The sequence below is a fragment of the Shewanella sp. Isolate13 genome (assembly GCF_022398325.1).
In the GTDB taxonomy this organism is placed as follows: domain Bacteria; phylum Pseudomonadota; class Gammaproteobacteria; order Enterobacterales; family Shewanellaceae; genus Shewanella.
In genome coordinates, this window is sequence record NZ_JAKEVD010000035.1 from 1 (window position 1) to 48,540 (window position 48,540).

Consider the following 48,540-nt stretch of genomic DNA (forward strand, 5'->3'; position numbering starts at 1 on the left):
GGGGTGATATTCAGGCTTGAGTCGTCAGTGCTGTCGCCATCAGACACGGTGTAGTCAACAGTCGGAACCGTTCCGTTCCAGTTGTCCGCCGAGTCAAAGCTATAGGTGCCATCTTGATTGATGATGAGGGTTCCGGCATCGAGAGTCACGGTGTGGCTGGTCACGCTGTCGCTGAAGCTGTAAGTTACACCATCAACAGTAAAGCTCGTGAGGGATACCTCGCCATCAACACTGCTGGTGCCCTCTAACAGRTCGCCGTTATGCAGCGGACTGTCTTCTGCGATCTCAACCAGCTCACTGGCATCAGTGAACGCATCGTTTGCCGGGTTGACTTCAATACTGAGCGTAGCACTTGAGCTAGTATTGGTAGTGTAGGTGATGACTGGTACGCTGCCGTTCCAGTTGTCATTAGGCGTGAAGGTGTAAGAGCCATCTTCATTGATGACTAATGAACCACCTTCGAGTTCGACCGTGGTGCCTGCAGTATAGGTCTCACCATTGACTTCAAAGCTGACAACTGAGAGATCGCTATCGATATCTGAGTCGTTATCTAATACGTTACCTGTCGCAACAGTGTCTTCATCAATAGTATTGCTGTCGTTAGCCAAGATGCTTGGAGCATCAACCGGAGTCACTTCAAGTGTCAGTGTTGCGCTCTCACCCGTATTGGTAGTGTAGGTGATGACTGGTACGCTGCCGTTCCAGTTGTCATTAGGCGTGAAGGTGTAAGAGCCATCTTCATTGATGACTAATGAACCACCTTCTAGCTCGACTGTGCTGCCCGCTGTATAGGTCTCACCATTGACTTCAAAGCTGACAACTGAGAGATCGCTATCGATATCTGAGTCGTTGTCTAAAACGTTACCAGTGGCGACAGTGTCTTCATCAATAGTATTGCTGTCGTTAGCCAAGATGCTTGGATCATCAACCGGAGTCACTTCAAGTGTCAGTGTTGCGCTCTCACCCGTATTGGTAGTGTAGGTGATGACTGGTACTGTGCCATTCCAGTTGTCATTAGGCGTGAAGGTGTAAGAGCCATCTTCATTTATAACCAGTTCGCCACCTTCTAGCTCGACTGTGCTGCCCGCGGTATAGGTCTCACCATTGACTTCAAAGCTGACAACTAAGAGACCGCTATCGATATCTGAGTCGTTATCTAATACGTTACCAGTGGCGACAGTGTCTTCATCAATAGTATTGCTGTCGTTAGCCAAGATGCTTGGATCATCAACCGGAGTCACTTCAAGTGTCAGTGTTGCGCTCTCACCCGTATTGGTAGTGTAGGTGATGACTGGTACTGTGCCGTTCCAGTTGTCATTAGGCGTGAAGGTGTAAGAGCCATCTTCATTTATAACCAGTTCGCCACCTTCTAGCTCGACTGTGATGCCCGCGGTATAGGTCTCACCATTGACTTCAAAACTAGTAACAGAGAGCTCGTTATCAGAGTCAAAGTCGTTGCCTAAAACGTTACCTGTCGCAACAGTGTCTTCATCAATAGTATTAGTGTCATCTATGGTATTTGTCGGGCTATCAAAAGTATTACTTTCTTCCGCATTTAGATTGTCACTTAAGTTTTCTGCTTGGGGGAGGGGTTGCCCTGAGGTCTCAAAACCTGCACTAGCAATAGTTTCAGTTCCACTACGGGCAATAGATACATGACTTGAGCCGCCTTCATTGCCCGCCTGGTTACCAGCAGCTGTATCTGGGCCTTCAGTTGGATCTTCACCAGCAGCAATTAATGCTTGGATCTGTTCAATTTCGCTTAATGCTTCCTCTTCAGGAGTAAGAGAAGCATTACTTATATTTAGGGGGGGACTTGTGGGCTCTGACGATAGAGAGCTACCATCATCCAATAAAATCTCAACATAACTGTCTTCTGCAACAGATATATTTGTTCCAGCAGGAATAGATTGACCTTGGCTAAGCTGTTTTACACTACCGTTAATATTAGCGGTAACGACACCATTTAGATTTTGGATATGCCCAGCCTGCGCTGTAATTATCGATTTCATTGCCCTGCTCCCTGCAAAAACAAAAGTGTTGCAAATGCGAAATTTAAGTAACCCATAATTGGTTTATGTTACACACTGTGTTGATTTTGGTCAATTTATTGACGCTTTGTTTTGGGATTGTTTGGCTGAGGCTGTGATGGTGGGAAGTGGGAGAGAGAATAAAATAAGGCAAAGACCACTATATATAGTGGTCTTTGCTTAAGTGCTTACTAATTAATAGAGTTGTTCGCACTTTTGACTGATATTAAGGTAGGTTTAAGCCGTCATCAATTTGATCATATGGCGGGATAAAGGGCGTCGTATTTGGGTCGACGAGCAAGCCTTTATCCGTAATTAACTCTGCGATGATAAGGCTCGCATCACTGGTTCCATAGATAGTTGATAAATCAACTCCATCGAGAACAATCATGACACTGCTTGTGCCTGAACCTAGCCCATCTGCATCGACAGTTATTGTGGTATTGCCGCCGCTGAAGCTAAACGATAGGAAATCTTCTAAGCTTCCGTTCTCTTCACCTATAAGTAACTCGGATAGGTCAAGAACATCGATGTCAGGATTAAAGTTAAATACAGTATCAGTGCTTCCATCGGCAGTGTCTGACTCCCAAACAAAGAAGTCTTGTTCACCATCATCGCTACCGTTTAGTGAACCACCATCCAAGCTATCATTGCCCTGTCCACCAGATAGGTAATCTCGACCAATTCCACCATCAAGAGTGTCGTCTCCGATCCCTCCGATTACGAAATCATTGCCGTCACCGCCTTCAATATCATCATTACCAGAACCGCCAACAAGCTCATCATTACCTGCTAAACCTCTTAATATATCGTTATCTTCGCGCCCGAAAATACGATCATCTAGATTTGCGCCAGTTAATAAGTCGTTATTGGTACTACCAAAGATTAGATTATTGATATTGTCGCTGCCAACGATAGTAATGGAGTCATCGGCTATTTGCTCATGGGTGAACACCGCTTCGACAAATCTTGCTTGGAAATTACCTCCATTGTTATCGAGATAGGTTATTCGCCACATATCATCTGCAGCGACAGGGTTTGCCATAATGTAATCGGCTAAAGAGGTCGTGGTTGGATCGCCGTTTGCGTCGAGAAGAAAGATTGCTGAATAGTCTATTTCAGCTTTCATTAGTCCAGAGTCAGCGTCATAAGACCAAGTGATGATACCGTCACCATCGTTTTCAGGAATAACTTCAAAGATGGCTGTGCCGATAGTTAGCCTTGCAGAGACCTCCATCTCTCGGGCTGCCCCTGCGTTGGTATTAGCACCTCGCTCGTTAATGGGGACGGGAATATTTACAGGAGTCTGTTGAAAGTCAGTAAATAATAGTAATGAACCGCTGGCTGGATCTGAGTTGAGGGCGTTGGCAAACAACTCTGTAATCACTAAATCAGCATCTTGATCATTACCTGAGTTTAGCGGGCTCGAACCATCACCGATTTGTACGGTTTGGCTAGCCAAACCATTCGCTGGCACAGAGTGAATAATAAACTCACCATCAATAGAGTCACTACCAGAGTTGATTTGGAATGTGAAGGCTAAGTCCATTTGATAATCGACCTCGCCGTTATCCCCTGGAACATATACTAAGGTTTCTATCTCAGTTGCACTGAGTATTGGTGGGGAATTAAAGTCGATTATGGTGAGAGTATTGTCACCATCTGCCATATAGTAAACACTTCCCAGTTCTACATCTGGATCTAACCCCTGCGTTAGTAGCGTCATGGCTAGGTTAGATACAGTTACGCTGTCATTTGCATCAATGTCCGTAGGCATCGCAATTAATAACGGATAACCGCTTAAATATGGATCTGTGATCTCGTTAAGGGACGCAGGAACCCATATTTCTTTGGCAAACTCACCTTCTATAGCATCGTTAACACCATTAATTGTAATCGTGACTTTCTCTGTATCATACGCACCATTCGCATCGGTGACGGTGACATCAAAGCTAAGACTAATAGACTCGGAGACTCCGAGGAATTGGATTAGGTCATTGGTGACACTGAAATCCCAACTATCTTGATCGGCTGAGAATCCGTTTACAATTTGATCTATTTGCGCTTGAGTTAGAATCAGGCTCAAGTCGCCACCACTCCAGCTAATATCTCCATTGTAATCAGAGCTTACCGAAGCCGTGTCGCCAGTATCAACATCGGTAAAGCTAAGGGCACCAGTATCGCTGATTAACTGATTAACTACATCTAGGTCTTCGGTTACTTCTCCTGATGTATCGACTGTAAGTACCGGAATATCATTAGTACCTGTGATGGTAATGGTCACAAGCTGAGTGCTGAAGGCGCCATGTTCATCGGTGACAGTCACCAAGAATTGCTCCTGCTTCACATCGCCAAGCGCCAGTTGATCCACCAACACGTTGTCATTGAGGGTGTAGGTCCAGGTACCCGTATTAGAGTCGATAACAAAGTTACCGTAAGTGCCTGCGGCGTTACCGCTCCAGCTTAAGATGGCACCATTATCGATATCATCGGCGGTTAAGGTATCCGAGGCCACTAAGGTGCCGGGCTCAGGTGTATTACCACCGGGCTGCACACCGGCTTCGACCACATCACCCATCGCCGCTTGGGCAGAGGAGCTGATCTCAGGCATGTCGTTGGTACCTGTGATGGTAATGGTCACAAGCTGAGTGCTGAAGGCGCCATGCTCATCGGTGACGGTCACCAAGAACTGCTCCTGCTTCACATCGCCAAGCGCCAGTTGATCCACTAGCAAATTGTTATTGAGGGTATAGGTCCAAGTCCCCGTGTTGGGGTCGATAACAAAGTTACCGTAAGTGCCTGCGGCGTTACCGCTCCAGCTTAAGATGGCACCGTTATCGATATCATCGGCGGTTAAAGTATCCGAGGCGACTAAGGTGCCGGGCTCAGGGGTATTGCCACCGGGCTGCACACCGGCTTCGACCACATCGCCCATCGCCGCTTGGGCAGAGGAGGTGATCTCAGGCATGTCGTTGGTACCTGTGATGGTAATGGTCACAAGCTGAGTGCTGAAGGCGCCATGTTCATCGGTGACGGTCACCAAGAATTGCTCCTGCTTCACATCGCCAAGCGCCAGTTGATCCACCAACACGTTGTCATTGAGGGTGTAGGTCCAAGTCCCCGTGTTGGGGTCGATAACAAAGTTACCGTAAGTGCCTGCGGCGTTACCGCTCCAGCTTAAGATGGCACCATTATCGATATCATCGGCGGTTAAGGTATCCGAGGCCACTAAGGTGCCGGGCTCAGGTGTATTGCCACCGGGCTGCACACCGGCTTCGACCACATCACCCATCGCCGCTTGGGCAGAGGAGGTGATCTCAGGCATGTCGTTGGTACCTGTGATGGTAATGGTCACAAGCTGAGTGCTGAAGGCACCATACTCATCGGTGACGGTCACCAAGAACTGCTCCTGCTTCACATCGCCAAGCGCCAGTTGATCCACTAGCACGTTGTCATTGAGGGTGTAGGTCCAAGTCCCCGTATTGGGGTCGATAACAAAGTTACCGTAAGTGCCTGCGGCGTTACCGCTCCAGCTTAAGATGGCACCGTTATCGATATCATCGGCGGTTAAGGTATCCGAGGCCACTAAGGTGCCGGGCTCTGGCGTATTACCACCAGGCTGCACACCGGCTTCGACCACATCGCCCATCGCCGCTTGGGCAGAGGAGCTGATCTCAGGCATGTCGTTGGTACCTGTGATAATAATGGTCACCCATTGAGTGCTGAAGGCGCCATGTTCATCGGTGACGGTGGCGAGGAACTGCTCCTGCTTCACATCGCCCAGCGCCAGTTGATCTACCAACACGTTGTCATTAAGGGTATAAGTCCAAGTCCCCGTGTTGGGGTCGATAACAAAGTTACCGTAAGTGCCTGCAGCGTTACCGCTCCAGCTTAAGATGGCACCATTATCGATATCATCGGCGGTTAAGGTATCCGAGGCCACTAAGGTACCGGGCTCAGGGGTATTGCCACCGGGCTGCACACCGGCTTCGACCACATCGCCCATCGCCGCTTGGGCAGAGGAGGTGATCTCAGGCATGTCGTTGGTACCTGTGATGGTAATGGTCACAAGCTGAGTGCTGAAGGCACCATACTCATCGGTGACGGTCACCAAGAACTGCTCCTGCTTCACATCGCCAAGCGCCAGTTGATCCACTAACACGCTGTCAATGAGAGTGTAGGTCCAAGTCCCCGTGTTGGGGTCGATAACAAAGTTACCGTAAGTGCCTGCGGTGTTACCGCTCCAGCTTAAGATGGCACCGTTATCGATATCATCGGCGGTTAAGGTATCCGAGGCCACTAAGGTGCCGGGCTCAGGTGTATTGCCACCGGGCTGCATACCGGCTTCGACCACATCACCCATCGCCGCTTGGGCAGAGGAGCTGATCTCAGGCATGTCGTTGGTACCTGTGATGGTAATGGTCACAAGCTGAGTGCTGAAGGCGCCATGTTCATCGGTGACGGTCACCAAGAACTGCTCCTGCTCGACATCGCCCAGCGCCAGTTGATCCACCCACACGTTATCATTGAGGGTATAGACCCAAGTCCCCGTATTGGGGTCGATAACAAAGTTACCGTAAGTGCCTGCAGCATTACCGCTCCAGCTTAAGATGGCACCATTATCGATATCATCGGCGGTTAAGGTATCCGAGGCCACTAAGGTACCGGGCTCAGGGGTATTGCCACCGGGCTGCACACCGGCTTCGACCACATCGCCCACCGCCGCTTGGGCAGAGGAGCTGATCTCAGGCATGTCGTTGGTACCTGTGATGGTAATGGTGACCACTTGGGTATCCGATAAACCATACTCATCGGTGACAGTGATGGTAAAGCTTTCGGTTAATTCATCGCCATAAGCCAAGCTATTAGCGAGTTCGTTATTTAAAGTGAATAGCCATTCACCCGTAGATTCATTAAGAGTGAAGATTCCATATGGCGTCACAGGATCATCATCAAGTTTCCATGTGAGTACGGCACCATTATCTACGTCATTGGCCGTTAGCATACCGCTAGCTTGCGCTATCCCTGCCGTTTCAATATTACCGCCAACGAGCACGCCAGCTTCAATCACGTTACCTTGGGCATCTTCGAGAGAGGAGGTGAGCTCCGGGGCATCATTTTCCCCGGTAATAGTGATATTAAGGGCTTGAGATACAAAGTCGCCATCACTATCGGTTAGCTGATAGTTAAAGGTTTCTAACAGTTGCTCACCCAAAGCAAGAGCTTGTATCTCTGGTAGCTGGTTGTTTAATTGGTAGCTATAGCTACCATCGGCGGAAATGATAAGTGAGCCATAAACTCCAGATATGATCGTATTATCGGCAATATCACTGCTGCTATTTTCGCTATTACTTATTTGGGTTACAGCGGCTAAATCGGCACCAAGAGTGTCGTTTACAAGCACATTACCTATTACACCATCTAAGTCATTCTGGCTGATTTGGTTACTATCATCTAATCCGCTAGGTGCGTCATCAACGACGTTGGCAGTGACTAAGCTTGTGGTTTGTACCCCTTGGTTGTCAGTGAGCTGCAGTAGGAAGAGTTCAGAGAGGGTATCTGAGTCTGAATGGTCGAGCGCAGCGACTAAGGTATAACTGTAGGTTAATACCGAATTGATAGAGTCATAACTACTAATAGTTAAGATACCATATTGGGTCGTGACAGACACTGGTCCTACAAAGTTACCATCACTAAAAACGGCTACGCCGTTAATACTAAGGGATTGGATACCCGCTTGAACATTCACCGATACGCTTTCTGCCTGAGATAACTGTGCGGCTTGAGGCTCTGATCCTTGTTCTAGATGCCTTTCGTATAGGGTGACGGCACGTGCAGAGAGTCGAGGAAGGGCAAACTCTGTTAAGAAAACTGGTAACTCATCTATCGGAGGGAGCTCTACTTGCACAAAGCCTGCTGTGTCATGTCCTGCGTTGGCAAGGGTTTCGTCACCCGTTCGGTTAACGGCAATATAGCCGCCGCCTTCATTTGCTGTTTGAGGCGTGTCACCTGCTGCTGTATCGGGTAGGCTCGCAGTTGGATCTTCGCCACTGAGGATCTGTTCCTGTAAGGCTGCGACTTCAGGATCGAGTTCCGTTTCTATCATTTCGCTTGGCTGAATGTCACTGTCAGTAGCAATTGGGCTGATAACCAAGTCATCTTGATTGGCTGTGGTGCCGTCGCTGTACTGTAATGTGAACGTGGTGCCTGCAGAAATCGTAAAGGTTATATTCTGTTTTAAGGTGTCTCCAAGGCGAAGTGTTACTTCTTCTCCCTGATTATTTTTTGTATTGATATTGCCGGACAGCTCAACAATCGTGGCGTCCTGCTTAAGCATATAGGTATCCATCATAAAGTGCTCTAACTCGCTCATCCATGAGTTAAATAAAGGATTAGCTGTACTTCGTTAGTCATTATTTTAGGTACATGCAGTATGAATTTTGAACTGCTTTGGGCTGTTGTCAAATTCTGGTAAGTCAAGTTCTAGGGAGTAATTAAGTTAATTCTGAGATTTGTTCTATGAACCGAAATGCAATCAATCAGTTAGGTGCAGATGAATGTTTGGCTGTTATAGCTAAATAAAAAAAGGTCGCCGAAATGGCGACCTTTAGTTAAAAAAGGTATAAGCGCTAAATAAGTTTAGCCGCATTACGTCTGGTTTGTAGTGCCCTGTTGAGTTCGCCTAAGTGCTCTTGGGCATCGGCTAGTGCATGCAAACTGGATACGTCATCTTTTAGGTAACAAGCCTTCTGCCACCAGATTTTAGCTTGGTGGTAATCATGGTTTTGTTGATAAAGCTTGGCTAAACAGACTTGGTAGTCGAGATTATTCTCATACAGGGATTCTAATGCTAATAGCTGCTTTTTAGCTTCCACATCTGTCGGCGTTAAGACTTCAGCTAAGGCTTCAAAAATAGATGCGCTTGGCGATATTTTTACCTGCTTGATAAGCATTTTTATCGCGTCATCTTTACGCTCGAAGCGGCTTAGGCCGATGGCATATTGTGCAATATACTCTGCTTGTTTTCTCTCGGCTCGGCTTAGCCAATGCCAGCATTTCTCTAGCTCTTGATCGTTAGCTTTGCTCGCTTCAGTTAACAGCGCCATATTGGTTTTAAGGGATAAGGCTTGAAACGCTTCATCGGTTAGAACATGCTTTTTATTCACGATAGGTAGCAGTAACTTAAGTGCCTGCCAATCCTGTTGAGCTTGGTACAGCTCAATGGCTAGCTTTAGTACCGGCAACTTACTCTTGCTGGTTGGGTTGAGCTTATTTAATTCTTCTCTCGCAGCAGCTAAGTCACCTTGCTGCAATAAGTAGCGTGTACGGCTGGTGCGCACCGCTTTCTCGGCTAACGGCTCGAGTTGTGCCTTGGCTAAGTATTCATCACGAGCTTGGGTGTTGTTCTGATGATGTGCGGCTCGAGCGGCAGCGAATAAATTCAGAGCTGGAATTTCACCTTTCTCTGCTCCTTTGGCCATGGCTTTCTCTGCTGCTGGCCAATCTTCTTCTGCTAACGCGAGCGCGCCAAGCAGGGTGTGTTTTCTCGCCGCTTTTTTACGCCACCTTTCTGGGAGGTAGCGGCTGCTGAGTATCATGTTTAAAAGCCAGACGACAACAAACTCAATTAGCTGCAATAAGCTATAAAAAATGATGAGTGCAATGACGGCAAATACGATGCTGGTTTCGACTTGGTAGTCGCCAATTGCGAGGTACAGATAACCTTTGCTGCCGACAAGAAATGGACTAATACATAGCCCGAGCAAGATGATAATCAGATAGACGAGAGCTCTAACCATTACTGCGTCTCCTCTGTCATCAAGTTGCCGTAGGTGACTAATTGATTCAGTAGGTTAGACGCTTCGAAGCGGTCAATGCTGGTCGTTTGAATTTTTAGTGTTTCTAACGCATCTAGCGTTGCAAGCGTATCTATGGTTAACTGATCTTTAAGATCGAAGTATTGATAGATCCACTTTCTCGCCAGCTTGATGGAGTTACGATAATTAACCTGATCTTGACGATAAAGCGCTAGTTGAGCCTGTAGTAGTTTATTACGGGTATTTTCGACTAAGTACCATTGTTGGTCGGGCTCAAGCAAAGGTGCAGCATCCGTGGTACGTTTTCTGACGATGACGAAGTCATCAATCAATGCCTGCCATGATTTCGCTAGATTAGACTGCCAGTCACCGAGTGAATCGCTCACTTCTGTATCGGCGAGTTCATCGGCCGAAAAGTGCGTTTCGGCTCGATTCAAAGGCAGTTTATCTAAACTATCTATGATGGTATCTAAGGTGAGCACGGTACCCGAAATATCTGTGTTCTTAACCGCCGATACGGCAGCAATATCTTTCGAAAGAGCCTTTCTTAAAGGCATTAAAGAGGGATCTCGCATCGATTTAATGCGCTCATCAGCCGCCTTTAACAGGCTAGTCGCAGTGCTTGGATCTTTCTCTAACCAGAGCTTCTGCCCTGCAAGCCTAACCAGATACTTTGCCTCTTCAGCACGCCAGTGGTTTGGATTACGCTGGGCAATAATCGATACGCGTTCTTCAAGCTGAGTCTGTTGTTCGAGTGTTCGCGCCATGGCTAAATCAACGCTCGATTTAAATTGGTTCTGTTGCTGCTCAAGAGAAGAGATGCGCTGATTCGGTTCAACCAATACCGTTTGTAGCGTACGATTTAGTTCTTGCTGCAGATCAACTGTTTCAGCTCGCTGAGTTTGCAGCTGTTGATAGAGGTAATAGCCGCCAGCTGTGGTAGCAAAAGTCAGTAACAGCAATAGGAATAGGGTAAAGATAAGTCCCCAAGGTGTGGGCGTATCTTGAGCTGACGGTGCTTGCTCGGCGCTTTTGTGAGAGTCTGGGCTTTCGTTAGAGGCGGTTGGTGACTCTGACTGAGTGTCGATAACTGGCTGCGCCGCCACAGTTTGCTCAGTTGTTGGCTCTGAAGCGCTGGCGTCAGTGTTCTTGGTTTCCATTAAACAGTCCTTGAAAGCTATGATGCTGCGGTGATAGCGAGTATGAACTTACGTCAGCGGCGAACTAGTTTAAAGATAACGCAGCTAACATGGCATTAGTGTTAGCGGCCGTCGCATTGCTGACATGCATAAGACCATAGGCCTTTGCCTTTTCAAATACTCGGGGGCTAGGGACTATAATATGACAAGTTTGCAGCCAAGCAAATAGCTCTTTTGGTACTGTTTTAACTAGGTTATCGAGTATTTCGCCGCTGGTAATGATAATAGTGTCAATACCAAAGCTTTGCCATTGTTGGCAAAGGTTTGCGCTATCAAGCGTTGGGCAGCCCCGTTTGTAGACTTCCCAATAGCTAAGCTGGGCCCCCCTATTGATGAGCTCTGAGGCTAAATCTTCCCGACCGCCTTGACCTCTGACAATAATGACTTGTTTGCCTGTCACATCGGCTAATGTGGGCAGAGTCAGTAACCCTTCAGTTTGTTGGCAATCTTCCGGTGCTTTTTGGGCATTTATGCCCAATTGTTTTAGTGCGGCATGCGTGGCATCGCCGACGGCAAAATATTGCGCCGAACTAGGCCATTGGTTATCGATTGCTTGAGTAGCAAAGGCAACGGCATTGGTGCTAATAAAAATGATAATGTCGGCTCGATTGAGCAGAGTATCTATTTGGTTAGCATTAAGATTAGAGGTGGGCTGAACGTTAAGTAGGGGCGTGATGAAGTAAGAGACGTTGCGTTGAGTCAACGCCTCTGCCATCAACTGATTGCGCCCTTCTGGGCGCGTCAGTAAGACTTTCATCTAGGTGTTACGCGTTCGCGTAAACAGCGTCAAGAATGGTTTTAGCACCCTTGCTTAGTAGCTCTTCTGCTAGTGCAACGCCTAACTTCTCGGCATCGGCAGTGCTACCAGAGGTTGTGCCAGTGATGATTTGGCTACCATCAGGGTTACCCACTAGACCGCGAAGGTTTAATGTGTCGCCGTCGATTTCAGCATAAGCACCGATAGGTACCTGACAACCGCCTTCAAGACGAGTGTTCATGGCACGTTCTGCAATTACACGCATACGAGTTTCAGCATGCTCAAGTGGCGCAAGCAGTGCTTTAACACGAGCATCATCTGTACGACACTCGATACCTACAGCGCCTTGGCCGTTTGCTGGTAGTGATTGTTCTGCAGAGATAAAGCTAGCGATTCTTTCTTCAAGTTTTAGGCGCTTAAGACCCGCTGCAGCAAGAATGATGGCATCATAGTTACCAGCATCAAGTTTTGCTAGACGGGTGCCAACGTTACCACGCAGATCTTTGATAACAAGATCTGGACGTGCAGCGCGAATTTGGCACTGACGACGTAGGCTAGAGGTACCGACAACTGCGCCTTGTGGCAACTCTTCGATTGTCTTATAGGTATTCGATACGAATGCATCACGTGGATCTTCACGCTCACAGATCACTTCAAGGCCTAGACCTTCAGGGAATTCAACTGGTACATCTTTCATCGAGTGAACTGCGATATCTGCTTGGCCTTCTAGCATTGCGACTTCAAGTTCTTTAACAAACAAACCTTTACCGCCTACTTTAGCTAGGGGCGTATCTAAGATGATGTCACCTTTAGTGCTCATTGGTAGCAATTCAACAGTGAGGCCTTCGTGGATTTTTTCCAGTTCAGCTTTCACAAATTCGGCTTGCCACATGGCAAGAGGGCTCTTACGTGTTGCGATACGGATCAGATTTTGAGACATGCACGATATTCCATCTTAGAACTTATTTGCGTCAATGCTAACACTGCCCGATTACAGATGTAACGCTCTGCTGCCGATTCTTTGAAGTCTACCCTATTCTAAATTGATAATAAGTGTGATCGTGATCACAATAGCTTGCTGCCGATCGGTTTGACGTATACATTAGGGGGGAGTGATTTATCTTTCTAAGGTGGAATAATTTGTCAGAAGAGCTTGATAAGCTTCAGCATGCCGCCGAGCGATTAGACATTATCAGGTACGCTAGAGCGATAGCATTGCTGTCGCCATTAAAGCGTCATCTTCTTCGGCTTATCCCTGTTCTCTTGCATTACCACGCCCCTAAGCTACCTGGCTATAATGGTCCTTTCACTCCAAGTGGGGTTGTGGATTATCATATCGAGGCCGATACAACCGATGCCTGTGAAACCCTTGAGATAGATCTATCGACTGCAGACACTGCCGATATTCCCTTAATTGAGGGGGTTTATAGCATGGGCAGTACCGCCAGCTTTGGACAAAATCCCCAGAGTGATGTCGATGTTTGGCTGGTTCACAGTGATTTGTTAAGCAAGAGTCAATGCGAATTGCTGGTAAGTAAGGCGGTCTTACTGAGCCAGTGGTTTGCCAAGTTTGATTTTGAAGTCAATATCTATCTTGTGCATCCGGATCAGTTTATTAAAGGGCAAACCGAGCAAGTCGATCCCTATAACTGCATGGGACACGAGCACAGTGGCAGTGCTCAGCACTGGTTATTACTGGAGGAGTTTTATCGTAGCCAGTTTCGCTTAGCGGGTAAGCCTATTGCGTGGTGGCCCAATGCAGATAAGTCTTCAAAGTTATTATCCTTAGGTGATGCAAGCGCATTGCCAGCCAGTGAGTATTTCGGTGCCTCACTTTGGCAGTTATATAAGGGCGTTGAAAAACCCCATAAGGCACTACTAAAAGTGCTCCTTCTTGAAGCTTACGCCAGTGAGTATCCCCATACCCGTTTGGTGAGTGAGCGAATTTGGCAACGCACCTTGCAAGGCGATTTCTCTTCCAACAATGATGCCTATTACCTGCTTTATGAATCGATAGAGTCCTATCTGTTAGGTCGCGGTGACAGGCGTAGGCTTGAAATTGCTCGCCGTTGTTTTTATCTAAAGTGTGGCGTAAAGCTAAGTCAGAGTGACAAAGCTGTCGATTGGCGTTACTACAAGATGAAAAAGCTGGTGAGTAACTGGAACTGGTCTGAAAGCTTACTCAAAACCTTAGATAACTGTGAAGATTGGCACTGTGGTCAATTGCAGTGGTTTAACGAGCAGCTCAATGAGTTGATGCTAGGCAGTTATCGTACCTTATTGCAATTTGCCTCGACCCATAGATTAAGCGAAAGCCTACGGATTTCTGAACTCGGGTTACTCACCCGTAAATTACACACTTATTTTAGTGAAGACGCTCACCAGATCATGCGGCTTAATTCCCTTTGGAGTCGTTCTATTTTAGAGCCGTATCTCTCGGTGATCTACAGCTCTCAGGATGGGTATTATTATCTGTATCGCTGCTCACCGGAGCCGAGAAACTTCCTTGAGCACAGCTCGGTATTTCACTCTAAGAGTAAGGCTAAACTCTTGGTTTGGGCCAGCCTTAATGGGGTGGCTGATGATAAAACCCGCTGGTTTGAAGTGCGTCAGAGTAAGCGCAAATCCATCTATTTGACCCACGCGGCAAATCGACTCGATGGACTGATTGTAAATGAATCGGTCAAGGTGTCTAAGATGGCGCTTTACCAGCCTTGGCATTTTCGCAAGTTAGTGTTTCTGCTTAACTTTAATAATGATCCGACAGAGAGCTGGGCAGGGCAAGATATCATGGTCGACTATATGAACAGTAATGTGTTCTCCATTGGGCGACGTCATCAGAATATGGTGGACTCTATCGATGTGATCAGTCTCAATAGCTGGGGGGAGTGGCATTGCCATCATTTTGAGGGAGAGAAGAGTATCTTGGATGCGCTGTCGTTTGTTACCCCTGGGATGAAGCGTGCGAGTGCTAGGGTCTCGGTCGAGGTGATTAGCTGCTCGAGTAAATTACGTTCGCAGACGGAGCGGACTGTGAAGGATTTATTATATCGGGCGGTACGTCTGAGTCGACAGGCTCAAAGCTCAACGACTTTAGGTTATGCATTGCAGGTCGGAAGGCTACGCTATGGGTTGTTTTTTAATAACCGTGGCATGCATTACGAAAATTTAAGTGACGCTAAGTCTTTTTATCAACAACTCTCTCAGCGCAAACTACTGGAACTGCCTAGGCCAACCTTAGGCGATGAGCCTTTTTCTAAGCTGCCGGCGGTGATTCAAGACTATGCGGCTAAGGGGGCGATTCAATATTTCTTGCGTCAAAGAAAACAAGGCCTGGATGTGTTTATCTTGGATGAGATGAATGAGCTGAACCACTATGTGCAAGAGGGCATAGATGTGAATGCATTAGTCAATCAACTGAGTCACTTTCATACATTTGAGGATCCACAGCTGACTCGGGAGAACTTTAATTTACCGCAGTTCTTTATGTTGGATCGCGTTAAGGGGGTGCTAACCGCAGTGCCTTTTGGCGTGAGTATCGAGGCCTACGAAGTCGATTTTTAAGCCGCAGCGCTGAGAATGTTAAAGGCGGTAGTATTGAGAATTGCTGAATGAGGAGTTTCCTCCTCATTTCATTGGCAGCACAAGATTAAAGATCTAATTTTAAGCCGCTTTGCTTGTAGATTGACTCGATGAGGAATGGCATAAACTCATTACCGTTACGCTCATCCATCCACTTACCATCAACATAGCCAAAATGGTATCCACCAAATTGTGTCGCCAACCAAATTTCATGTAGTGGCTCCTGCTTATTGATGACGATCTTAGAGGTACCGTCAAACTCCAACTGCAGCACATTGCCTGAGCCATCAACATCGACATCCGCATCTTGCTCTTCGATAAGCACTTCTATCGCGTTATCAATTGTTTGAAATATTTCATCAACCAATTGGTGAAATTCGAAATCTGTCATCGCCATGCTAATTATTCCTCAGATTTTTGTAATACCAGCATATTACCAATCGATAGCCTGATTACCAATCACATTAATTTTGTGGTTAATCACCTGCTAAATAAGTCAGCCTTATTTTATTCTATTAAAACTCTCTTTATTTCAATGTATTAGTTCTTGTGAAGGGGTGCTGGAGTTGTTGGGGCAACATTATGATTAGTTGAATTATTTTGCCTTAGCGTAGCGATACACCGTTAAGTTGTGATTTATAGCAGTTAACTGGGACTATATAGCGGCTAGTTAGCTGCAGTTAATGTAAGAAAGGCTTGATATAAATGCGTTATAGGGTTGACGCACAGCGGACTTGTCTGCAAACATCAGGACTAAGAATTTTAGCCGATAGCAAGCCGTAGTGTTATTGCTCCAAGGGTTATCTGATGTTGAAAAAAATGAGACTGTTTTTGCTAGTAGGGCTTGGTAGCCTAGTACTTTTAGGTTGTGGGCAGAAAAGTGCGTTATTTAGAGCGCCGCCGCAAGAGGTTAATCAGCAGGCAGCTGACAAGCAGGTGTCTGATGCTAAGCCAACGCAAAGCGAACAGAGCAAAAAGGACTAAAGATCTTGGATCATTTTTTATATCAAGCAGATGAACTCTACGCGGAGCAGTGTCAAGTAGCCACGCTTGCTAAACAGCATGGAACGCCGCTCTATATCTATTCTCGTGCGACGCTTGAGCGTCATTGGCATGCATTTGATAATGCCGTAAGTGAACATCCACACCTTATCTGTTATGCGGTGAAGGCTAACTCAAATATCGCTGTACTAAACGTGTTGGCACGTTTAGGCAGTGGCTTCGATATAGTCTCTGGTGGTGAGCTATCGCGGGTTATCGAGGCCGGTGGCGATCCTGCTAAAGTCGTTTTCTCGGGTGTGGGCAAAACAGTTGCCGAGATGGAGATGGCGCTAAACCTTGGCATCTATTGCTTTAATGTTGAGTCGGCAGCAGAGCTTGAGCAGTTGAATCAGGTGGCGGTGCGTCTAGGCAAAGTCGCGCCAGTATCACTACGAGTCAATCCTGATGTCGATGCCGGGACTCACCCTTATATCTCAACGGGTTTGAAAGAGAATAAGTTTGGTATCGCGATGGAAGAGGCCGAGGCTATCTTTAAGCGGGCCGATGAGTTGCCTGGTCTGGCTGTGAAAGGTGTCGATTGTCATATCGGCTCTCAGCTCACTGAAATTAAACCCTTCCTAGATGCGATGGATCGCATGCTAGCGCTAATCGATCGTTTAGCCGAGCAAGGGATCGAGATTAAACACTTCGATGTGGGCGGTGGACTCGGTGTTACCTATGATGACGAGCTTCCTCCGCAGCCAGATGTGTACGCCGCTGCCCTGCTGGAGCGTTTAGGTGGTCGCGATCTAAAATTGATTTTCGAACCTGGACGCGCCATTGCCGCTAACGCCGGCATTTTTGTCACTCAGGTGCTCTATCTGAAGGAAAACAGCGATAAGCGTTTTGCCTTAGTAGATGGCGCCATGAATGACTTAATCCGACCGTCACTCTATAGCGCTTGGCAGAAGATCATTCCTGTTATTGAACGCGCTGGTGAGACCTATAGTTATGACGTAGTTGGCCCTGTGTGTGAGACTGGGGATTTCTTAGGTAAAGACCGTCAGCTCAATGTGCAGGCTGGAGATTACCTTGCAGTGCGTTCGTCGGGAGCCTATGGCTTTACCATGGCATCTAATTATAATTCACGTCCACGTGCCGCAGAGCTGATGGTGGATGGTGATAAAGCCTATGTCATCCGTGAGCGAGAAAAAATCGCTCAGTTATGGCAAGGTGAGCAGATCCTGCCGTAAACTAGAACAATACTAAGTCGCAAACGTAAGACGTTTGCGGCAGATACTTTTTAAGGATGTCCATCTTGATCCAATTCACTAAGATGCATGGGCTAGGCAATGACTTTATGGTTGTCGATGGGGTGACACAGAATGTGTTCTTCTCTCCCGATCAAATTAAGCGTCTAGCGGATCGGAACTTTGGTGTGGGCTTCGATCAGTTATTACTGGTGGAGCCTCCCTACGATCCCGATTTAGATTTTCATTATCGCATCTTTAATGCTGATGGCAGTGAGGTTGAGCAGTGCGGCAATGGTGCGCGCTGCTTCGCACGATTTGTGCGTAACAAGGGCCTGACCCATAAGCATAAAATTCGAGTAAGCACCTCATCGGGTAAGATAACCCTGCGCCTAGAGCGTGATGGTAAGGTTACCGTTAATATGGGCATCCCGATCCTAGAGCCGGGTAAGATCCCATTTACTGCCAAGAAAGCGGAGAAAACTTACCTGCTGATGGCACCAAGTGGCACCTATCTTTGTGGTGCTGTCTCTATGGGTAACCCTCACTGTGTGATCGAGGTGGATGATGCCGCCGCGACCGATGTCGATACCATAGGCGCAGAGCTTACTAACCATGAACGTTTTCCAAAGGGCGTCAATGTAGGCTTTATGCAGGTGTTAACTCCTAGCCATATCAAACTTAGAGTCTATGAGCGCGGCGCGGCAGAGACCTTAGCCTGTGGCTCAGGTGCTTGTGCAGCTGTCGTCGTGGGGATCTTGCAAGGTAAGCTCGATAGAAATGTGCAGGTAGACCTACCTGGTGGCAGCTTAATGATCAACTGGGACGGTGAAGGTAAGCCGCTGTGGATGACAGGGCCTGCAGAACATGTTTACGATGGGCAGATCTCACAATGATAGATACCTCTAAATCGACTCCTCCATTTGATGAAATTCTCATTCGCGAATATCTGCTGGAAAACCCTGACTTCTTTAGTCGTTATCCTGAACTGTTACTGGCCATGCGTATTCCTCATGCTGAGCGAGGCGCTGTTTCGCTTGTTGAACGTCAGCAGGAGATGTTGCGTCAGCGAGTCAGTCAGCTGGAAGAGGAGATCACAGCCCTTTTAGCGATGGCGTCACGTAATGAGCAAATTTTCATGTTTAACAGTGCGTTATCTATGGACCTGCTAAAATGTGAGGATATGGGCGAATTACGTCAGGTGTTATCTAGTGGTCTAAAAGAACAGTTTCAGTTTAGTCACGTAAGGCTTATCACGGTACATGACATCGATAGCGAGCTGTCGCAGATCTGGAGTAAACGTCTCGACTCGGGTTACTATTTTGGTCGCTTGACTAAAGAGGAGTCGAAGCGCCTGTTTGGCACGGAGGTCGGCTCGGTAGCACTATCTCGCTTATCGAAAGAGTGTGGTCAGGTGATCTTTGCCATCGCGAGTCAAGATCCTATGCATTTTCATCCTGAAATGGATTACCTTCTCTTGTCACAGCTTAAACAGTTACTCGATCACCAGCTGACTAAAATTTAATAGTGAGGCTCTATGGCTGACGAAGCGTTATCGAATAATGTGCGTTGGTTGAATGACTTTGAGCGTTACCTGCGCACAGAGCGCCAAGTCTCGGCCTATACGGTGCGTAACTATCTGTTTGAGCTGCAACGCATCGAAAAACTATTTAGCGAAACGGACACTTGGCTGTCGCTGCAGCACGAGTCTTTACAAGCCATGTTAGCTAAGCTGCATCGCAAAGGTTTAAGTCCACGGTCATTGTCACTGACACTTTCTGCCCTAAAACAGTTCTATGAGTTTCTACTCAGAGAGCAGCAGATTAAGGTTAACCCGGCCATCAGCCTTACGGCACCCAAGCAGGGTAAGCCTCTGCCTAAGAATATGGATGTCGATTCGGTGAGCCATCTGCTCGACATCGATGGCGATGATCCCCTTAGTCTACGCGATAAAGCCATCATGGAGCTGTTTTACTCCTCTGGCTTGCGACTGGCGGAGCTTGCGGCGCTGAATGTCGCTGATATCCAATTCTCCCAAGCTCAGGTCAAAGTCTTAGGTAAGGGCAGTAAAGAGCGGATTGTGCCTATTGGAAAATTAGCGTTAACGGCGATCAACCAGTGGTTGGATATCAAGCGCGATATTGCCTGTGAAGACGATGCCTTGTTTGTCACCGCCAAGGGCAAACGTTTGGCTCACAGAAGTATTCAGGCACGCCTCGCTAAATGGGGCCAAGAGCAAGCGCTAGGGATTAAGGTGCACCCGCATAAGCTGCGTCACTCCTTTGCTACCCATATGTTGGAATCCAGTGCGGATCTAAGAGCGGTACAGGAGCTATTAGGCCACGCAAATCTGTCGACCACGCAGGTTTATACCAGCTTGGATTTTCAGCATCTAGCCAAGGTGTATGACGGTGCACATCCAAGAGCTAAAAAACGAGGCAACAGATCATGAAGGTCTATATTCGTCCACAAGCCTTTCAAGCTATTAGTTTCGACTTAGATGACACTCTCTATGATAATCGGCCGATCATCATTCAGGCTGAATCTGAGCTGCAGACCTTTTTACACCAAGCGTACCCTAAATCTGCAAAGTGGCAGTTTGCTGACTGGCGCAGACTCAAGCTATCCCTGTTTAGGGAGTCACCTGAGCTCCGTCATGATACGACAGTTGCGCGACTGGCAATGTTGGAGCGTGGCCTGCTGCAATTGGGTTATGACGCTCAAACCGCAAAAGCAGGCGCTAAGACTGGTCTTGAGCACTTTGTGAAGCATCGTAGTCACTTCAAAGTGTCGACAGAGGTTATTGAGCTGCTAGCAGAGCTTAAGCTGAAATATCGCTTAATCGGCATCACCAATGGGAATGTCGATCATCAAAGGATCGGCTTAGAGGGGTTATTCGAGTTCGTATTGCACCCAGGGCACGGCTATAAGCAAAAACCATCGGCAGAGATGTTTGTATTGGCTGCTGAAAAACTGGGGCTACCCTTGGCAAGTATTCTTCATATTGGTGACAGCGCAAAGAGTGATGTCGATGGGGCAAGGCGAGCGGGTTGCCAAGCTGTCTGGCTTAATCCTGGCTTTGGTGTGACTGAAAAGTCGAGCGCCAACGGAATGCTACCTCATGTCGAAATATCCTCAGTGCAGCAGCTGAGACAGTTATTGTAATCTATTGAATTGATAGTTGTTGATAGCTTGTTATTTTTCGCTATCTTGATATGCTCTATTCTCTGAAAATTTAATAAGAACAAAGTTTTATAGGATAGGGATTATCATGAAAAAACTATTTGTTGCGTTATCAGTTTTATTACTCACCAGTGCTTGCTCAATTAAGCAGCGTGTTGATCCGGTTCATGTGAACAATAATGCTGAAGTATGTATTCAAAAGAACCCTGACGTGAGGGACGGTTTTTTGCAGGAGATGGAGAAGATTCTTGCAGAGAAACAGATTAAATATCGTATTATCGAAGAATTAGATGCCAGCCAGCAATGTGAGTGGACCGCTACATATACGGCGAACTGGCGTTGGGATCTTGCGTTATACATGGTTTACGCAGAGATTAAGGTATTCCATCAAGGGCGTTTAGATGGTGAAGCAATTTATGACGCCCGAAGCGGTGGTGCGAATATGAATAAATTCATTGATTCAGAGCCTAAGATCCGAGAGTTGATTGAAAAGCTGATTCAACAGAAGCAAGCTTCAATGCGCTGGTCACCACTTCAGCAAACCGCGATTTAATAAAAAGGCTCACAATGGTGAGCCTTTTTGCTTCTTTGCTGTAAAAACTAGGAGCTATCAGGCGGTGAGCGCCAATGCTTTCGGAAACAAGATATTGTTCTCGAGATAGATGTGCTGCTTCAGATCGGCCTCGAATTCGGCCAAGCTCGCGTAACAAACACGCCAGGTCGTGCAAGCGTGCGCTGGCGGAGTAAAACCATTCGTGAGCTCACTGATCTTCTCGAAGATCTGCAATGCATCATCGTGCTCATATTGCATGGCATTGATAGGATTGCCGATATGGCCAAAGCAGTTTTGCATTTCAACTTGGTTGTGCAGGCCTAGAATCGCTGGGAACAATATCTGTTCCTCTTTCATCAGGTGCGGCATCAAGTCTTCGACTAATGCATGGATCCAGCCTGCCAATGGTTTGATTTCAGCATGGTTTTCGCCGTGAGCACGCACCATCTTTTGGCTGTATTCCACTAGCAGAGGCGCTTTTTCTCTCACAAAAGTATGGTGAGTCGATTCGATATAGTTAAGTAAGTCGGGGAGGGGCAGTTGCTCTAAACCTTGCAACTTTTCGCCTTGGGTCTCAAGTGCCATCAGGGTATCGATGACGCTAGTTTCATCGGCATCGAAGCGTTTAATAGCTCGCTCCAATGAAATTCCACCGCCACAACAGAAATCAATGCCGTGCTGGCTAAACAAGTGGGCTGTACGGAAATCATTAGCAACTAATTCACCAACACGAGAAGCAAGTAAACTTTCTTTCGAGTGAGGGGCTTTTGATTGAGACATGGTTTGGCTCCAAATACGACAATGAGGATTTAAAATGTATATTTTAAATGCATCTTATATGTATGCTTGCCGTGATACAATAATTACTTGACTAAAATGCTCGGGTAATGCCGTTTTCTACAAAATAACTCAATTGAGATAAGGGATAATGAGTGCTATTAATGTGGACTTATCGAGGTTTTTGGATCTTTTTTAAACAGCCTAGTTTCTAAGTTGAGCATTATCATAGTGTTTTAATACTGATTAATTTAGACTAGTCGGCATCAACAGTTATTTTAGAGTCTAACAAAGTCAGCTATGACCGTTTACAGTGTCAAAGGTAGTACCAAGGCATAATGTCTAGCCTAGGTCGTTTTATTCGCGCAGTTATCACCTCTCCAGCAGTATTGGGGCGGGTGTTGTTGATCGTGATTTTAACGATGCAATCTATGGTTGCTATGGCTGATGATTGCACTTTGTCTCATGACGACTGTGGCAGCGAGTTAAGCTATTTTGTTGAACATGAAGCCGAGTCAGCTAATGGTGCGTCTCAATGTGATGAGACAACGATGGCGAGCCATGTGGAAGATGACTGCACCGAATGCAGTAATAATTGCTGCTCCTGCTGTTTGACCTTGATGCACCCGATTGCAGAGGTGCAAGCTGCACTTCCTCATCCTGATAGTTTTGTTTTCTCATTCAATTCCACCTCTGTAGAAACGCCTTACTACGCGTTTTTGCGCCCCCCAAAAGCCGAAATCGTTTAATCAAAATTTTATTTAATTAGCGAGCTTTTAACAGCTTGTTTAAGGCCTATCGATCTTTTTTAGATCTCACACTTTTAGGCCGAGTATTTTGTATTAAATTGAGGTTTACACTCAGATGTTTTATCAAACTAATGTCGCCAAAATAGGCATGGCTTGCCTGTGGCGAGGGCTTTATAGCACGTTCGTCATCATCGCTCTGCTATTGGCGGGTTCTTTTGCTGCAAAGGCGGCAACGCAAAACGAGTCCCTGTCTTTAACTACCGTTATTCAGCGAGTACAGCTGCAACACCCGACCCTTAAAGTGTTTGAGTTTAGGCAGCGAGTACTGGATGGGGCGGCGCAAACTCAAGGGCTGACACCGGGGTATGAAATCGGCTTTGAAGTCGATAATGTCGCTGGAACTGGAGAGTTTCAAGGGATAGAGAGTGGTGAGTTTAGCGTATCACTTTCGTCAGTCATTGAGCTTGGTGACAAACTTGATGCCCGCAGCGGTGTTGTCAATGAACAGCGTGCAGTACTCGATGCTGAGCAAAAAATTGCCGCATTGAACTTATTCGCTGAGGCGACTCGCCGTTATATCGATGTATTAGCAGCGCAATCACAGCTGCAATTAGCCGTTGACGCACTAAAGTTGGCCGAAGAAACACAAACGGTTGTGGCTAAGCGCGCTCAAGCTGCGGTGACATCCGATGCAGAAGTGAAGCGCGCTCAAGCCGCTGTATTCAATGCAAAACTGGTTGCGGAAACTCAGTTGCAACAGCTCGATTACGCTAAATTAGCCTTAAGCATGATGTGGGGTGAATCTCAGGTCGGCTTTGATTCGCTGCAAGGCAACTTGTTTGCCTTTAGTGATGATGTCGCGCTCGAACCATTATTCGAGAAGGTAAAGTACAGCCCAGCTATCACTGCTTATTTAACTCAGGCACAGCTCAAAGAGGCTGAACTGCGTTTTGCTAAAACCCAGTCGAGCAGTGATATCAGCTGGTCGGTTGGCGTTAAACAGTTTCAACAAACTAATGATATGGCATTGACCGCTGGTTTTAGTATGCCGCTGTTTAATAGTGAGCGAAATACTGGCGAAATCCTTTCTGCTCAAGCGGCAAAAGAGCAAGTGTTTGCTAACAGAGAAGTCGCTTTATTAGAGCTTTATGGCCAGTTATATCGCGCCTATGCTAGCCGTAAACAGGCGATGGTGACGGTTAACCGTTTACAAGCCAGTGTTATTCCTACCTTAACTTTAGCCCTTGAAGATACCAAACGAGCTTATGAGCAAGGCTTATATAGCTACCTTGATTATTTAACTGCACGTGAAGAGCTGTTATTTGCTCGTCGAGCACTGATTGATTCGGCTGCGTCTGCATTACGCTACGGCGTTGATATTGAGCAACTGATTGCCGAGCCACTACCTGCTTCACAACATACTTTTTTCAATGACTTTTCTAACGCAGCTAAAGGACACATAAAATGAGCGCTAACACACTAACAAAATTATCTCTCGTTCATCTTGCTGTCACTGCGGCCATTACAGCTTGTATGCTTGTTACGCCAGTGAATGCCTCAGATGATCACCCCCATGAGCTTGAACATCAGCATCAAGTAGAGCGTCATGACGAGCACGGCCATGATAAGCATGAGGATGAGCATGGTCATAAAGATGAACACGACGATGATCATGGTCATAAGGATGAGCATGGGCATGATGAACACGGCCACGATGAGCATGAAGAGGGCAAAGTGCATATTAGTCCAGAGCAGATGCAGCGCTCAGGTATTGCGACTCAAATTGCTCAAGCGGGTGATATTAAGCAAACCGTTACCGTGTATGGCCGCACCGTATTGCCAGAAGCCGCCAGTAGCCAAGTCAAAGCTCGCTTTGCAGGCTTAATTACTCAAATGAAAGTGAACGTCGGCGATAGGGTTAAAGCTGGACAAGTTATCGCTGAAGTTGAGTCCAACTCAAGCTTAAAACGTTACTCAATTAAAGCACCTATCTCAGGTGTGGTGGTTGAACGCAACGCCAATGTGGGTGAAATGGCAACCGATAATGTGCTGCTAAGCATTATGGATGACAGCCGCCTTTGGGCGGAATATCAAATCTTTCCTGCGCAAATGCGCAGTGTAGCGGTGGGGCAGCAGCTACTGATCACAGGCACACAGCAACAAGCTGAATCTAGCCTTGAATATCTGTTGAGTACGCCACAAGGGCTGTTATATCAGCTTGCGCGTGCGCCGCTTGATAATACTAACGGCCAATGGCCTCTAGGCAGTCTAGTGTCTGGTTACGTCACCTTGAGTAAGCAAGCTGTTAGCTTGATGGTAGATAACCTTGCAGTGCAAGAAATGGAAGGCCAGCAAGTGGTATTTGTTCGCACAGCCGAAGGTTTTGAAAAACGCGTAGTTGAGCTTGGGCTGCGCGATAGCCAAATGACAGAAGTGTTGTCGGGACTAAGTGCTGGCGAAGAATATGCGGTGCAAAAGAGCTTTTTGTTAAAAGCAGATCTTGAGAAATCAAGCGCTGGCCACGTTCACTAAAGGAGACGGCAATGATTGAATCTATATTGCGTCTCTCGATTAATAGACGCTGGATGATGATGTTCCTCGCCATGCTGCTAGTCGCAGTAGGTTTGTGGAGCTATCAAAAACTGCCAATTGATGCAGTACCTGATATTACTAACGTACAGGTACAAATTAGTACTCGCGCCGAGGGCTACTCACCACTAGAAACTGAGCAGCGAATTACTTACCCGATTGAAAATGCTTTGATGGGGATCCCTAAGCTCTCTTACACCCGATCGTTATCGCGTTATGGCTTGTCGCAAGTGACAGTGGTGTTTGATGAAGGCACAGATCTGTACTTTGCCCGCAACTTGATTAATGAACGCTTAAACGCGATCAAAGGCAAGTTACCCAGTGATATCGAGCCGGAGATGGGACCGATCTCCACAGGGCTTGGCGAGATCTACATGTACACCATTGAAGCGCTACCGGATGCCAAACAAGCTGATGGTAGTGAGTTTGATGCCACTGCGCTTAGAGAGATCCAAGATTGGATCATTAAGCCGCAGTTAGCGCAGGTGCCAGGTGTTACCGAGATCAATACGATTGGCGGTTACGATAAGGAATATCATATCACCCCATCACCAACGAGCATGCTGCAATACGGTGTGTCTTTGGTCGATATCAAGCTAGCGTTGCAAAGTAGCAATAATAATCGTGGTGCCGGTTTTATTGAGCGTGAAGGGCAACAGCTCACAGTTCGCTCAGCGGCGCAGCTAAAGACCATTAGTGACATTGAGCAAGTGGTCATCAAGCATATCGATAGTGCGCCTATCTTTATTAGTGATGTTGCCAACGTAGGTATAGGTAAAGCACTGCGCACCGGCGCAGCGACTCGTGACGGTAAGGAAACTGTACTGGGCAGTGCCATGATGCTGGTGGGCGAAAACTCACGTCAGGTATCACTGGCGGTTGCTGCCAAGCTTGAAGATGTTAAAGCATCGCTGCCTGATGGGATCCAAGTTGAGGCTGTATACGATCGCACCACTTTGGTTGATAAAGCGGTATATACGGTACAGAAAAACTTAGTGGAGGGCGCACTGCTGGTTATTGTGGTGCTGTTTATTCTATTGGGTAACGCACGAGCCGCGCTGATCACCGCTGCAGTGATCCCGTTAGCGATGTTAGCTACGATGACGGGCATGGTGCAGGCGGGCGTTTCGGCTAACTTAATGAGTTTAGGCGCACTCGACTTTGGTTTGATCGTCGATGGTGCGGTGATTATTGTTGAAAACGCAATCCGTAGACTCGGCCAAGCGCAAGCGCAAAATGGTGGTCATGTGCTGCCACGTAAACAGCGTTTACAGTTAGTATTTGAAGCTACTAATGAAGTGATCCGTCCAAGCCTATTTGGCGTGTTGATCATTACCGTAGTGTATATTCCGTTATTTAGCCTTACAGGCGTGGAAGGCAAGATGTTCCACCCAATGGCGGCAACCGTCGTGATGGCTTTGCTTGCGGCTTTAGTTATCTCGCTAACTTTGGTTCCAGCTGCAGTTGCGCTGTTTATGACTGGCAAAGTGACAGAAAAAGAGAGCCGCGTCATTACCGCGACTAAATCAGTGTATAAGCCGTTATTAATTGCTGCGATGAAACTGCGTTGGTTAGTACTCGGCGCGGCTATGGCGTTAGTGGGCTTCTCTATCTGGTTGGCAACGACGCTAGGATCTGAGTTTATCCCACAGCTCAACGAAGAAGATATCTTGCTGCAAGCGATCCGTATTCCCGGCACTGGTCTTGAGCAATCGGTAGATATGCAGATGCAGTTAGAAGATCGCATTAAACATTTCCCACAGGTGTTAAATGTGTTCTCTAAGATCGGTACGCCAGAGGTGGCCAACGATCCTATGCCGCCAAATATTGCCGACACCTTTATTATGCTAAAACCGCGTAATGAGTGGCCCAACCCTAAGATGAGCCATGACGCGCTAGCGGCTGATATTGTCGCTGCAGTTTCTGGGCAACCGGGTAATAACTTTGAGCTGACACAGCCAATTGAGATGCGCTTTAATGAACTGATCTCAGGTGTGCGCGCCGATCTTGGTATTAAGGTTGTCGGTGATGATCTCGATCAGTTGTTAGCTTCTGCCAATGCGATCCATGAAGTGCTAGAGAAGATCGATGGCGTTGCGGATCTGCAAGTCGAGCAAGTTACGGGGTTACCTATGCTGTCGATCCAACCTGATCGCCTAGCATTGGCTCGCTTTGGCTTAGGCGTCGATCAGTTACAAGACTTTGTTGCAACGGCAATTGGCGGTGAACAGGCTGGCATTATCTTTGACGGTGATCGCCGCTTTAAAATGGTAGTGCGTTTGCCAGAAACAATCCGTCAAGATATAGAACACTTACATGAGCTGCCAATCGTGTTGCCATCGGGTCAGTTTGTACCGCTATCTGAAGTCGCGAGCTTAGATATCGCACCATCACCTAATCAGATCGGCCGAGAAAACGGTAAGCGCCGCATACTGGTGACCGCTAACGTCCGTGGTCGTGATTTAGGGACTTTTGTCAGTGAGGCTAAACAACAAATTGCTGCACAGGTGGATATGCCTGCGGGTTACTGGCTTGATTACGGCGGTACCTTCGAGCAGCTAGAATCGGCAAGTCAACGCTTATCGATTGTAGTGCCGCTAACCTTAGCCCTAATTTTAGGTTTGTTAGTTATGGCGTTTAGCTCGGTGAAAGATGCGCTAATCATCTTTACCGGTATTCCGCTGGCGCTAACTGGCGGGGTGATTTCACTGTGGCTGCGAGACATGCCATTGTCGATTTCAGCAGGCGTGGGCTTTATTGCACTCTCAGGGGTAGCTGTGCTTAACGGCTTAGTGTTGCTGAGCTTTATTCGTCAGCAGTATCAAGAGAAAGGCGAGCTGATGACCGCGATTATCGATGGCGCATTGATCAGACTGCGGCCTGTATTGATGACAGCGCTAGTTGCAGGGCTTGGCTTTGTGCCGATGGCGCTTAATATTGGCACTGGCGCAGAAGTGCAGCGTCCAATTGCCACAGTGGTGATTGGCGGCATTATCTCATCGACTATTCTGACCTTGTTTGTGCTGCCTATTTTGTACCGTATGGCGCATCAGCGCGGTGAGAATAAGCGAGCCAAGGTTGAAGAACTTGATCAAGCGTCAGTGTAACCGCTGATCTGTTAGTGTTTAGCGTGAAAAGCAAAAGCCCTGCTTAATGAAGCAGGGCTTTTTTATGATTTCTCAATCGTGCCTAAAAGTAGGTTTTTACTTGCTTTGAGTCATAAGCCAGTTACTAAGTAAACGAACGCCGTGGCCTGTGCCGCCAGCAGGAGTAACCCCCACGTCTTTTGCTGCTAATGCACTACCGGCAATATCTAAATGCGCCCACTTTGTGTCGCCGCTAAATTGCTTTAAGAATGCAGCAGCGGTTGTCGCTCCTGGGCCGCCAAAACCAGCGTTCTTCAAATCGGCGATTGGGCTTTTTAGTAAGTCTTCATAGGCAAGCGGTAAGCGCCACAGCTTCTCATCAACAGCTTGGCCTGAGAAGGTCAGCTCATCGACGAGAGCGTCATCATCACTGATCACTGCCGTATAGCGCTTACCCAAAGCGCGCACCTTGGAGCCTGTTAGCGTGGCAACATCAACCATGACCTGTGGTTGATAATGCTCTCTGGCGTACCACATGCCATCGGCTAGGATTAAGCGACCCTCAGCGTCAGTATTGAGCACTTCAACGCTTAAGCCTTCAGCTGTCATCAATACATCACCTGGAGCTAGAGCGGTTTCAGATACCATGTTGGCCGCCATTGGCATCACTGCCACCACGTTAACATCAGCTTTTTGTAGTGCCATAGCCTTAACTGCACCAAGCACTGCCGCCGCACCTGCCATATCTGACTTCATACGCGAGATAGAGTCGCCAGAGGCTTTAATGTTATAACCGCCTGAGTCGAAGGTGATACCTTTACCCACAAGCGCGATAGGGGCGTCATCATTACCTTCCCAGTGAGCAACGACTAGGCGAGCTCCTTCTAGAGAGCCACGACCTACAGCATGCAATGCGCCCATACCTAACTTAGCGATTTTCTTAGGCTCAAGCACAGTGACCTTTAAGCCCAGTTTTTTAAGCTCCTTTGCTGCATTAGCGAAGTCTACAGGTGTCATCTCTGTGGGTGTTTCAGAGGTTAAGTCACGGGCTAAGAATACCCCTTGCTCAATCGCTGCTAGCTGAGTGTATAGCTTATCAGTGTCTTTCGCTGCGTCGACTGCGATGGTGTAATTCTTTTCAGCAGGCTTTTTCTCTGAAAAATACTTATCGAACTTGTAAGCGCGCAGATTAATACCGTGAGCAAGCTCTGCTGCAAAGCTAGCGTTGCTGGTGGCGTCGCTAATGCCATCGGTTAATACTTGAATGTTTTTGACTTCAATACCGTTGAAATGGGCGGTGATTTCCGCACCAAGCTTATTTACTTCACCCGGAGTCAACTCTGCTTGTTCACCTACACCGATAACGACAAGGCGCTTAGCATCAATGCCATTAGGCATTAAAATCTCAACGATTTGCTTCTTTTCACCTGTAAATTCCTGCAAGGATAAGGCATTGCTAATTTGTTGCTTAGATTGTTTGTCTAGCTTGTTAAGCGCACTTGATGCATTTTCGCCAGCTTGAAAGACCACTAAGGTGTCGATGTTATTTGCTTGCTTTTCAACAAAATCAAATGTTTCAGCATGTGCTGAAAAATGGGTTAATAGACCTAGGCTTAATGCACTGCTTAGTAGGGTTTTCTTGGTTAGCATAATGTCCTCTATCGGGATTTAGTTCTGCGTGCTGGTTTTGCCAAACGGGCCGCAGCTTCTTTTTGTTGTATTGGTATTGATTGTTATTGAGTTAGTCGCACTGGATTGGATTATTGCCAGTGGGTCGTGAAATTTATCACTTTTAGCATTAACAACTAAGTTAAAACTTGTTAGAAATTGTCACATGGTTTGCGAGTCTACAAGGTGAAAATTAGTCGAAGCTGAAAGCGCTGTGCAGTTTGAGGTTTATTTGGCTGATTTACACAACAAGCAGGTGTGAATTGAGCAAGGGCATTAGACCACTCAGGGTACATATGGGGGTACATATAAATGCAAAACGGGCCCTCAATTACTTGAGAGCCCGTTTAAATACAACAGTTTAAGACGTTAGTCTTAGTTCATGCCGTACTTCTTTAATTTCTTGCGTAGTGTACCACGGTTGATACCTAGCATGTTGGCAGCGCGAGTTTGGTTGCCACGAGTGTGTTGCATGATGATATCTAGCAGAGGTGCTTCAACTTCGCTTAACACCATTTCATATACTTCTTCAGCTTCTTGCCCGTCCATCTGAGCGAAAAAGTTAGTGACAGCACGCTTTACCGCATCACGTAGTAATTGTGGCTTAATAGCGCCACTTGCGGTTTCGATTTTGCCAACAGTAAGTGGGTGAACTTCAGTGTGAGTAGTCTGATCAAACATTCGTATTCTGCTCTTTATTAATATGCAACAAATTCATCAAAATAGCGTTCCACCATGGAACATTGTTCTTCAACGGTTTCGAGTCGATTAAACTCGGCTCTAAAAGACCGTTGATTTTCTTGGTCTAGGTACCAGCCAACATGCTTTCTTGCGAAGCGGATGCCCTTATAGTCACCATACAATTTGTACAGTTGCCTCAGGTGTTCAAGCATAACTTGACGCTTTTCATCCATCTCAACGGGCGCTAGCTTATTACCTGTATCCAGGTAATGTTGGATTTCTCTAAATATCCAAGGTCGTCCTTGAGCTCCTCTTCCAATCATCAGGGCATCCACACCAGTAAAATCCAACACAAAACGTGCCTTCTCTGGGGTTAAAATGTCTCCATTTGCGACAACTGGTATCGAGATCTGTTTTTTAATCGCTTTAATTGTGTCGTACTCGGCTTCGCCTTTGTACATGCACTGCCTAGTGCGGCCGTGAACGGCCAACGAGGCAATACCGCAATCTTCTGCTATCTGGGCGATATGAACACCATTCCTGTGCTCTGGAGCCCATCCCGTTCGAATTTTTAGCGTCACAGGTACATCAACTGCCGCAACCACGGCTCGTAGAATCGCTTCTACCTGCGTAGGATCTTGCAACAAGGCCGAGCCTGCTAGCTTCTTATTCACTTTCTTTGCTGGACAGCCCATATTGATATCAATGATCTGTGCGCCTTGTTGTACGTTGACAACAGCGGCATTCGCCATTAATTCTGGATCTGAACCGGCAATCTGAACCGAACGTATTCCGTCTTCACCTGCGTGTGTCATACGCAAGCGGCTTTTATCTGTATCCCAAACTTCAGGATTCGATGAAAGCATCTCCGATACGGCTAAGGCCGCGCCATAACGTAAGCAGAGATTTCTAAAGGGTTGGTCTGTGACACCTGCCATTGGCGCCACGATCAACTGATTTTTCAGGCGATAGGGTCCAATCTGCATTTATCAAAACACCTTGCTCGTCAAAGGGGCGCTATAGTACGCCTTTTTCAAGCCTGTGAAAAGGTCAATAAATGACCTGAGGGCAACTTTTTTTCTTGACTTTTGCCTAGTGAGAAGTCAGTCGCGGCGCTGAAAGCGCCGCGGGTTACTGCTATTTGCGTATACCTGTCAAGCGGCTCCAATCGTCTTTGTGAGCGGGCTCGTCCATATCGAACCATTGACTGTAAAAGGCCGAAAGCTCTTCCGCTTGTTCCTGCAACAGGCCTGAAAGGGCCAATAGTCCACCCGGCTTAACTTTTTCTGCAATAAGCGGCGCAAGTTCACGTAGTGGGCCTGCAAGAATGTTGGCCACTAGGATATCGGCTTGTAGATCGGCTGGCTGGTCTTCCGGTAGATAAAGGTCAAGCTTGTCTTCAACACCGTTGCGTTCAGCGTTGGCTTTTGATGCTTCAATGGCTTGGTAATCAATATCGATACCTGTTACACGCTCTGCGCCAAGCTTTAGCGCTGCAACCGCTAGGATGCCCGAACCACAGCCGAAGTCGATCACATCTTTATTGCTGTAATCTAGGCCATCTAACCACTCAAGGCATAGCGCGGTAGTTGGGTGTGTACCTGTACCGAAGGCTAAGCCTGGATCTAGGATGACGTTAACGGCGGCTGGGTCTGGGATTTCACGCCAGCTTGGGCAGATCCAAAGGCGATCACCGAACTTGATAGGGTGGAAGTTATCCATCCATTCACGTTCCCAGTCTTTATCTTCAACTTGCTCAATTTTGTGGCTGAAGTTATCACCTAAATAAGGCAGACCTTTTAGCATGGTGACCACTGGCGCTAGATCGTAGTCAGCGTCAAACAACGCAGTGATGACAGTATGATTCCACAGTGGTGTTTCACCTAAAGTTGGCTCATAGATTGGGGTATCTTTGCCATCTTCATAGGTAATTGACAGTGAACCAAGTTCCATAAGCATATCGCTTAGGGCATCAGCGTGTTGATTGTCGGTATCGACTTTTAGTTGGATCCAAGGCATGAGAGTTCTCGTTATCTACATATATGGGGCTATTGTAAACCATGGCAGGTTTGAGTGTGAATGTTAGATGTGAATTCAACGAATTTATCTTTAATAATAGCCACTTTTTGTCGTTTCAATCTTCGAAATCGACTTGGTTTGTTAGTGATTGTTTTGTTTGAATTGCCGGCTCAAGATATTGAATTTACTTGGTTAAATGGTATTACCAGTGTTCTTTTTTGTGCCCATTATTTGTGATCTCGATCTAATTGCTGGGTTAAAAAGGGTGAGATCGTTCACGAAAAAAATCTCTGTATCATTTTGCTGACAAAGATCTTGTTAGAGTGTAAATCCCACTATTAGGCATAAGATAAACAAGACAAGAATAATGTTAGCATCCTACGTAAGCGGTACCGGACATCCTGCATCGGCAAAAGCAGATAAAATACAAAGCATTACAGGAGTAATGATGGGCTGCTTCCTATTGGCCCACTTACACTTTGAATCGAGTATCCTACTTGGAAAAGATGCTTTCTATACGGTCGTGCAATTTTTAGAGGGCGGAATGTTTAGCCCTACAGGTCACGGTTTTCCTATTGTGACTAAAGTTTTCTCGGTGTTTATGCTAGCCGTAGTGATGCTGCACGCCGCCGTTGCTTTACGTCGTTTTCCTGCCCAGCTTGGCCAATGGCGCGCATTAAGACGCCATATGACAGTGATTAATCACAAAGATAGCCATGCTTGGTTTTGGCAATTAGCCACTGGCTTTGTGTTGTTCTTCTTAGTACCTGTGCACCTGTTTACTATGATCGCCAATCCTGAAATTGGCCCTAACTTATCGGCAGAGCGTGTTTATCACCATAATGCTTGGTTGCTATACGCTCTATTGCTGCCAGCAGTTGTTATTCACGCCATGATCGGCCTTTACCGTGTTGCAGTTAAGTGGGGCTTTACCCATAAGCGCACAGGTCTGCGTAAATTGATCAAGGTGTTAATCGTTTATCTTATAGTTATCGGGTTGCTTAGCCTAGGTTCTTACATTTTGATCGGGAGTGAATTGACTCTTCCTGTAGAGGCTTATCGACCAAGTTAAGTGATGCTTATTCGTGAGTTTATCGAGCTAAATTAGTTTATTAATCTTCACTTAACTAATCGTATTTTTGTTGATCTACCTCACAGTTAAATACCTATTATTGAGAGACATTGTAACCAAATGGTTAATAAGCTAGGTATTTATCTAGGGTAGGACAGCGAATGAATAAGAAAACAGATCGCGGTAATTGGAGTGGTTGGTTGGATTTGAGCCAGAGTCTCTCTGGGGGCCTACTGGCAATATTTTTATGGACACATCTAATACTGGTCTCCTCTATCCTGCTTGGAGCAGAGGCGATGACCTGGGTTGCCAAGACCATGGAGTTGAGTTTCTTAACTGCAGATGGCCATGGATATCCTTGGGTAGTGTCTATCATAGCCCTATTGATTGCGGCCATTGTACTGGTGCATGTTTTGGTGGCTATTCATAAGCTACCGCTTAGCCTGCGTCAGCAAAAAGCGTTAAGGCAACAGCTTAACTTGGTTAATCACGGCGATACACGTCTATGGGTATGGCAAGCCGCGACGGGAGTGGTGATTTTACTATTGCTACCTGTGCACTTGTGGCTGATAGGGTCAGCACCCGAGACGATTGGCCCCCATGGCAGTGCCGATAGAATTTGGCAACAGGGAGCATGGCTGTTGTATCTGCCGTTGTTACTCTGTGTTGAGCTTCACGCTGCGATAGGGGTATATCGCCTAGCGGTGAAATGGGGCGTAGCGAGAGATTTAAATACCCGCGAAAGACTGAAAAAAATAAAGACTATCATCAGTGTGATTTTCATTGTTGTGGGCCTAGCGTCACTACTGGCGTTTCTGCCTTATGCCAATGGATAGATAGTGGTGATAAATAGAACATAAACTGACTCTGCACCCTACTTTAAGGAGCACGTGTGAAACTGATATATACCGATTCATTAGTGATCGGCGCCGGACTTGCTGGATTACGAGTAGCTATCGCATCTAAAGAGCGTGGCCTAGATACTGTTGTATTGTCATTAATTCCCGCAAAGCGCTCGCACTCTGCTGCAGCGCAAGGTGGTATGCAAGCGAGTTTGGGCAATACCGTAAAGGGAATGGGAGATGATGAGGATGTCCATTTTCAAGATACGGTAAAAGGTTCTGATTGGGGCTGCGATCAAGATGTGGCGCGTATGTTTGCTCATTGTGCGCCGAAAGCCGTGCGTGAATTGGCCAACTGGGGCGTACCTTGGACGCGTGTAACCGCGGGTCCACGTCAAGTGGTAGTGAATGCAGAGAAGGTAACCATTGAGGAAGCAGAGAGCGCTCATGGCTTGATTAATGCTCGAGACTTTGGTGGTACTAAGAAGTGGCGTACTTGTTATACGGCAGATGGTACGGGTCACTCGTTACTTTACGCAGTAGATAACAAAGCGATTTCGATGGACATTCCTGTGCATGAACGCATGGAAGCCCTATCACTGATCCATGACGGCAAGCGTTGTCACGGTGTTGTAGCACGCTGTCTAATTACTGGCGAGCTACATGCTTATGTGGCTAAGTCGACGACTATTGCAACTGGCGGTTATGGCCGGATCTATGAAGTGTCGACCAATGCCATTATCTGCGAAGGTGTGGGTCAGGCGCTGGCATTAGAAACCGGTGTGGCCAAGCTTGGTAATATGGAGGCGGTGCAGTTCCACCCTACCGCTATCGTACCTGTAGGTATTTTGACTACCGAAGGTTGTCGTGGAGACGGTGGCCTGCTGCGCGATAAAGATGGTCACCGCTTTATGCCTGATTATGAGCCAGAGAAGAAAGAGCTGGCCTCACGTGACGTGGTATCGCGCCGCATGACAGAGCATATGCGTAAAGGCAAAGGTGTCGATAGTCCTTATGGCCCACACTTGTGGCTGGATATCACCTTGCTTGGTCGCAAACACGTAGAGACTAACTTGCGTGAAGTGAAAGAGATCTGTGAAAACTTCCTAGGGATCGATCCTGCTAAAGACTGGATCCCGGTAAGACCGACCCAGCACTACTCTATGGGTGGTATCCGTACCGACAAGACAGGACAAAGTCCGCAGCTGAAAGGCTTATTCAGCGTTGGTGAGGCTGCGTGCTGGGATATGCATGGCTTTAACCGCTTAGGGGGCAACTCCTTAGCTGAAACCGTTGTTGGCGGAATGATCATCGGTAAGTATGTCGCCGATTTCTGTCAGGAAAACACCTTAGAGATCGATACTGGCCTAGTCGAGACATTTGTCGACAAGGTACGCAGTGAAATTGATGGTTTAGTTGAAGGTGGCGGCACAGAGAGTCCATTTGCGATCCGTAAAGAGATGGAGCGGATCATGATGGATTATGTGGGTATTTTCCGAAATGGCCCTGAGTTAGATAAAGCCGTTGCTGAGTTACAAGAGCTACTAAAGCGCTCTCGCGCTATCGGCCTTAAGTGTAACAAGCGTCATGCTAATCCTGAGTTGGTAGAGGCTCTACGTGTTAAGCGCATGCTTAAGGTTGCACTAACCGTTGCTTGCGGCGCCGCTGCACGTACAGAAAGCCGTGGTGCTCATGCCCGTGAAGATTTCCCACAGCGTAATGATAAAGACTGGTTAAACAGAACCTTGTCTAGCTGGCCAGATGAAAATGCTCTGGCACCAGAGCTAAGCTATGAGCAGCTAGATGTGATGCAGATGGAACTACCGCCGGGTTATCGTGGTTACGGCATCGATAATGCGATCGCTCATCCAGATACCGCTAAGCGTGAGCAGGAGATCAGCGAGATCTTAGCTCAGCTAGGTCCTGATGCAGATAGATATCAGAAGCAACACGCATTAATGCCGTTTGACGTACCAGAATCATTAACACCAAAGAACGAACGCTTAAGTGACACGCTTGAAAATTCGAGCGTAGGAGAAAACGCTAAATGAGCCAACAAATGGCTAAGGGCCGTACCTTAACTTTTAATATTTTTAGATATGATCCGCAAGTGCCGGGCGATAAGCCTAAGATGGTGAAATACCAGCTGGAAGAAACACCTGGCATGACGGTGTTTATTGCACTCAATCGTTTGCGTGAGGAGCAAGATACCTCTTTGCAGTTTGATTTTGTTTGCCGCGCCGGGATCTGTGGCAGCTGCGCCATGGTGATCAACGGTTTCCCAACGTTAGCTTGTCGTACCTTGACGACCAAGTACCCTCAGGGTGAGATTAACCTAATGCCTTTGCCTGGTTTTGAGCTGATTGGCGATCTGTCGGTTAATACGGGTAAGTTTATGCGTGAACTCGCAGAGCGCTTAAAGTTATGGTTACACCCAATCAGTGATGACATCGATGTACACCGCTTAGAAGCGCCAATGGATCCGGCTGAAGCCGCTAAGCTTTATGAGTTAGAGCGCTGTGTAGAGTGTGGTGTGTGTGTGTCGGCCTGTGCAACGAAGCAGATGCGTGACACCTTTGTCGGCGCCGTAGGCATGATGAAACTGGCCCGTTTCGAGCTCGATAGTCGTGATGGCCGCGAGCTAGAAGACTTCTATCATGTGATTGGTAATCAGGATGGCGTATTTGGCTGTATGACCTTATTAGGTTGTCAGGATAACTGCCCGAAAGATTTACCGCATATGCAGCAGATTGCTTATCTGCGCCGTAAGATGGCGGTTACGCTAGTTTAAGTTAACTTATTTTGCTGAGACAAAACATCGAAAAGCCTGCTTAATGCAGGCTTTTTTGTGGGTGACGTTTAGCGGCACCTTATCTACAATTAGATTTAAATAAATGTGCATTTATAAACGGAAAATTGATAATGCAACTTAATGACTTGAAGCTGTTCGTACGCGTTGCTGACTGCGGCAGCTTAACCGCAGCAGCAGTTGAGCTAGATATCTCCTCTGCAGTGGCCAGTGCTGGCTTAAAGCGATTAGAGAAGGAATTAGGCACGGCATTATTTATTCGTAGCACGCGCAGCTTACGTTTAACTGATGCGGGGGAGCGTTATCTAATTCATTGCCGCCGCGCTTTATCAGACTTAGAAGTGGGTCAGCGCGCGATTGAAAGCGCCCAGGCGAGTATTTCAGGGCTAGTGAGTTTATCAGTGCCATCAGATGTCGGTCGCAATGTGTTGCTACCATGGTTGGATGACTTTTTGCTGGAGTATCCTGAGCTCAAGTTGAGACTGCATATTGGCGATAATCTTTCTGATTTTTATCATGACAAAATCGATGTTGCGTTACGTTCAGGTGTACCTAAAGACTCGTCGCTGGTGGCCTTTAAGATCTGCAATTCAAGAAGAGTATTATGCGCGTCGCCAGACTATATCGCGCAGTTTGGTGGCATTACTTCACTTGAGCAGTTAGCGGAGCATAATTGCTTGTTCTTTATGTTAGATGAGCGCACTCACGATCAGTGGGTTTTTAATAAAGAGGGTCAGCAACATAAGGTACGGGTGACGGCTAATCGCACCTGTAATGATGCGGATATCGCACGGCGCTGGGCGGTTGCAGATCAAGGTTTAGTATTTAAGTCTTGGCTCGATCTGACCGATGATATTGAGTCTGGACGCTTAGTGCCATTACTCAGTGATTATCGAGGCGAAGATGCTGATTTATATCTAGTATGTCCTGGGCGCGAGCATGTCACGCCGGTGATTTTGTTGCTGCGAGATATGTTACGTGAGCGCTGTAAGCAACGTTTAGCAAGGGTGAGTCATTTGATGGAGTGACGACTTCTATCAGCATAAATCGCAGCTACAAAAAAACCGCACTAATGCGGTTTTTTTATTTCTAGCGTTCGACTAAGTCTTAGCGAGTTTGGGTCTTAGCGCGTTTAGGTCTTAGCGCGTTTCATCGCAGTGAAGAACTCATCGTTAGTCTTGGTCATTGCCAATTTGTCGATTAAGAACTCCATGCCACTAACTTCATCCATAGGATTTAGGATCTTACGTAGGATCCACATCTTCTGTAGTTCATCCGGTGTCGTTAGCTTCTCTTCGCGACGAGTACCTGAGCGGTTGAAGTCGATAGCAGGGAAGACGCGCTTCTCTGCAGCTTTACGAGAAAGGTGTAACTCTTGGTTACCTGTACCTTTAAATTCTTCGTAAATCACTTCATCCATCTTAGAGCCTGTATCAACAAGCGCTGTCGCGATAATAGTTAAGCTGCCGCCGTGTTCGATGTTACGAGCCGCACCAAAGAAACGCTTAGGACGGTGTAGAGCGTTAGCGTCAACACCACCGGTAAGTACCTTACCTGATGAAGGGATAACTGTGTTGTATGCACGAGCAAGACGAGTAATAGAGTCGAGTAAGATAACTACGTCTTTCTTATGCTCTACTAGGCGTTTTGCTTTTTCAATTACCATTTCGGCAACTTGTACGTGGCGGCTTGCTGGTTCATCGAAGGTTGAAGCAATTACTTCACCTTTAACCATGCGTTGCATCTCGGTTACTTCTTCAGGACGTTCGTCGATAAGTAGAACCATCAACACCACTTCTGGGTTGTTGTTAGTGATGCTTTGCGCCATGTTCTGTAGTAATAGGGTTTTACCTGCTTTTGGTGGTGCAACGATAAGACCACGTTGACCCTTACCAATTGGAGAGCATAAATCCAGAATACGTGAGGTGATATCTTCAGTAGAACCATTACCACGCTCCATGCGAAGACGGTCTTGCGCATGCAAAGGTGTAAGGTTTTCAAAAAGGATTTTGTTGCGAGAGTTTTCAGGCTTGTCGAAGTTAACTTCGGTGACTTTTAGAAGGGCAAAATAACGCTCGCCTTCTTTTGGTGGACGAATCTTACCGAAAATCGTATCACCAGTACGCATGTTAAAGCGTCGAATTTGGCTCGGTGATACGTAGATATCGTCTGGGCCCGCTAAGTATGAACCATCAGAGCTACGAAGGAAGCCGAAGCCATCTTGTAAGATCTCTAAAACGCCACCACCGAAAATATCTTCACCGCTTTTAGCGTGGGCCTTAAGAATAGAGAAAATAATATCTTGCTTACGAGCACGGGCCATATTGTCTAGCTTCATGTCTTGCGCAAGCTGGACTAAATCTGAAATCGAGGTGTTTTTTAATTCTGATAAATTCATCTTGGTGGGTCTTGTTTTTACGTGACAATACTATCTTCGATCAATGGTTTTGTAGCTTATTGAGTATCGATCGGATAGCGAGAAGTGGGTTAATTTGAATGTGTCTGGTTATTAAAGTAGCACTAACAGGGCGAGGCGTCTAGAAGTTTAGCTTCACCCGACACATTTTCTTGTTGAAGCTGTGTCGGGAGTCACTTCAATACCGCTATATCGGGGATAGAGCGGTATTTTTTAGCTTAAAGTTGAGCGTCGATGAACTCTTTAAGCTGAGTTTTAGAAAGCGCGCCAACTTTAGTTGCTGCAAGCTCACCAGCCTTAAATAATAGTAGAGTTGGGATACCACGAACGCCGTACTTAGCTGGTGATACATTGTTTTGGTCAACGTTCAGCTTAGCGATTGTGATTTTACCTTCATACTCTTCAGCTACGTCATCTAGGATTGGGGCAATCATTTTACATGGACCACACCACTCAGCCCAAAAATCAACTAGAACTGGTAGTTCAGAGTTAATTACGTCATTTTCAAAGCTGTCGTCGCTTAGGTATACAATCTTGTCGCTCATGTTGTTCTCCAGTTTGGTTGCCATCGCTGGTTTGTTAATGGCTTAACCTGTATATTGGGTTGGTAAAATAGCTTTTCAAGCCAAAAGTTATGCAAATATTACTGCCAGTACTCTTTAGGAGCAAAAAACGCTTTAGACAAGACGCTGATTTACAGGCATAGTTAGCCTACGTCAATGACGTCTAACGCTAATAAGCGTTTAAAATTGTCCTAAGAGAACCGTAAATACACGCTAAAATTTCATCGCATCATATAAAACAGAGGGAATAGTGATTCCGTCACCGATGCAAAAATACCGTGAAATACGTTTCTCAGAGTGTGCACCAATTTTCCGTGATAAAATTCTATCGCTATTTCAAACGATCGAGTTTTTTATTGCAACCTTTACAGGTAAGCCTGCGCTATGAGCGAAACACATTTATCGACAAAGAAGTTTGCTGACTTCCCTCTACATAAAGAGGTTCATCAAGCACTTAATGAAGCTGGGTTTGAGTTCTGTACTCCTATTCAAGCGTTATCGTTACCGATTTTATTAGAGAAAAAAGATATAGCGGGTCAGGCACAAACGGGTACGGGTAAAACCTTGGCCTTTTTGGTTGCGACCTTTAATCACCTTTTGTCAGTACCTGCACCTGCAGAACGTCAACTCAATCAGCCTCGCGCGATTATCATGGCGCCAACTCGTGAGCTGGCTATTCAAATTGCTAAAGATGCCAACTTATTGGTTAAACATACCGGCCTTAAGGTGGGGATTGTTTACGGTGGCGAGGGTTATGAAACCCAACGTAAAGTGCTAGATCAAGGTGTCGATGTACTTATCGGTACTACTGGTCGAATTATCGATTACGTACGCCAAGGTGTCATCAATGTGAGAGCTATCCAGGCTGTCGTGCTTGATGAAGCCGATCGTATGTTCGATCTTGGCTTTATTAAAGACATTCGTTTCCTGTTTAGACGCATGCCAGATGCTAAGTCACGTTTGAATATGCTGTTCTCTGCAACGCTTTCAATGAAAGTGCAGGAACTGGCTTATGACCACATGAATGAGCCTGAGAAAGTTGAGATTGCGCCAAACGAGAAAACATCAAAGAACATTAAAGAGGAGATCTTCTATCCATCGATGGAGGAGAAGATGCCTTTGTTATTGTCACTGCTTGAAGAAGACTGGCCAGAAAAAGCCATCGTTTTTTCTAATACCAAACACAGCTGTGAAAAAGTGTGGTCATGGCTTGAAGGGGACGGACATCGCGCAGGCTTGCTAACCGGTGATGTGCCGCAGAAGAAACGTTTACGTATTCTTGAGCAGTTCACCAAAGGTGAAATTGACATCTTAGTGGCGACAGACGTTGCAGCGCGTGGTTTGCATATCTCTGATGTATCTCACGTTTATAACTATGATCTACCGGATGACTGCGAAGATTATGTGCACCGTATCGGTCGTACAGGTCGTGCAGGTCAAAAAGGGGTATCAGTGAGTTTTGCGTGTGAAGAGTATGCTCTTAACTTGCCTGCTATTGAGTCTTACATTCAACACTCGATCCCTGTGACTTCATACGACAGTGACGCACTGCTTGATGATATTCCTCCACCCGTGAAAATTCATCGTAAGCCAAGCAGTCATACACGTAATCAGCGTGATCGTAGTGGTCCTGGCCGCCCTCAGGGTGGGCACCGTAGTAACGGTCCGCGTCGTCACGACAGAACGCGTAGGCATTCTTAGGCGACAACGCTCAATGACAACACCTCTTTATGCAGCCATCACATTAGGCTCAAATAGTTTTAATATGCTGGTGGCTAAGACTGATGGCCATCAGCCTAAAGTTATTGCTAAGTACAAGCGAAAAGTTCGTTTGGCCGAAGGGATCTTAGCCGATGGCTCGTTGAGTGAAGAGGTGTTATTACGTGGGCTGGAATGTTTGAAAATGTTTGCCCAAATGCTCGAAAAAGAGGGCGTTTCAGCTGAACATGTAGCAGTTATAGCGACAGCCACACTCCGTAAAATTTCAAACTCAGATGATTTTTGCCGCCGTGCCCTACCTATCTTGGGTCATCCCATTGAAATAATCTCAGGCATGCGTGAAGCGGAGCTTATTTATCAAGGTATGGTAGCCACGACAGAAGGCGAGGGGCGACGACTTGTTATCGATATTGGTGGGGCAAGTACCGAGTTTATTATCGGTGATGGCAATAAAGTCCTACTAAAATCAAGTTTGCCCATGGGCTGTGTCACCTTTAACGATACTTTTTTTGCTAGCTTTCCATTCCAGCAACTGGATTTTGATGACGCTAAAGCTAGAGTCAGAATGGTACTGGGAGCGCAGTTGGACGAGCTTAAGGCATTAGGCTGGCATTGCGTAGTGGGGGCATCGGGCAGCGTTCAATCTGTTGTTGAGCTGCTTAACCATCGTAATCTATCTAGCGTTATAACAATTGATGTATTGCTACAGCTAAAGCAGGAGATTTTGACTCAAGCAGATCCTTCAATGCTTGAGATTTCAGGTTTGAATCCTGAGAGGGCCCCTACTTTTGCTGCAGGAGTGTCAATTCTTCTCGGTCTATTCGAGTTACTTGAAATTGAAAAGCTACACCTTTCTGGAGGCGCCTTGCGTGAAGGTGTGTTGCAGACGTTGGCGAGTAACCTTTAGTTTATTAATATCACTTTTTTTTATCGTCAGTGTCATTCCTTTCCGGCTATTTATTTACACTCCTCTCGTGCTACATCTAAGTGGCAGTAAACTCGGGACTATTTCTCAGCTTTAGTCATTTTCATAACGATTAAATTCACAAACCCTATTCCTTTCAGGGGATTTTTTTATCAAAGCGCAAGTGTCCAGTAGTATTCACTGTGCGTAGTGACTTTGGCGAACATTTACTCTCGTATCTGTTTCTTTGTCTAGATCTTCTACTTCATAAAAACCTTAAATACTCTCCGGTCTTGCCGTGTTTCGCATAATGTAGATTGTATAAAATATGTATACTATGTTAATGTTTTGTTGCGCTTGGTTGTTCTGTACCCAATTTAATTAAAAAATATTTTGACTAAGCGCTTACTCAAAGAAAGTTTAAGGGAGATCAATTATGTCTGGAAGTAACGCTTCGAAGCGATTTTCGCCGAAAAAGAGCTTAGCGGCTCTGGCCGTAGGTTCGGTGCTTTTTATGGCTACACCAGCTGCAATGGCAGCAGATGGTTTAGGTGTGATGCAAGGTCACATTACAACTGAGGCTGGTTCAAATCTTAGTAATGCGACAGTCATTATTAAGCATGAATCAAAAGGTATTGTCAGAGAGACGACCACTGGAGCAAATGGTAGTTTCTCTCTCAAGGGGCTACCGATTGGTAAATATACAGTAACCATCTCTAAAGATGGCTACTACCAAGTAAAAGAGCAACACATTGAAGTTACCATGGGTAATGCATTGACTTTCGATGTAGCGCTTGACTCAGAAGACTCTGGTGTAGAGCGGATTACTGTTAGCGGTGCGAGAATCAGTCGTGTGGATACTTCTAGCACGACCACATCTCAAGTGATCTCAATGAGTGAGCTTAATCAGTTACCGGTTGAACTAGATTCGACGGCAATTGCATTGCTTACTCCTGGTTCTGTAGCCGGTGATAACGGTTTCGGTGGCGTTGCGATTGGCGGTTCATCAGTTGCCGAAAATGGTTATTACCTAAACGGACTTAACATTACAGATTTGCGTAAAGGCATGGGGGACATAGATCTTCCTTGGGAAGCTATAGCGCAAACTGAAGTACAAACAGGCGGCGTCTCTGCGGAATACGGTCGTTTCATTGGTGGTGTGGTGAGCCTAGTTTCTAAGTCTGGTGACAATGAATGGAAATTTGGTGGTAAGGCTGAAATAGCACCGGATTCATTAGCTGAGCCTACGTTGCGAATGAAAGACGATGGCACCATCGAAGAAGCTAAAGAGGGTTATTGGCAAGAGACCGAGTATAATATTTGGGCTTCTGGTGCACTGATTGAAGATAAGTTATTTTTCTATGGCTTATGGAACCCATTTGAAGAGGATGTGACTTCTTATGGTGAGAACCAGATCAGTGATAAAGAGTGGAAGACTAACCGCTGGTTCACTAAGGTCGATTGGTTTATTCATGAAGATCACTCAATCGGTGTAATGGCTTTTAGTAATGAAGGTGATTATGAAAAGACTGAGTTCCAACGAGCTGAAGATGGCGGTCGTGGTGACGAAATCGGTCTAACAGAAACAACATACGGCGGAATAGGTTGGAATGCTCTCTATACTGGTTATTTAACTGACGATATTACTCTGTCTGCTATGTATGGTGAGATCACTCAATCTACTAAAGATAATTCGGGTACCCTTGATCAATCCACTTATTGGGATTTGCGCTCAGGTACATGGGAACGCTTAGGTGACTGGGTTGGTTATGGCTCGTCTGAAACCGAAGATAAGCGGATCACTTACCGTATTGATTTGGATTGGATCATTGGTGATCATACCTTACGTGCCGGTTATGATTACGAGCGTCTTGAGATTGCTGATATCTATACTCCACACGGTGACGGTTGGTATGAATATTTTGCCGCGGGTCCGGATAACGCTTACGGTCTTGCTGAAGGTACTGAATACGCCGATTTGCGTATTTGGGGCAAGAATAGTGAAACAGAAAACGTTCATACTGCACTATATGTTTCTGATACTTGGGCCGTGACAGATACTGTGACGATTAATGCAGGTGTTCGTTACAGCGAGTTTAGTAATACTACGGGGTCTGGTGACAAGTATGTCGATCTAGATGGCCAGTTTGCTCCACGCTTAGGTGCAACTTGGGATGTTCTGGGTGACGGCGCAAGTAAGTTATATGCTTCATACGGTCGTTATTTCCAGCCAGTGTCTCCAAACACCAACCTACGTATGGCATCGGCTGCATACGACTCCCACATTGTTAGTCACCTAGAAGGTGTGAATGCCGATGGTTCACCAATTTTAGGTGATGAAATCAGCCGTCGCGTTGTTGCCGATGGAACTGTACCTGATGCTGACCAGTTGTTTAACAATAAAGCCGGCTCAATGTATTCAGATGAGTTTGCAATTGGTTATCAGCAGCAGGTGAATGATGACTGGGCAGTTGGTATCCGTGGTGTATACCGCGATCTTAAGCAATCCATTGAAGATGTATCATTTAACTATGGTATGAACCAATGGATTCTAGAAAACTACGATGCAAATACATGGTATGCGGGTAATGGTGAAACAAGCGCCGAAGATTACTTTGTTGGTGGTTGGTTCCCAACACTAACAAACCCAGGTATTGGCACTGAAATCTATTATGATGTTGATGGCGACGGTGTTAAAGAGACGGTAAATGTAAATGCCGATCAAATGGGCTTTCCTGAAGCTGAGCGTACTTATAAGGCTATCGAGTTAAGCTTTAGTGGTAATGTTACAGACGACTTTACACTAAATGGTTCTTATACCTGGTCTAAGAGTGAAGGTAATACAGAGGGCTTAGTACGTTCTGATAACGAGCAGGCTGATCCGGGTTGGACTACTTCCTTCGATTATCCAGAATTAATGGATAATGGTGATGGTTACTTACCAAACGATCGTCGTCATAACTTCAAGCTATATGGTGTTTATAACATCACAGATGATTTCAGCGTAGGCTTTAACTCTTACCTACAATCGGGTCGTCCTATTAACGCCTTTGGTATTCACCCAGTGGATCAAGGCTACTGTGTACAGGCGGTTGCGATTGATGGCACTTGTTATGGTCGAGATTGGTATGGTGCTGCATCATTCTATGCTGATGGTGAAGCTGCGCCACGTGGTAGCATGGGACGCACAGATTGGGTTTATAACATTGACCTAAACATGTCTTACACAATGGACTTCAATGAAGCTGGCCGTCTGAACTTTAAGCTAAATGTATACAACCTGTTTAATTTCGATGGTGTAACAGGTGTTGATGAGCAATATGAGTTCGACAGTGGTGCGAAGAACATTCGTTATGGTTACCCAGACAGCTTCCAGACTCCACGTTATGTAAGAGCGTCAGTTCGTTACGATTTCTAATACAGAAGTTATTAGCTAACTAAGATCATAAAAGGCCGCAAATGCGGCCTTTTCTTTTTATGAGCTGCAAGGCTAGTTTAAGATTTTAGCCAAATCAGCCTCAAGTGATACTTCTGGCCTTTCAATGATACGACCTATCTCTTTATTGTCTTGTTCAACAATAAAGGTAGGGATGCGGGTGAACTCATATTTAGCAGCTAAACCTTCCGGATCTTGCTTTGCTCTATCTACACCTATATATGTCACTTTTATATTTGGATTATTGATCTCTTCAATAATGCGAATGAAGCGCGGTGTTTCGCGATGGCAATCAGGACACCAAGTACCGATAATTACGGTTACTTGAGTTGGCTTATCGATTTTTTGTAATTTAGCTATAACCGCTGCATCAGTTTTATAATTCTTGTATTCGTCGTTAAACCAGTCAAATTCATTAAGTTCTTGATGTGTTACTGAGCCAGTTAAAATCACTTCTTGTTTCTCCTCGCTGCAAGTTGCTAGAAAGCCCTCTTGCTTGTCTTCAAATCCGCAGCCGCTGCTAGCCAACGTTTGACTACTAAAAAATAAAACGGTGGTTGCAAGCAATGCTTTAACGTTATTGTGCATGATAATACCTCGAGCAAGAAGAAATGGTTTCGTTTTATTCAAGCATGTCTGAACTAGTGCGTGAAGAGAACAATTACCGCATTGTTATAGGGATCACTCTAAAGTGACGAATTGCTTTAATAAGGATTAGGTTAACAGGCGAAGCCTGAAGTGTAGCTGAATCGAGTATGTAGAACTCTGAAGTGTGTTTAAACTAGAAAGAGTGAATTGTATTAGTAAACACCTTACTGAATTTAGTTTGGTTAGATTAGTTATATAGTCGTTTATAAAGATAGAAGGCTGATTTTCAGCGCAAGGTTTAGCATAAGATATAGTCGCTCTGTGCTACTTATCTCATAGCTATACAGGCTGAACCACTCGCCGTGCTGCAGATAACAGGTCTAGCGTTAGGCTGGCAAATAAAGCTAGGCTTGTAATAATTCAATTTTATTTCAAATTCCACGTGCAACTCGTAAATACTGTACTAGACTGAATGTCCCAGCGCACAAAATGTGAACGGAAAAATCAGTTTTGTGGATAACTCTGGGGGTATTTGGTGGGTATGGTGTGCTTAATATAGCCTTTTGAAAAAACTTCATTTTTCTTTCAAAAAGCGCTTGCGCTCGCCTCAAATCTCCCTATAATGCGCATCCACTGACACGGCACAGCAGGCCAACTACCCAGCGTAAACGCTAGATAGCACGGGACTTGCAGCGGTGTTAGGGATTCGAAAATCGAAAGAGATTTGAATCTGGTGACAAGCGGTTTAAGAGCTTCACGCAATGACTTCTGATTAAGAAATCAACGCTTGAAAAACTTCTTAAAATAAACGCTTGACGCCAACAACGGGAAGTGTAGAATACGCAGCCCTAGCCACTTGGAACGGTTCGCTGAGAACGCCAAGCAGGCAACGCTCTTTAACAATATGACAAGCAAATCTGTGTGGACACTCACAGAGATTAAGTTATTCGAAACTGCCTCTAACGAAGCAGTCAAAAATTTACTTAATGAATGAGTGTTCATAGCAATATGTAATACAGAATTCGTTGAGCCGCTGASCCTTTCGAGGTGAAGCAAAAAACTTTAATTGAAGAGTTTGATCATGGCTCAGATTGAACGCTGGCGGCAGGCCTAACACATGCAAGTCGAGCGGTAACACAAGGGAGCTTGCTCCTGAGGTGACGAGCGGCGGACGGGTGAGTAATGCCTAGGTATCTGCCCAGTCGAGGGGGATAACAGTTGGAAACGACTGCTAATACCGCATACGCCCTACGGGGGAAAGGAGGGGACC

General features: G+C 46.2%; 35 protein-coding genes and 1 rRNA gene. 21 read left to right on the forward strand and 15 right to left on the reverse strand.

Going from position 1 to position 48,540, the window contains the following annotated elements; translation table 11 throughout:
• From L1D44_RS17790 to hemC, 6 genes are all read right to left on the reverse strand, one after another.
• Nucleotides 1-2,012, reverse strand: a 2,012-nt coding sequence (locus tag L1D44_RS17790; protein WP_239892658.1) for a retention module-containing protein, incomplete at its 3' end; no start/stop codon positions are given.
• Nucleotides 2,013-2,256: 244 nt separating this feature from the next.
• Nucleotides 2,257-8,382 (reverse strand): retention module-containing protein, encoded by a 6,126-nt coding sequence (locus L1D44_RS17795; protein ID WP_239892659.1) that lies wholly within the window; start codon nt 8,380-8,382, stop codon nt 2,257-2,259.
• Between the two features lie 277 nt (nt 8,383-8,659).
• Entirely contained in the window at nt 8,660-9,829 is a 1,170-nt protein-coding gene (locus L1D44_RS17800) for a heme biosynthesis HemY N-terminal domain-containing protein (protein WP_239892660.1), read from the reverse strand.
• Nucleotides 9,829-11,007, reverse strand: coding sequence for a uroporphyrinogen-III C-methyltransferase (locus tag L1D44_RS17805; protein ID WP_239892661.1), 1,179 nt, complete (start codon nt 11,005-11,007; stop codon nt 9,829-9,831). Before L1D44_RS17805 ends, L1D44_RS17800 begins: the two co-directional genes overlap by 1 nt.
• Before the next feature lie 64 nt (nt 11,008-11,071).
• Nucleotides 11,072-11,803 (reverse strand): uroporphyrinogen-III synthase, encoded by a 732-nt coding sequence (locus L1D44_RS17810; RefSeq protein WP_239892662.1) that lies wholly within the window; start codon nt 11,801-11,803, stop codon nt 11,072-11,074.
• Between the two features lie 7 nt (nt 11,804-11,810).
• The gene (gene hemC, locus L1D44_RS17815) at nt 11,811-12,743 is read right to left on the reverse strand and encodes a hydroxymethylbilane synthase (protein WP_239892663.1); all 933 of its coding nucleotides are present in this window, start codon (nt 12,741-12,743) and stop codon (nt 11,811-11,813) included.
• Nucleotides 12,744-12,943: 200 nt separating this feature from the next.
• On the opposite strand from hemC, the gene L1D44_RS17820 reads away from it, so the two are divergent.
• Nucleotides 12,944-15,367 carry a class I adenylate cyclase gene (locus tag L1D44_RS17820; protein WP_239892664.1) on the forward strand — a complete coding sequence of 808 codons (2,424 nt, stop codon included), beginning with the start codon at nt 12,944-12,946 and terminating at the stop codon, nt 15,365-15,367.
• A gap of 85 nt (nt 15,368-15,452) precedes the next feature.
• Here L1D44_RS17820 and cyaY read toward each other — a convergent pair whose 3' ends face one another.
• Nucleotides 15,453-15,782: an iron donor protein CyaY gene (gene cyaY, locus L1D44_RS17825; protein WP_239892665.1), complete on the reverse strand. Its 330-nt coding sequence runs from the start codon at nt 15,780-15,782 to the stop codon at nt 15,453-15,455.
• A gap of 410 nt (nt 15,783-16,192) precedes the next feature.
• Here cyaY and L1D44_RS17830 point away from each other — a divergent pair, with 410 nt between their 5' ends.
• The 7 genes from L1D44_RS17830 to L1D44_RS17860 all read left to right on the forward strand — a co-directional run bounded on the left by L1D44_RS17830 (nt 16,193) and on the right by L1D44_RS17860 (nt 21,352).
• Complete coding sequence (locus tag L1D44_RS17830; protein WP_239892666.1) at nt 16,193-16,369, forward strand: hypothetical protein; 177 nt, start codon at nt 16,193-16,195, stop codon at nt 16,367-16,369.
• 5 nt (nt 16,370-16,374) lie between these two features.
• The gene (lysA, locus tag L1D44_RS17835; RefSeq protein WP_239892667.1) at nt 16,375-17,619 is read left to right on the forward strand and encodes a diaminopimelate decarboxylase; all 1,245 of its coding nucleotides are present in this window, start codon (nt 16,375-16,377) and stop codon (nt 17,617-17,619) included.
• Between the two features lie 65 nt (nt 17,620-17,684).
• Entirely contained in the window at nt 17,685-18,512 is an 828-nt protein-coding gene (gene dapF / locus L1D44_RS17840; RefSeq protein ID WP_239892668.1) for a diaminopimelate epimerase, read from the forward strand.
• Nucleotides 18,509-19,141 carry a DUF484 family protein gene (locus L1D44_RS17845; RefSeq protein WP_239892669.1) on the forward strand — a complete coding sequence of 211 codons (633 nt, stop codon included), beginning with the start codon at nt 18,509-18,511 and terminating at the stop codon, nt 19,139-19,141. Before dapF ends, L1D44_RS17845 begins: the two co-directional genes overlap by 4 nt.
• A gap of 12 nt (nt 19,142-19,153) precedes the next feature.
• Nucleotides 19,154-20,068, forward strand: a complete 915-nt coding sequence (xerC, locus tag L1D44_RS17850) for a tyrosine recombinase XerC (RefSeq protein WP_239892670.1) — start codon at nt 19,154-19,156, stop codon at nt 20,066-20,068.
• Entirely contained in the window at nt 20,065-20,781 is a 717-nt protein-coding gene (locus L1D44_RS17855) for an HAD-IA family hydrolase (RefSeq protein WP_239892671.1), read from the forward strand. Before xerC ends, L1D44_RS17855 begins: the two co-directional genes overlap by 4 nt.
• A 106-nt stretch (nt 20,782-20,887) precedes the next feature.
• Complete coding sequence (locus tag L1D44_RS17860; RefSeq protein ID WP_239892672.1) at nt 20,888-21,352, forward strand: Sbal_3080 family lipoprotein; 465 nt, start codon at nt 20,888-20,890, stop codon at nt 21,350-21,352.
• Between the two features lie 57 nt (nt 21,353-21,409).
• Here the strand turns inward: L1D44_RS17860 and ric are convergent, their stop codons facing one another.
• Nucleotides 21,410-22,132: an iron-sulfur cluster repair di-iron protein gene (gene ric / locus L1D44_RS17865; protein WP_239892673.1), complete on the reverse strand. Its 723-nt coding sequence runs from the start codon at nt 22,130-22,132 to the stop codon at nt 21,410-21,412.
• A gap of 335 nt (nt 22,133-22,467) precedes the next feature.
• On the opposite strand from ric, the gene L1D44_RS17870 reads away from it, so the two are divergent.
• From L1D44_RS17870 to L1D44_RS17885, 4 genes are all read left to right on the forward strand, one after another.
• The gene (locus L1D44_RS17870; RefSeq protein ID WP_202723762.1) at nt 22,468-22,878 is read left to right on the forward strand and encodes a hypothetical protein; all 411 of its coding nucleotides are present in this window, start codon (nt 22,468-22,470) and stop codon (nt 22,876-22,878) included.
• 115 nt (nt 22,879-22,993) lie between these two features.
• Nucleotides 22,994-24,346, forward strand: coding sequence for a TolC family protein (locus L1D44_RS17875; protein WP_239892674.1), 1,353 nt, complete (start codon nt 22,994-22,996; stop codon nt 24,344-24,346).
• A complete protein-coding gene (locus L1D44_RS17880; protein WP_239892675.1) occupies nt 24,343-25,410 on the forward strand; it encodes an efflux RND transporter periplasmic adaptor subunit in 1,068 nt (355 codons plus the stop codon). The genes L1D44_RS17875 and L1D44_RS17880 overlap by 4 nt, the downstream gene beginning before the upstream one ends.
• An 11-nt stretch (nt 25,411-25,421) precedes the next feature.
• On the forward strand, nt 25,422-28,574 hold the full coding sequence (locus L1D44_RS17885; RefSeq protein ID WP_239892676.1) for a CusA/CzcA family heavy metal efflux RND transporter: 3,153 nt from the start codon (nt 25,422-25,424) through the stop codon (nt 28,572-28,574).
• Between the two features lie 96 nt (nt 28,575-28,670).
• Here L1D44_RS17885 and L1D44_RS17890 read toward each other — a convergent pair whose 3' ends face one another.
• The 4 genes from L1D44_RS17890 to prmA all read right to left on the reverse strand — a co-directional run bounded on the left by L1D44_RS17890 (nt 28,671) and on the right by prmA (nt 32,921).
• Complete coding sequence (locus tag L1D44_RS17890) at nt 28,671-30,203, reverse strand: leucyl aminopeptidase (RefSeq protein WP_239892677.1); 1,533 nt, start codon at nt 30,201-30,203, stop codon at nt 28,671-28,673.
• Nucleotides 30,204-30,596: 393 nt separating this feature from the next.
• On the reverse strand, nt 30,597-30,902 hold the full coding sequence (gene fis, locus L1D44_RS17895) for a DNA-binding transcriptional regulator Fis (RefSeq protein ID WP_012153658.1): 306 nt from the start codon (nt 30,900-30,902) through the stop codon (nt 30,597-30,599).
• A gap of 17 nt (nt 30,903-30,919) precedes the next feature.
• Nucleotides 30,920-31,888, reverse strand: coding sequence for a tRNA dihydrouridine synthase DusB (dusB, locus tag L1D44_RS17900; RefSeq protein WP_239892678.1), 969 nt, complete (start codon nt 31,886-31,888; stop codon nt 30,920-30,922).
• A 151-nt stretch (nt 31,889-32,039) separates the two neighbouring features.
• Nucleotides 32,040-32,921, reverse strand: coding sequence for a 50S ribosomal protein L11 methyltransferase (prmA, locus tag L1D44_RS17905; RefSeq protein WP_239892679.1), 882 nt, complete (start codon nt 32,919-32,921; stop codon nt 32,040-32,042).
• 349 nt (nt 32,922-33,270) lie between these two features.
• On the opposite strand from prmA, the gene L1D44_RS17910 reads away from it, so the two are divergent.
• The 5 genes from L1D44_RS17910 (at nt 33,271) to L1D44_RS17930 (ending at nt 38,672) form a co-directional block, all read left to right on the forward strand.
• On the forward strand, nt 33,271-33,993 hold the full coding sequence (locus L1D44_RS17910) for a fumarate reductase cytochrome b subunit (protein WP_259649623.1): 723 nt from the start codon (nt 33,271-33,273) through the stop codon (nt 33,991-33,993).
• Between the two features lie 161 nt (nt 33,994-34,154).
• Nucleotides 34,155-34,829 (forward strand): fumarate reductase cytochrome b subunit, encoded by a 675-nt coding sequence (locus tag L1D44_RS17915; protein ID WP_239892680.1) that lies wholly within the window; start codon nt 34,155-34,157, stop codon nt 34,827-34,829.
• A gap of 56 nt (nt 34,830-34,885) precedes the next feature.
• Entirely contained in the window at nt 34,886-36,886 is a 2,001-nt protein-coding gene (locus L1D44_RS17920) for a fumarate reductase flavoprotein subunit (RefSeq protein ID WP_239892681.1), read from the forward strand.
• Between the two features lie 8 nt (nt 36,887-36,894).
• On the forward strand, nt 36,895-37,626 hold the full coding sequence (locus L1D44_RS17925; RefSeq protein WP_220770325.1) for a fumarate reductase iron-sulfur subunit: 732 nt from the start codon (nt 36,895-36,897) through the stop codon (nt 37,624-37,626).
• A 131-nt stretch (nt 37,627-37,757) separates the two neighbouring features.
• Complete coding sequence (locus L1D44_RS17930) at nt 37,758-38,672, forward strand: LysR family transcriptional regulator (RefSeq protein ID WP_239892682.1); 915 nt, start codon at nt 37,758-37,760, stop codon at nt 38,670-38,672.
• A gap of 104 nt (nt 38,673-38,776) precedes the next feature.
• Here the strand turns inward: L1D44_RS17930 and rho are convergent, their stop codons facing one another.
• Complete coding sequence (gene rho / locus L1D44_RS17935; RefSeq protein ID WP_220770297.1) at nt 38,777-40,042, reverse strand: transcription termination factor Rho; 1,266 nt, start codon at nt 40,040-40,042, stop codon at nt 38,777-38,779.
• A 236-nt stretch (nt 40,043-40,278) separates the two neighbouring features.
• A complete protein-coding gene (trxA, locus tag L1D44_RS17940) occupies nt 40,279-40,605 on the reverse strand; it encodes a thioredoxin TrxA (protein ID WP_012278950.1) in 327 nt (108 codons plus the stop codon).
• A 402-nt stretch (nt 40,606-41,007) separates the two neighbouring features.
• On the opposite strand from trxA, the gene rhlB reads away from it, so the two are divergent.
• The 3 genes from rhlB (at nt 41,008) to L1D44_RS17955 (ending at nt 46,664) form a co-directional block, all read left to right on the forward strand.
• The gene (gene rhlB / locus L1D44_RS17945) at nt 41,008-42,324 is read left to right on the forward strand and encodes an ATP-dependent RNA helicase RhlB (RefSeq protein ID WP_239892683.1); all 1,317 of its coding nucleotides are present in this window, start codon (nt 41,008-41,010) and stop codon (nt 42,322-42,324) included.
• A 13-nt stretch (nt 42,325-42,337) separates the two neighbouring features.
• The gene (locus tag L1D44_RS17950; protein ID WP_239892684.1) at nt 42,338-43,249 is read left to right on the forward strand and encodes an exopolyphosphatase; all 912 of its coding nucleotides are present in this window, start codon (nt 42,338-42,340) and stop codon (nt 43,247-43,249) included.
• Between the two features lie 433 nt (nt 43,250-43,682).
• Nucleotides 43,683-46,664: a TonB-dependent receptor gene (locus tag L1D44_RS17955; protein WP_239892685.1), complete on the forward strand. Its 2,982-nt coding sequence runs from the start codon at nt 43,683-43,685 to the stop codon at nt 46,662-46,664.
• Nucleotides 46,665-46,736: 72 nt separating this feature from the next.
• On the opposite strand, the gene L1D44_RS17960 is transcribed toward L1D44_RS17955, so the two are convergent.
• Nucleotides 46,737-47,270: a thioredoxin family protein gene (locus tag L1D44_RS17960; RefSeq protein ID WP_239892686.1), complete on the reverse strand. Its 534-nt coding sequence runs from the start codon at nt 47,268-47,270 to the stop codon at nt 46,737-46,739.
• A 1,063-nt stretch (nt 47,271-48,333) separates the two neighbouring features.
• Here L1D44_RS17960 and L1D44_RS17965 point away from each other — a divergent pair.
• Nucleotides 48,334-48,540, forward strand: a 16S ribosomal RNA gene (locus L1D44_RS17965); the annotation flags it as partial.

Excerpts from the sequence above, each read along its gene's own strand:
- trxA (WP_012278950.1), bottom strand. The coding sequence starts at position 40,605 with ATGAGCGACAAGATTGTATACCTAAGCGACGACAGCTTTGAAAATGAC.
- L1D44_RS17880 (WP_239892675.1), top strand. The coding sequence starts at position 24,343 with ATGAGCGCTAACACACTAACAAAATTATCTCTCGTTCATCTTGCTGTC.
- L1D44_RS17805 (WP_239892661.1), bottom strand. The coding sequence starts at position 11,007 with ATGGAAACCAAGAACACTGACGCCAGCGCTTCAGAGCCAACAACTGAG.
- L1D44_RS17960 (WP_239892686.1), bottom strand. The coding sequence starts at position 47,270 with ATGCACAATAACGTTAAAGCATTGCTTGCAACCACCGTTTTATTTTTT.
- L1D44_RS17870 (WP_202723762.1), top strand. The coding sequence starts at position 22,468 with ATGTCTAGCCTAGGTCGTTTTATTCGCGCAGTTATCACCTCTCCAGCA.
- L1D44_RS17955 (WP_239892685.1), top strand. The coding sequence starts at position 43,683 with ATGTCTGGAAGTAACGCTTCGAAGCGATTTTCGCCGAAAAAGAGCTTA.
- hemC (WP_239892663.1), bottom strand. The coding sequence starts at position 12,743 with ATGTCTCAAAATCTGATCCGTATCGCAACACGTAAGAGCCCTCTTGCC.
- L1D44_RS17930 (WP_239892682.1), top strand. The coding sequence starts at position 37,758 with ATGCAACTTAATGACTTGAAGCTGTTCGTACGCGTTGCTGACTGCGGC.
- L1D44_RS17890 (WP_239892677.1), bottom strand. The coding sequence starts at position 30,203 with ATGCTAACCAAGAAAACCCTACTAAGCAGTGCATTAAGCCTAGGTCTA.
- L1D44_RS17925 (WP_220770325.1), top strand. The coding sequence starts at position 36,895 with ATGGCTAAGGGCCGTACCTTAACTTTTAATATTTTTAGATATGATCCG.
- fis (WP_012153658.1), bottom strand. The coding sequence starts at position 30,902 with ATGTTTGATCAGACTACTCACACTGAAGTTCACCCACTTACTGTTGGC.
- cyaY (WP_239892665.1), bottom strand. The coding sequence starts at position 15,782 with ATGGCGATGACAGATTTCGAATTTCACCAATTGGTTGATGAAATATTT.
- L1D44_RS17875 (WP_239892674.1), top strand. The coding sequence starts at position 22,994 with ATGTTTTATCAAACTAATGTCGCCAAAATAGGCATGGCTTGCCTGTGG.
- L1D44_RS17800 (WP_239892660.1), bottom strand. The coding sequence starts at position 9,829 with ATGGTTAGAGCTCTCGTCTATCTGATTATCATCTTGCTCGGGCTATGT.
- ric (WP_239892673.1), bottom strand. The coding sequence starts at position 22,132 with ATGTCTCAATCAAAAGCCCCTCACTCGAAAGAAAGTTTACTTGCTTCT.
- L1D44_RS17830 (WP_239892666.1), top strand. The coding sequence starts at position 16,193 with ATGTTGAAAAAAATGAGACTGTTTTTGCTAGTAGGGCTTGGTAGCCTA.
- L1D44_RS17950 (WP_239892684.1), top strand. The coding sequence starts at position 42,338 with ATGACAACACCTCTTTATGCAGCCATCACATTAGGCTCAAATAGTTTT.
- L1D44_RS17810 (WP_239892662.1), bottom strand. The coding sequence starts at position 11,803 with ATGAAAGTCTTACTGACGCGCCCAGAAGGGCGCAATCAGTTGATGGCA.
- rhlB (WP_239892683.1), top strand. The coding sequence starts at position 41,008 with ATGAGCGAAACACATTTATCGACAAAGAAGTTTGCTGACTTCCCTCTA.
- L1D44_RS17860 (WP_239892672.1), top strand. The coding sequence starts at position 20,888 with ATGAAAAAACTATTTGTTGCGTTATCAGTTTTATTACTCACCAGTGCT.
- prmA (WP_239892679.1), bottom strand. The coding sequence starts at position 32,921 with ATGCCTTGGATCCAACTAAAAGTCGATACCGACAATCAACACGCTGAT.
- L1D44_RS17915 (WP_239892680.1), top strand. The coding sequence starts at position 34,155 with ATGAATAAGAAAACAGATCGCGGTAATTGGAGTGGTTGGTTGGATTTG.
- rho (WP_220770297.1), bottom strand. The coding sequence starts at position 40,042 with ATGAATTTATCAGAATTAAAAAACACCTCGATTTCAGATTTAGTCCAG.
- dusB (WP_239892678.1), bottom strand. The coding sequence starts at position 31,888 with ATGCAGATTGGACCCTATCGCCTGAAAAATCAGTTGATCGTGGCGCCA.
- L1D44_RS17795 (WP_239892659.1), bottom strand. The coding sequence starts at position 8,382 with ATGATGGATACCTATATGCTTAAGCAGGACGCCACGATTGTTGAGCTG.
- L1D44_RS17855 (WP_239892671.1), top strand. The coding sequence starts at position 20,065 with ATGAAGGTCTATATTCGTCCACAAGCCTTTCAAGCTATTAGTTTCGAC.
- L1D44_RS17845 (WP_239892669.1), top strand. The coding sequence starts at position 18,509 with ATGATAGATACCTCTAAATCGACTCCTCCATTTGATGAAATTCTCATT.
- xerC (WP_239892670.1), top strand. The coding sequence starts at position 19,154 with ATGGCTGACGAAGCGTTATCGAATAATGTGCGTTGGTTGAATGACTTT.
- L1D44_RS17885 (WP_239892676.1), top strand. The coding sequence starts at position 25,422 with ATGATTGAATCTATATTGCGTCTCTCGATTAATAGACGCTGGATGATG.